General features: G+C 74.1%; 57 protein-coding genes, 1 tRNA gene and 1 pseudogene (1 of these 59 only partly in view). 28 read left to right on the forward strand and 31 right to left on the reverse strand.

Annotated features, from left to right (window positions below; genetic code table 11):
* On the reverse strand, positions 1–664 hold a 664-nt coding region (locus D476_RS0120925; protein WP_017625879.1), incomplete at its 3' end, for an aminotransferase class III-fold pyridoxal phosphate-dependent enzyme.
* A 174-nt stretch (positions 665–838) separates the two neighbouring features.
* Between D476_RS0120925 and D476_RS0120930 the strand changes: the two genes are divergently transcribed.
* Positions 839–2,317, forward strand: coding sequence for an NAD-dependent succinate-semialdehyde dehydrogenase (locus tag D476_RS0120930; protein WP_017625880.1), 1,479 nt, complete (start codon positions 839–841; stop codon positions 2,315–2,317).
* Between the two features lie 172 nt (positions 2,318–2,489).
* Here D476_RS0120930 and D476_RS0120935 read toward each other — a convergent pair whose 3' ends face one another.
* From D476_RS0120935 to D476_RS0120945, 3 genes are all read right to left on the reverse strand, one after another.
* Positions 2,490–3,089: a hypothetical protein gene (locus tag D476_RS0120935; RefSeq protein WP_017625881.1), complete on the reverse strand. Its 600-nt coding sequence runs from the start codon at positions 3,087–3,089 to the stop codon at positions 2,490–2,492.
* Between the two features lie 1,085 nt (positions 3,090–4,174).
* Entirely contained in the window at positions 4,175–4,876 is a 702-nt protein-coding gene (locus D476_RS0120940) for a hypothetical protein (RefSeq protein ID WP_017625882.1), read from the reverse strand.
* Positions 4,873–5,562 carry a hypothetical protein gene (locus tag D476_RS0120945; RefSeq protein WP_026123708.1) on the reverse strand — a complete coding sequence of 230 codons (690 nt, stop codon included), beginning with the start codon at positions 5,560–5,562 and terminating at the stop codon, positions 4,873–4,875. Before D476_RS0120945 ends, D476_RS0120940 begins: the two co-directional genes overlap by 4 nt.
* A gap of 406 nt (positions 5,563–5,968) precedes the next feature.
* Between D476_RS0120945 and D476_RS0120950 the strand changes: the two genes are divergently transcribed.
* From D476_RS0120950 to D476_RS34045, 3 genes are all read left to right on the forward strand, one after another.
* Positions 5,969–6,187, forward strand: coding sequence for a hypothetical protein (locus D476_RS0120950; RefSeq protein WP_239648779.1), 219 nt, complete (start codon positions 5,969–5,971; stop codon positions 6,185–6,187).
* 56 nt (positions 6,188–6,243) lie between these two features.
* On the forward strand, positions 6,244–6,429 hold the full coding sequence (locus tag D476_RS0120955; protein ID WP_017625885.1) for a hypothetical protein: 186 nt from the start codon (positions 6,244–6,246) through the stop codon (positions 6,427–6,429).
* 393 nt (positions 6,430–6,822) lie between these two features.
* Positions 6,823–9,690, forward strand: a complete 2,868-nt coding sequence (locus D476_RS34045; RefSeq protein WP_017625886.1) for an ATP-binding protein — start codon at positions 6,823–6,825, stop codon at positions 9,688–9,690.
* Here the strand turns inward: D476_RS34045 and D476_RS0120965 are convergent.
* The 6 genes from D476_RS0120965 to D476_RS39255 form a co-directional block, all read right to left on the reverse strand.
* Entirely contained in the window at positions 9,684–11,372 is a 1,689-nt protein-coding gene (locus D476_RS0120965) for a polyamine aminopropyltransferase (RefSeq protein ID WP_017625887.1), read from the reverse strand. The two genes, D476_RS34045 and D476_RS0120965, sit on opposite strands and share 7 nt — an antisense overlap.
* On the reverse strand, positions 11,372–11,794 hold the full coding sequence (locus tag D476_RS0120970) for a DUF350 domain-containing protein (RefSeq protein ID WP_017625888.1): 423 nt from the start codon (positions 11,792–11,794) through the stop codon (positions 11,372–11,374). Before D476_RS0120970 ends, D476_RS0120965 begins: the two co-directional genes overlap by 1 nt.
* A gap of 153 nt (positions 11,795–11,947) precedes the next feature.
* Positions 11,948–12,286, reverse strand: a complete 339-nt coding sequence (locus D476_RS0120975) for a hypothetical protein (protein ID WP_017625889.1) — start codon at positions 12,284–12,286, stop codon at positions 11,948–11,950.
* On the reverse strand, positions 12,283–12,972 hold the full coding sequence (locus tag D476_RS34050) for a DUF2617 family protein (protein ID WP_017625890.1): 690 nt from the start codon (positions 12,970–12,972) through the stop codon (positions 12,283–12,285). Before D476_RS34050 ends, D476_RS0120975 begins: the two co-directional genes overlap by 4 nt.
* 1 nt (position 12,973) lies before the next feature.
* A complete protein-coding gene (locus D476_RS0120985; RefSeq protein ID WP_017625891.1) occupies positions 12,974–13,621 on the reverse strand; it encodes a DUF4178 domain-containing protein in 648 nt (215 codons plus the stop codon).
* Between the two features lie 218 nt (positions 13,622–13,839).
* Complete coding sequence (locus D476_RS39255; protein WP_017625892.1) at positions 13,840–14,229, reverse strand: hypothetical protein; 390 nt, start codon at positions 14,227–14,229, stop codon at positions 13,840–13,842.
* A gap of 290 nt (positions 14,230–14,519) precedes the next feature.
* On the opposite strand from D476_RS39255, the gene D476_RS0120995 reads away from it, so the two are divergent.
* Positions 14,520–14,593: transfer RNA gene (locus D476_RS0120995), tRNA-Pro, on the forward strand.
* Between the two features lie 353 nt (positions 14,594–14,946).
* A complete protein-coding gene (locus D476_RS0121000; RefSeq protein ID WP_017625893.1) occupies positions 14,947–15,183 on the forward strand; it encodes a hypothetical protein in 237 nt (78 codons plus the stop codon).
* A gap of 31 nt (positions 15,184–15,214) precedes the next feature.
* Here the strand turns inward: D476_RS0121000 and D476_RS0121005 are convergent, their stop codons facing one another.
* Positions 15,215–16,351 carry a M48 family metallopeptidase gene (locus tag D476_RS0121005; protein ID WP_152529404.1) on the reverse strand — a complete coding sequence of 379 codons (1,137 nt, stop codon included), beginning with the start codon at positions 16,349–16,351 and terminating at the stop codon, positions 15,215–15,217.
* A gap of 121 nt (positions 16,352–16,472) precedes the next feature.
* A complete protein-coding gene (locus D476_RS0121010) occupies positions 16,473–17,018 on the reverse strand; it encodes a GNAT family N-acetyltransferase (protein WP_017625895.1) in 546 nt (181 codons plus the stop codon).
* Positions 17,019–17,580: 562 nt separating this feature from the next.
* Here D476_RS0121010 and D476_RS0121020 point away from each other — a divergent pair.
* Positions 17,581–18,303 carry a peptidoglycan recognition protein family protein gene (locus D476_RS0121020; RefSeq protein ID WP_017625897.1) on the forward strand — a complete coding sequence of 241 codons (723 nt, stop codon included), beginning with the start codon at positions 17,581–17,583 and terminating at the stop codon, positions 18,301–18,303.
* A gap of 106 nt (positions 18,304–18,409) precedes the next feature.
* Here the strand turns inward: D476_RS0121020 and D476_RS0121025 are convergent, their stop codons facing one another.
* Positions 18,410–19,153 carry a GAF and ANTAR domain-containing protein gene (locus D476_RS0121025; RefSeq protein WP_017625898.1) on the reverse strand — a complete coding sequence of 248 codons (744 nt, stop codon included), beginning with the start codon at positions 19,151–19,153 and terminating at the stop codon, positions 18,410–18,412.
* Positions 19,154–19,194: 41 nt separating this feature from the next.
* The gene (locus tag D476_RS0121030; RefSeq protein WP_338036251.1) at positions 19,195–19,896 is read right to left on the reverse strand and encodes a GAF and ANTAR domain-containing protein; all 702 of its coding nucleotides are present in this window, start codon (positions 19,894–19,896) and stop codon (positions 19,195–19,197) included.
* Between the two features lie 236 nt (positions 19,897–20,132).
* Here D476_RS0121030 and D476_RS0121035 point away from each other — a divergent pair, with 236 nt between their 5' ends.
* On the forward strand, positions 20,133–20,459 hold the full coding sequence (locus D476_RS0121035; protein ID WP_239648780.1) for an STAS domain-containing protein: 327 nt from the start codon (positions 20,133–20,135) through the stop codon (positions 20,457–20,459).
* A 76-nt stretch (positions 20,460–20,535) separates the two neighbouring features.
* Positions 20,536–21,249: a Crp/Fnr family transcriptional regulator gene (locus D476_RS0121040; protein ID WP_026123711.1), complete on the forward strand. Its 714-nt coding sequence runs from the start codon at positions 20,536–20,538 to the stop codon at positions 21,247–21,249.
* 367 nt (positions 21,250–21,616) lie between these two features.
* Here the strand turns inward: D476_RS0121040 and D476_RS0121045 are convergent, their stop codons facing one another.
* The 3 genes from D476_RS0121045 to D476_RS0121055 all read right to left on the reverse strand — a co-directional run bounded on the left by D476_RS0121045 (position 21,617) and on the right by D476_RS0121055 (position 24,391).
* Positions 21,617–22,234, reverse strand: coding sequence for an FMN reductase (locus D476_RS0121045; RefSeq protein ID WP_017625902.1), 618 nt, complete (start codon positions 22,232–22,234; stop codon positions 21,617–21,619).
* Complete coding sequence (locus tag D476_RS0121050) at positions 22,231–23,355, reverse strand: LLM class flavin-dependent oxidoreductase (RefSeq protein ID WP_017625903.1); 1,125 nt, start codon at positions 23,353–23,355, stop codon at positions 22,231–22,233. The genes D476_RS0121045 and D476_RS0121050 overlap by 4 nt, the downstream gene beginning before the upstream one ends.
* 115 nt (positions 23,356–23,470) lie before the next feature.
* Positions 23,471–24,391 (reverse strand): metallophosphoesterase, encoded by a 921-nt coding sequence (locus D476_RS0121055; protein ID WP_017625904.1) that lies wholly within the window; start codon positions 24,389–24,391, stop codon positions 23,471–23,473.
* 105 nt (positions 24,392–24,496) lie between these two features.
* Between D476_RS0121055 and D476_RS0121060 the strand changes: the two genes are divergently transcribed.
* On the forward strand, positions 24,497–24,952 hold the full coding sequence (locus D476_RS0121060; RefSeq protein ID WP_017625905.1) for a GatB/YqeY domain-containing protein: 456 nt from the start codon (positions 24,497–24,499) through the stop codon (positions 24,950–24,952).
* A 125-nt stretch (positions 24,953–25,077) separates the two neighbouring features.
* Here the strand turns inward: D476_RS0121060 and D476_RS0121065 are convergent, their stop codons facing one another.
* The 3 genes from D476_RS0121065 to D476_RS0121075 all read right to left on the reverse strand — a co-directional run bounded on the left by D476_RS0121065 (position 25,078) and on the right by D476_RS0121075 (position 29,852).
* Entirely contained in the window at positions 25,078–27,522 is a 2,445-nt protein-coding gene (locus D476_RS0121065; protein WP_026123712.1) for a penicillin-binding protein, read from the reverse strand.
* A 147-nt stretch (positions 27,523–27,669) separates the two neighbouring features.
* Positions 27,670–28,788, reverse strand: coding sequence for an ArsA family ATPase (locus D476_RS0121070; protein ID WP_026123713.1), 1,119 nt, complete (start codon positions 28,786–28,788; stop codon positions 27,670–27,672).
* 89 nt (positions 28,789–28,877) lie between these two features.
* On the reverse strand, positions 28,878–29,852 hold the full coding sequence (locus D476_RS0121075) for an ArsA-related P-loop ATPase (protein ID WP_017625907.1): 975 nt from the start codon (positions 29,850–29,852) through the stop codon (positions 28,878–28,880).
* A gap of 112 nt (positions 29,853–29,964) precedes the next feature.
* On the opposite strand from D476_RS0121075, the gene D476_RS36545 reads away from it, so the two are divergent.
* From D476_RS36545 to D476_RS0121095, 4 genes are all read left to right on the forward strand, one after another.
* Positions 29,965–30,138: a DUF4177 domain-containing protein gene (locus tag D476_RS36545; protein ID WP_017625908.1), complete on the forward strand. Its 174-nt coding sequence runs from the start codon at positions 29,965–29,967 to the stop codon at positions 30,136–30,138.
* Positions 30,139–30,140: 2 nt separating this feature from the next.
* Complete coding sequence (locus tag D476_RS0121085) at positions 30,141–30,602, forward strand: RidA family protein (RefSeq protein ID WP_017625909.1); 462 nt, start codon at positions 30,141–30,143, stop codon at positions 30,600–30,602.
* Between the two features lie 114 nt (positions 30,603–30,716).
* The gene (locus D476_RS0121090) at positions 30,717–31,505 is read left to right on the forward strand and encodes an NUDIX hydrolase (RefSeq protein WP_017625910.1); all 789 of its coding nucleotides are present in this window, start codon (positions 30,717–30,719) and stop codon (positions 31,503–31,505) included.
* Positions 31,502–32,314, forward strand: a complete 813-nt coding sequence (locus tag D476_RS0121095; RefSeq protein WP_017625911.1) for an MBL fold metallo-hydrolase — start codon at positions 31,502–31,504, stop codon at positions 32,312–32,314. Before D476_RS0121090 ends, D476_RS0121095 begins: the two co-directional genes overlap by 4 nt.
* 362 nt (positions 32,315–32,676) lie before the next feature.
* On the opposite strand, the gene D476_RS0121100 is transcribed toward D476_RS0121095, so the two are convergent.
* Positions 32,677–33,360 carry a Crp/Fnr family transcriptional regulator gene (locus D476_RS0121100; protein WP_017625912.1) on the reverse strand — a complete coding sequence of 228 codons (684 nt, stop codon included), beginning with the start codon at positions 33,358–33,360 and terminating at the stop codon, positions 32,677–32,679.
* A 387-nt stretch (positions 33,361–33,747) separates the two neighbouring features.
* On the opposite strand from D476_RS0121100, the pseudogene nth reads away from it, so the two are divergent.
* From nth to D476_RS0121115, 3 genes and pseudogenes are all read left to right on the forward strand, one after another.
* Positions 33,748–34,418, forward strand: a pseudogene (gene nth, locus D476_RS34060) (endonuclease III).
* Complete coding sequence (locus D476_RS0121110) at positions 34,415–35,089, forward strand: NUDIX hydrolase (RefSeq protein ID WP_017625915.1); 675 nt, start codon at positions 34,415–34,417, stop codon at positions 35,087–35,089. The pseudogene nth and the gene D476_RS0121110 overlap by 4 nt, the downstream one beginning before the upstream one ends.
* A 16-nt stretch (positions 35,090–35,105) precedes the next feature.
* Positions 35,106–36,284 (forward strand): MarP family serine protease, encoded by a 1,179-nt coding sequence (locus tag D476_RS0121115; protein ID WP_026123714.1) that lies wholly within the window; start codon positions 35,106–35,108, stop codon positions 36,282–36,284.
* A 10-nt stretch (positions 36,285–36,294) separates the two neighbouring features.
* Here D476_RS0121115 and D476_RS0121120 read toward each other — a convergent pair whose 3' ends face one another.
* The gene (locus D476_RS0121120; RefSeq protein WP_017625917.1) at positions 36,295–36,621 is read right to left on the reverse strand and encodes a type II toxin-antitoxin system PemK/MazF family toxin; all 327 of its coding nucleotides are present in this window, start codon (positions 36,619–36,621) and stop codon (positions 36,295–36,297) included.
* Positions 36,618–36,818, reverse strand: a complete 201-nt coding sequence (locus tag D476_RS0121125; RefSeq protein ID WP_017625918.1) for a hypothetical protein — start codon at positions 36,816–36,818, stop codon at positions 36,618–36,620. Before D476_RS0121125 ends, D476_RS0121120 begins: the two co-directional genes overlap by 4 nt.
* 96 nt (positions 36,819–36,914) lie before the next feature.
* Here D476_RS0121125 and D476_RS0121130 point away from each other — a divergent pair, with 96 nt between their 5' ends.
* The gene (locus tag D476_RS0121130; protein ID WP_017625919.1) at positions 36,915–37,682 is read left to right on the forward strand and encodes an MBL fold metallo-hydrolase; all 768 of its coding nucleotides are present in this window, start codon (positions 36,915–36,917) and stop codon (positions 37,680–37,682) included.
* An 82-nt stretch (positions 37,683–37,764) separates the two neighbouring features.
* Here the strand turns inward: D476_RS0121130 and D476_RS0121135 are convergent, their stop codons facing one another.
* Genes D476_RS0121135 through D476_RS0121145 form a run of 3 tightly spaced genes read right to left on the reverse strand, consistent with a single transcriptional unit; the run spans position 37,765 to position 39,278 of the window.
* Positions 37,765–38,370, reverse strand: a complete 606-nt coding sequence (locus D476_RS0121135) for a peptidylprolyl isomerase (protein WP_017625920.1) — start codon at positions 38,368–38,370, stop codon at positions 37,765–37,767.
* Entirely contained in the window at positions 38,367–38,906 is a 540-nt protein-coding gene (locus tag D476_RS0121140) for an ATP-binding protein (RefSeq protein ID WP_017625921.1), read from the reverse strand. Before D476_RS0121140 ends, D476_RS0121135 begins: the two co-directional genes overlap by 4 nt.
* 24 nt (positions 38,907–38,930) lie before the next feature.
* On the reverse strand, positions 38,931–39,278 hold the full coding sequence (locus D476_RS0121145) for an STAS domain-containing protein (protein ID WP_020380481.1): 348 nt from the start codon (positions 39,276–39,278) through the stop codon (positions 38,931–38,933).
* Positions 39,279–39,549: 271 nt separating this feature from the next.
* On the opposite strand from D476_RS0121145, the gene D476_RS0121150 reads away from it, so the two are divergent.
* The 5 genes from D476_RS0121150 to D476_RS0121170 all read left to right on the forward strand — a co-directional run bounded on the left by D476_RS0121150 (position 39,550) and on the right by D476_RS0121170 (position 44,203).
* A complete protein-coding gene (locus D476_RS0121150; protein ID WP_083939594.1) occupies positions 39,550–41,829 on the forward strand; it encodes a DEAD/DEAH box helicase in 2,280 nt (759 codons plus the stop codon).
* Between the two features lie 370 nt (positions 41,830–42,199).
* Positions 42,200–42,337, forward strand: coding sequence for a DUF4244 domain-containing protein (locus D476_RS36550; protein WP_017625924.1), 138 nt, complete (start codon positions 42,200–42,202; stop codon positions 42,335–42,337).
* Positions 42,315–42,743: a TadE family type IV pilus minor pilin gene (locus D476_RS0121160; RefSeq protein WP_017625925.1), complete on the forward strand. Its 429-nt coding sequence runs from the start codon at positions 42,315–42,317 to the stop codon at positions 42,741–42,743. Before D476_RS36550 ends, D476_RS0121160 begins: the two co-directional genes overlap by 23 nt.
* On the forward strand, positions 42,740–43,141 hold the full coding sequence (locus D476_RS0121165; protein ID WP_017625926.1) for an Rv3654c family TadE-like protein: 402 nt from the start codon (positions 42,740–42,742) through the stop codon (positions 43,139–43,141). The genes D476_RS0121160 and D476_RS0121165 overlap by 4 nt, the downstream gene beginning before the upstream one ends.
* Positions 43,142–43,954: 813 nt before the next feature.
* Positions 43,955–44,203: a hypothetical protein gene (locus D476_RS0121170; RefSeq protein WP_152529405.1), complete on the forward strand. Its 249-nt coding sequence runs from the start codon at positions 43,955–43,957 to the stop codon at positions 44,201–44,203.
* Here D476_RS0121170 and D476_RS0121175 read toward each other — a convergent pair.
* The 5 genes from D476_RS0121175 to D476_RS0121200 form a co-directional block, all read right to left on the reverse strand.
* A complete protein-coding gene (locus D476_RS0121175) occupies positions 44,190–44,939 on the reverse strand; it encodes a type II secretion system F family protein (protein ID WP_017625928.1) in 750 nt (249 codons plus the stop codon). The two genes, D476_RS0121170 and D476_RS0121175, sit on opposite strands and share 14 nt — an antisense overlap.
* Positions 44,936–45,706, reverse strand: a complete 771-nt coding sequence (locus tag D476_RS0121180; protein ID WP_239648781.1) for a type II secretion system F family protein — start codon at positions 45,704–45,706, stop codon at positions 44,936–44,938. The genes D476_RS0121175 and D476_RS0121180 overlap by 4 nt, the downstream gene beginning before the upstream one ends.
* A 446-nt stretch (positions 45,707–46,152) precedes the next feature.
* The gene (locus D476_RS0121185; protein WP_017625929.1) at positions 46,153–47,325 is read right to left on the reverse strand and encodes a TadA family conjugal transfer-associated ATPase; all 1,173 of its coding nucleotides are present in this window, start codon (positions 47,323–47,325) and stop codon (positions 46,153–46,155) included.
* Positions 47,322–48,407 (reverse strand): septum site-determining protein Ssd, encoded by a 1,086-nt coding sequence (ssd, locus tag D476_RS0121190; RefSeq protein ID WP_017625930.1) that lies wholly within the window; start codon positions 48,405–48,407, stop codon positions 47,322–47,324. The genes D476_RS0121185 and ssd overlap by 4 nt, the downstream gene beginning before the upstream one ends.
* A 744-nt stretch (positions 48,408–49,151) precedes the next feature.
* On the reverse strand, positions 49,152–49,970 hold the full coding sequence (locus tag D476_RS0121200) for a Fic family protein (RefSeq protein ID WP_017625932.1): 819 nt from the start codon (positions 49,968–49,970) through the stop codon (positions 49,152–49,154).
* A gap of 175 nt (positions 49,971–50,145) precedes the next feature.
* Between D476_RS0121200 and acs the strand changes: the two genes are divergently transcribed.
* The 5 genes from acs to D476_RS0121225 form a co-directional block, all read left to right on the forward strand.
* The gene (gene acs / locus D476_RS0121205) at positions 50,146–52,119 is read left to right on the forward strand and encodes an acetate--CoA ligase (RefSeq protein WP_017625933.1); all 1,974 of its coding nucleotides are present in this window, start codon (positions 50,146–50,148) and stop codon (positions 52,117–52,119) included.
* A 144-nt stretch (positions 52,120–52,263) separates the two neighbouring features.
* Entirely contained in the window at positions 52,264–52,701 is a 438-nt protein-coding gene (locus D476_RS0121210) for a phage holin family protein (RefSeq protein ID WP_017625934.1), read from the forward strand.
* Positions 52,702–52,728: 27 nt separating this feature from the next.
* A complete protein-coding gene (locus D476_RS0121215; protein ID WP_017625935.1) occupies positions 52,729–53,664 on the forward strand; it encodes an alpha/beta fold hydrolase in 936 nt (311 codons plus the stop codon).
* 89 nt (positions 53,665–53,753) lie between these two features.
* Positions 53,754–54,263, forward strand: a complete 510-nt coding sequence (locus D476_RS0121220; RefSeq protein WP_017625936.1) for a DUF309 domain-containing protein — start codon at positions 53,754–53,756, stop codon at positions 54,261–54,263.
* Positions 54,264–55,007: 744 nt separating this feature from the next.
* A protein-coding gene (locus D476_RS0121225) for a sodium-translocating pyrophosphatase (protein WP_026123717.1) crosses the window boundary here: on the forward strand, positions 55,008–55,272 show its 5' portion. It continues 2,186 nt past the right edge of the window; 265 of the gene's 2,451 nt are visible here — the first part of the coding sequence; its start codon is at positions 55,008–55,010; the stop codon falls past the right edge of the window.

The raw sequence follows: 55,272 nt of genomic DNA on the forward strand, positions 1-55,272 counted from the left end.
GCCCCTCCAGGAAGGCCGGGGGCACCGGCACGTACCCGCCCTCGCCCAGCACCGGCTCGATGAAGAACGCGGCGGTGTCCTTGGGCGAGGTGACCGTCGCGAACAGGTAGTCCAGCTCGGCCAGGGCGTACTCGACCGCCTGGTCCTCGCTCATTCCCAGCCGGTAGGCGTAGGGGAAGGGCGCGACCGCGACCCCCGGCATGAGCGGCCCGATCCCCGCGCGGATCTTGGTGCCGGAGGTGGTGAGCGACGCGGCGCCCATCGTGCGCCCGTGGAAGGACCCCTCGAACACGACCGCGTTCTGCCGCCCCGTCGCCTGGCGGGCCAGCCGCAGCGCCGCCTCGACCGCCTCGCTCCCGGAGTTGACGTAGAAGAGGCGGTCCAGGCCCTCCGGCAGGACCGTGCCCAGCTCCTCGGTGAGGCGCAGCAGCGGCCGGTGCATGACCGTGGTGTACTGCCCGTGGATGAGGGTGCCGACCTGCTTCTGCGCGGCCTCCACCACCTTGGGGTGGCAGTGGCCCGTGCTCGTGACCCCGATACCGGCGGTGAAGTCCAGGTAGCGGCGGCCGTCCTCGTCGTAGATGTGCACGCCCTCGCCGCGGGCGGCGAGGACGGGTGTGGCCTGCTTCAGGACCGGGGACAGCCGGGCCGACTGCTCGACCATGCGCGCGAACCTCATTCCGTAGGATTGTTGACAATCGACGGCGCTATGGAATCATCCGCCTGGGGCGGTGTCCAGACCGCACTCTCCCGGGTCCCCCTACCCGCGGCCCCGTTAGCGAACCCGGAGCGCTGGGAAGGGGGCGGGCAGCGACGAGGAAGAGGGAGCGGCAGACCGATGGCGCAGCGCAGCGACGAAGTGAAGGTCGTCGAGCAGGTGGACAAGCGGCTCATGGTCGGCGGCCGGTGGCGCGACGCCTCCGGGGGAGCGACGTTCGCCGTGGAGGACCCCTCGACCGGCGAGGCCCTGTGCGAGGTCGCCGACGCCTCGCGCGAGGACGCGTTCGCCGCCCTCGACGCCGCCGCCGGGGCCCAGGCCTCCTGGGCCGCCCGCGCTCCGCGCGAGCGCGGCGAGATCCTGCGGCGCGCGTTCGAGATCCTGATGGGGCGCCAGGACGAGCTCGCACTCCTGATGACCTTGGAGATGGGCAAGCCGCTGGCCGAGGCGCGCGGCGAGATCGCCTACGCCGCCGAGTTCCTGCGCTGGTTCTCCGAGGAGGCGGTGCGCGTCTCCGGCGGATACGCCACCTCGCCCGACGGGAAGTCGCGCTTCCTGATCATGAAGCGCCCGGTGGGACCGTCCATGCTGATCACGCCCTGGAACTTCCCCATGGCGATGGGAACCCGCAAGATCGGCCCGGCGGTGGCGGCCGGGTGCACCATGGTCCTCAAGCCCGCCCAGCAGACCCCGCTGTGCGCGCTGGCCCTGGCCGGGATCCTGGAGGAGGCCGGGCTGCCCGAGGGCGTGCTGAGCGTGCTGCCCACCACCGACCCGGGCGGCGTGACCGAGCCCCTGCTGCGCGACGGCCGCATCCGCAAGGTGTCGTTCACCGGCTCCACCGGGGTGGGGCGCACGCTGCTGGAGCAGAGCGCCGAGCAGGTGCTGCGCACGTCCATGGAGCTCGGTGGGAACGCCCCCTTCCTGGTGTTCGGCGACGCCGACCTGGACGCGGCGGTCGAGGGCGCCATGCAGGCCAAGATGCGCAACATCGGCGAGGCGTGCACCGCCGCCAACCGGTTCTACGTGCACGAGTCGGCGGCCGCCGAGTTCTCCCGCCGCCTGGGTGAGCGCATGGGCGCCCTGTCGGTCGGACGCGGCACCGAGGACGGGGTCCAGGTGGGCCCACTGATCGACTCGCGTGCGCGGGAGAAGGTGCAGCGCCTGGTGGACGACGCGGTGGGCCGCGGCGCGCGCGTGGTCGTCGGCGGCGAGGCGGCCGAGGGGCCCGGGTACTTCTACCGGCCGACCGTCCTGGAGAACGTGTCGCAGGACAGCGAGATGTACGGGACGGAGATCTTCGGCCCCGTGGCGCCGGTGAGCGTGTTCAGCACCGACGACGAGGCCCTGAGCGCGGCGAACGACACCGAGTACGGGCTGGTCAGCTACGTCTACACGAGCGACGTGACGCGCGCGCTGCGCGTCAGCGAGGCGCTGGAGACGGGGATGGTCGGCCTGAACCAGGGCATCGTGTCCAATCCGGCGGCGCCGTTCGGCGGGGTGAAGCACTCGGGCCTGGGCCGCGAGGGCGGGACCGTCGGCATCGAGGAGTTCCTCGACGTCAAGTACGTCGGCATCGGCGGACTCGGGGCGCTGTAGGGCTCCCAGGAGGCTGAGCCGCTCCGAGACGGAGGAGCGGTGGGTCCGCCGGGCGAGCGCGCGCAGAGAGCCGTCCGGCGGCCCGGCCCCGGCCGTTCGGTGCGCGGGCGGCCGGAAGGCCGGACATCGGGGGCGGTGGAGGCATCTCCGCCGACCGGTCGCCCGGCGGCCCTCAGTTCTCCTCGTCCGGGGTGTCGAACACCGCGGCCTCGGGGGCCGGGGGGTCGCTCTCGTCCTCCCCCAGCCCGGTGTCGACGTCCACCCGGAATCGCAGCGAGTCCACCGCGTCCTCGGGGACCAGGAAGCTCGCCACGAAGTTCCCGGTGTCGCCGGGCTTCAAGAGCTCGCCTTCGGGGTCGGTGCACCCGAGGAACCCGGGGAAGACGAAGCCCTCGTCCTCCAGCGCGGACCGGGTGGCGTACTCGCTGCTCGTCTCCCAGATCCGGCCGTCGTCGCCGACGGCCTGGAAACTGCACGTCTTCAGCAGCTCGGCCGATCGCTCGTCCGACGGCGACGCCTTGAACACCGCGTCGACCAGGGTGATGCCCGGCGGGGGCGGCTCGGTGTCGAAGTACTCGTCGACGACGACCGCCCCCAGCCCCCATTCGCTCCCCGAGACGGAGGCGGTGCCGCCCTCGGCGGGGACGGGGTCGGGCGGGATCGCGCCGGTCTCCTTCCACTCCTGGTTCTCCAGAACCCACGGGCCGCCGAGCGAGACGGGCAGCAGCACGACGATGCCCGCGATCCACGGCAGGTGGAGCCGCTTCCACAACGGAGGGCGGGCCGCCGTGGCCGCCGCACCCGTTCCGGCCGCGGCGGCGGCCCCCCCCCCCCCCCCCCNCCGCCCCCCTGCGCCTGTCGGCCGACGGCGGGCGGCTCGGCGAGGTGCGCCCCGCCGTGCCGGGCGTCGGACGGGGCGGGGCCGTCCTCCGGGCGCGCGAAGGTGGGGCGCGGCGCTCGGTCGGCAGGCTCCGTCCCCGGGGAGCCGACGGCGGGCGGCGCCTGCTGCGGGTCGCCGGTCCGGGGGCCGCCGGGCCGTCCGTGGTGCGGTGGCCCCTTCGGTTCGACCAGCGGGGACGGCTGCTGCGGCCCCGTGCCCCACCCCGGGAACGGCGCGCCCTGCGGAGGGCCGCCCTGTGCCGGGCCCTGGGCCGAGTGCTTGGGTTCCACGAAGGGCGGCCCTTGCTGCGGCCCCTGTCGAGGGCCGGTGTGCCGTCCCGAGGACGGCACACCCTGACTCGGCCCCCCGCCCTGTGACGCCCATGCGCCCGAGGACTGCTCGCCCCCGGGCGCGGTCTCCCACGGCTGCCCCTGCTGCTGCGGTCGTGGCCGGGGGTGCTGCGGACCGGTGGGCGTGCCCTGCGGGGGGTCCGACGGCGCGGGGCCCTGCCGATGCCACCCGTCAGGCGTGGCCTGCTGCTGTCCCGGGGGCTGCGCAGGCTGCTGGTACTGGAAAGGCCCTTGTGGCGCCGAGGGCCGCTGTTGCGGCCACTGCGGCTGCGCAGGCTCGGGCGCACTCGGGTGTCCGGGCGGGGGGCCGGGAGGGGGTGCGGGCCGCTGCGCATGCGGAGGGACGGCGCCCGGCCGCATGCCGGTGGGCGGCGTCCCCTGGCCGTGCCCGGGCGGCCCGCTCTGCGGCCCGTGCCGTCCTGTCGGCGGACCGTGCTGCTCGCCCGGCTGCGGCACGGGCGGCGGGGCCTCCTGCCCGCCGGGGGCGTCCGCGGGGCGCTGCGGTCCGTGCGCCCACGGGTCGTGATCGGGGCGGGCGTACTCCGGTGACGCAGGGTCCGGCGACGCGGGGTCCAGCGGATCCCGGTCGTCAGGGTAATGGGGGTCGTGACGGGCGGGCACGGGGCGTCACACCTTCTGCATCCGGGGCGCGGGCACGTCCAGGGTCTCCTCGGCGCCGTCGATCGCCTTCTTCAGCTCGTCCCCGGAGAGCCCGAGCTTCACGTGGGCCTCCCCCGAGAGACGCTGGTCGATACCGGTGGAGACGGTGACCCGCACCACCGGGTCCTTGAGGGCCTTCTCCGGAACCTCGAACGCCGTGGCCCCCTGGACCGGGATGCCCGGCGGGAAGCCGTCGCCGATGGAGCCGAAGGTGTTGTGCAGCCACGACGTGGACGCGTAGACGTTCTTGTCACCGCTGTCGAGTTCGGCCTCCAGCCGGGTGAGCTGCCGCTCCGTGGAGGTCACCTCCAGGAAGACCACGACCCACACCCCCTTGGCCTCGATGTACTCCGGCTCCGGTGCGAAGTCGGACAGCCCGGAATCGTCGGCGCCGTCGCCGACGGCCCTGGCGAAGCGCACCTCCTCCACCTTGACGGTGAAGGACCGCGCGTCCACGGCGGCGGAGGCGTCACCGGAGGCGACCATCGGCTCGGTGACCGCGACATCGGAGGAGAAGCGGAACGACTGCGCGTACATGAGCAGTGCCAGCAGCACCAGCGAGGTGACCACGGTCGGCCAGCGCCGCTCGCGCGCGGGCCGGGGCGCGGCGGCGTGCCCCGCGGGCGGCTGCGGGGACTGCGGGGGCGGGGGAGCGCTGACGGTGATCACTCCTCGATGGGCAGGTAGACGATGCCGCGCGTGTTCGTGTCGTGCCACCAGCGCTTGGTCTGGTCGGTGAAACCGGCCTCGTAGACGGCCCCGGTGACCGTCACCTTGACCCGGTCGACCTGGGCGACCTGCTCGGAGACGTCGGCCGGTTCGAGGAAGTTCTCGTCGTCGAAGATCTCTTCGGCCGACTTGGGCTCGGCGTCCGGGTCGTCGTCCGTGAGCCGCCAGGTCAGGACGGCCTCCTCCTGGACCTCCGGCTGCAGGTCGAAGACGGTCCGGTCCGGTTGGCGGGTGAGGGCCACGCTCAGGCCGGCGGCGGAGAGGTCCTTGCGGCCGAACCGGGGGTCGATCATGCCGGTGAGGTTGGCCACCGGGACCGGCTCGTTGAAGCGCGTCTTGATGTCCGCGCGGATCTGGAGGGTGTGCGCCCCGGTGTCCGGGTCCCGGGTGAACGCCGCCTCGTGCAGCTTCAGCTCCAGCAGCGAGTTGCGGACCGGCTCGCCGGGTGCGACGTCCCGGAAGTCGGTGGACTTCGAGGCCTCCAGGCCGCCGGCCGCCCAGAGGCCGGTCATGGCCAGTGCGACCGCGAGGACACTCACCGTGGCCGCGAGCAGGGTCGCTCGGGACCTCCGGGGCAGTCGGGCCAGCGGAGTCTGTTCTCCCGGGTCGGGCGCATGGTGTGCCACGAGAAGGCAGTTTAGAGCGCAACGGTGACAGACGGGGGAGCAGAGGCCGAAAGAGGACAGGTGACGGGTGTGTGAACGCGGTCCTGCCGGGAAGGACGGATGTCTTCCCGACTGGAGCCCCTGCGTGCGCCGGTCGGTCGGCGGGGCGGCCGGCGAGGCCGCGACGGCGCCCCGGTGGCCGGGTGGCCCCGACGGCGCGCGACCGCAGGCGGGCCGGGTTCCGGAGGGCTGGAACCGGTGCTGAAAGCGGGCTGAAAGCACCGCAGAAGACGGCGTCTCTAGCGTGGGACCCGTTCGGCCAGACCGGGATCCGCGGGAGGACGGCCTGCGGGCTCCGGTCCGGCACGCCCACGGTGCTCGGTGCGGTGGTTCGGCCGCATCCGGGGGGTGCCCGTTCACGGATGAGATGGGATGGGATTCGATGCTGCTGACCGAGCCGACCCGGGTCGACGAGGAGTTCTCCCGGATCGTCGAAGGCCTCGACGCTCCTTTCACCGTCGTCGCGCCGCCGGCCGCCAAGCTGCGGCCCGCGAGCGATGACGACGGCGGCGACTCCCGCCAGGAGGAGATGGAGCCCTGGGAGGACGAGGACGACCTGGTCGGAGTCGACATCGAGCTGCCGTAGGCGCACCTCCAGGAGCGGGGCGCGCGCCTGCGGCCTCGCGGAAAGGGAAGTGTGACATGACGGGGTGCACGACGCTGCAGGAGGAGTTCGACGCCATCACGGCCGGGCTCGGGGGCGTGATCGGGAAGATCAAACCCTACGAGGAGCCCGTGCCGGGCGGCGGACAGGAGAGGGAGCGCGAAGCCGACGGGGGCGACGCTCCGGAGGACGCGGAGGAGCCGCCGGCGAAGTCGGACGGCTGACCCCCCTCTCAGCAGCACAACCGGAGGACCGGCGGAAGGTTTCGGGTCGGTCCCGCAAATCCTCGCTCCGAGGAACGCGCCGGATCCGCAAATGGCCTTGGTACAGTGCCATTTGTGGATTTTGGCGTGCTCGGACCCATTTCGGCGTGGCGGGACGATGGTGAACCCGTGCCCGTCGGTGGGCCCAGGCAGCGGTGCGTACTCGGGGCGCTCCTGGTCGATGCCGGGAAAGAGGTGCCGATCGACCGGTTGATCGAGTATCTCTGGGACGACGATCCGCCCCGAACGGCACGCTCCGTGATCCAGGTACAGGTTTCCCACCTCCGGCGTGCCTTTCCCGGGTTGATCACGACTACTCCGGGTGGATATCTCGCCGATATCGATCAACGGAAAGTGGATCTCCACCGCTTCCGGGACCTCGCCGCGCGCGGCCACGCGGCGGGGAGCACCGAGGAGGCCGTTGCTCTGTGGGAGCGCGCCCTCGAATGCTGGAAGGGGCGCCCGTTCTCCGGTACCGGGAGCGACCGCCTCTGGTACGCGCTGGGCCAGCCCCTCGTCGAAGAGCAGTGGGCGACGGTGACCGCCTGGGCCGACGGGGCCTTCGCCCTCGGCCGCTACGACGACGTGGTCACCCGGCTGACCCCCCTGGTGCGCGAGGACCCGCTGCGCGAGCGCCTGCAGTACCTGCTCATCGCCGCACTCAACCGGAGCGGCCAGCGGGCCGCGGCACTCAGCGCCTACCAGGAGAACCGGCGCTACCTGGCCGAGGAGCTGGGCGTGGACCCCAGCCCGGAGCTGGTCGGCCTGCACGAGCGCATCCTCAACGACACCGAGGGGCGCGAGGCACCCGCCGCCGACGCGGCCCCCGAGCCCGCCGCCGCGGAGTCCCCGCAGGCCCCGTGGCCGACCGCGGTCACCCGCAACGACCTGCCGCGGGACCTGCCCGACTTCACGGGCCGCCAAGAGGACGTGCGCGAACTGCTGGAGGCGGCCGAGCGCGGTGAGGACGCCGCCCCGGTGTACGTGGTCACCGGCCCGGGCGGGGTCGGTAAGACCTCCCTCGTCGTGCACGCGGCACACCTGCTGGAGCACCGCTACCCGGACGGCGCCTTCTTCATCGACCTCAACGGTTTCAGCCCCGAGCAGGCGCCCGCCTCCCCGGAGGCGGCTCTGGGGACGCTGCTGCGCGCCGTGGGCGTGGCGCCCGAGGCCATTCCGGACACGCTCGAAGAGCGGTCCGCCATGTGGAGGGCCCGCCTGGCCGGGCGCCGGGTCCTGGTCGTCCTCGACAACGCCGCCGGGTACGCCCAGGTCCATCCGCTGCTTGCGGCCGCCGGGTCGTTCACCCTCATCACCTCGCGCCACGACCTCCCCGGGCTGAGCGGCGTGGGGCACCTGTCCCTCGACATGCTCGACAGCGACGACTCCCTGCGGCTGCTGGAAATGGTCCTGGGCAAGGACCGCGTCACCGCCGAGCCCGAGGACGCCGCGAAGGTCGTGCAGTTGTGCGGGGGGCTTCCCCTGGCCCTGCGCATCATCGCCGGGCGCATGCTGCACCGGAGGCGCTGGACGTTCGCGCACGTGCGCCAGCGGTTGGGGGAGGAGCGCCGACGCTTTCTCGAACTGCGCGTCGAGGGGCAGAGCGTCGAGGCGGTGTTCGAGCTGTCCTACCGGAGCCTCACCGATGAACAGCGGCGCATCTTCTGCCTGCTCGGAACCATGATCGGCGGCAGCATCGACCTGATGGGCGCCGCGGACCTGCTCGACGCGGACCCGCCCGACGCCGACGACCTCCTCCAAGAGCTGGTCAGCGTCTGCCTGCTGGACGAGCCGAGCGTGGACGTCTACCGCTTCCATGACCTCATCGGCGATTACGCGCGGCATAAGGCCTCCGCGGAGCTGGAGGGCAAGGAGGCCGACGACGCCCGGTGGCGGCTCGCCGAGCACTACCTGCAGCGGGCCAACGAGGCCGCCGGCTACCTGGGGCCCCGGGCCCACGAGTACGAGCTGGTGGTGACCCGGCGCTCCCGCTACGAGAGCAGGATCGGGAGCCGCGAGGAGGCTGTCATCTGGTTCGAGCGGCACCAGGACAACCTGGTGTCCGTGGTCGACTACTTCGCCGATCGGCAGGCGGGGGAGCACACCTGGCAGATCGCCGACGCGGTCTGGCGCTTCTACGCCGTGCACGGGCGCACCGAGCTGATGCTGTCCACCCAGGAGAAGGCGCTTGCGGCCAGCCGTGAACAGGGCAGCGAGCGGGGCAGCGCCGTGACCCTGATCGGGCTCGGCGTCGCCCAGGGGCTGGCGGGGCGCTACGCGCTGGCGCTCGACCTGCTCCAAGAGGCCAAGGAGCTGCTCACCAAGCTGGGGGACGACTTCGGGCTGATGCGGGCCGAGGCCAACCTCGGCCTGGTCTATGAGCGGCTCGGCCGGTTCCGGGAGGCCGCGGCCGCCCTGACCTACGTGCTCAACCACGCCCGCAGGACGGGCGACCGCGCACTCGAACTGCTGCAGACCCTCAACGTCGGCGTCATGAAGCAGATGATCGGTGAGCACGAGGAGGCGATCATCGCGGGCAGGGCCGTGCTCGACGGCCCCGCCGACCTCGTCCCCCCGGATACGCGTGCCGCGGCGTTCCGGGTGATCGGTGACTCCTACACCGGTCTCGGGGACTACGACCAGGCCGTGCGCCACCTAGAGCAGGGGGTCACCGCTGCGCAGGAGTGCGGTGACCATTCCGCCGAGGTCTTCGCCCTGAACGGCATGGCCGTCGCGCTCAGTGCGCAAGGGCACTTCGGCCGGGCGGAAGAGGCCCACTTCCAGGCCTTGGAAGTGAGCAAGAAGACGTCATTGGGAAGCGCCGACTCCGAGATCCTCAATGGCCTCGGCCTGACCTATGCCCGCGCGGGCTGGGTCGGCGAGGCGTCGGAGGCCTACGAGAAGGCCCTGCGCATCGCCCGTGAGCGCAAGGAGCGCTTCGCGGAGGGCAAGGCGCTGCTCGGTCTCGGAACGCTGCGGCAGCCGAAGGACTCCCGGGAGGCCGAGACCGCGCGCGATCGGCTCTCCGCCGCCACGGCGATCTTCACGGAGATGGGCGTTCCCGAGGCCGAAGAGGCGCGCGTCGCCCTGAAGCGCCTGGGAGGGCGTGTGCCCGCGCCGCGGACGGAGAGCGCCCCGGAGGACGGCACCGGCATCGGGGCCGAGGAGGGCGTCGATCAGGCGGAGGAGCCGCCGAACCCCCGCGACCACCGGGATCAGTAGCCCTCCCAGGCCTCCTTCTCCTGCTGGTAGCCGATGACGGCCGGATCGAGGAGCGTCGAGGCCCGAACGTCGCCTCCGCCCCCGGAACCTCCCTCGCCGTCCTCCCCGCTCCCCCCGCTCCCGGCCGCCCCTCGGGCGCGGTCCTTGGGGAACACCTTCGCGGCCTCAAGGATGCGCTCATCGAGGAAGCGCAGCTCAGGCGCGTTCTCCGGCACCGTCAACTCCGGTGCCCCGCCGCCCTCGGGGGCGGCCAGGTAGAACCCCCAGTTGCCGAAGCTCGGCACGTCCACGTTGTACGGGACGGTGCTCCACCCCGCCTCCTTCAGAGACTCGCCCACGCTCCAGTACGCGTCGTTGGCGAAGTAGGGCGACCCCGCCTGCACCGTCATCAGCCCGCCCTCGCGCATCCGCTTCTCCACCAGCGCGTAGAACTCCACCGAGTACAGCTTCGCGGTCCCCACGTCGTCCGCGTCGGGCATGTCCACGATCACGGCGTCGAACCGCCGCTCGTCCCCGCGCAGCCACTTGAACGCGTCGGCGTTGACGACCTCCGCCCGCGGGTCGTCCAGGGCGTCCTCGTTCAGCTCCGACACCACCGGGTCCGTCCGCGCCAGCCGTGTGACGGCCGGGTCCAGGTCGACCAGGGTCAGGTGCTCCACGTCCGGGTAGCGCAGCACCTCCCGCGCCGCCAGCCCGTCGCCGCCGCCGAGCACCAGCACGTCCCCGCGCGGCCCCGACAGCGCCGGGTGCACCAGCGCCTCGTGGTACCGGTACTCGTCCAGGGAGCTGAACTGCAGGTCCCCGTTGAGGTAGAGCCGGGTGTCGTCCCCGTCCCGGGTGACCACGATCTCCTGGTACTCGGAGCGCTCGGCGTGCACGATCGGGTCCCGGTAGAGGGCCTGCCGGGCGGTCACCTCGAACCGGTCGGACTGCAGGTAGGCGGTGGCGAGCACCGCCACCACGACCACCATCCCGACGGCCGCCCCGGCCCGGGCGCGCGGGGCCAGCTCGGACCGGAAGATCCACAGCACCACCCACATCCCGACCAGGGCGTTGAGCGTCCCCACCGCCAGCGTGCCCTCGACCAGCCCCAGCACCGGCAGCAGCAGGAACGGGAAGGCGAGCCCGCCGACGAGCCCGCCCACGTAGTCCGCGGCGAACAGGTCGGCGACCGCGTCGGCGGCGTCCTGCCGCCGGATCCGCTGGATGAGCTTCATCAGTAGCGGGATCTCGGCGCCGATGAGCGCCCCCACCGCGAACGCGCACACCACCAGTGCGGGCTGGTACAGCGACAGGTAGGCGTAGGCGGCGTACAGGGCCAGCACCGACAGCCCGCCGACCAGCGACAGGGCGCCTTCGATCACCACGAACCAGAACGCGGGGCGGCCGGTGAGCCCCTTCGACGCCAGCGAGCCCGCCCCCATGGCGAACACCATGACGCTGAGCACGATCGAGGCCTGGGTGACGGTGTCGCCGAGCAGGTAGCTGCCCAGCGCCACCAGCGCCAGCTCGTACACCAGGCCGCAGGCGGCGCAGACGAAGACGCCGAGCAGCACCAGGAACCGGGCGGCGCGGGGGCCGACGGGAAGGCGGGCGGGGGAGGCGCCCGCGCCGGGCGCCTCCCCCGCCTCAGCGGTCCCGTCGGACCGCTCCGTACCGACGGCCTCGACGGATTCGGCCATCAGGAGATCGCCGCCGCCACGACCAGGGCGACGGACACGTGGGCGGTGGCGTTGACCCAGGCGGCGGGCACCAGCTCGGCGTGGTTGACGGCGTCGCCGAGGCGGCCGGGGGTGAGCAGGTCGATCGCGGCGAACGACACGGCCATCAGCACCAGGCCGATGACGCCGTACACGGCGGTGAGCAGCAGGCCCTCGGCGATGCCGTCACTGTCGGAGGCGTAGATGGCCATGGCCACGACCATGGCGACGCCGAGGGTGTTGGCGGCCAGGACGAGGGTGGCGTTGGGGTTGCGGTCCTGCCAGATGAGGACGTGCAGCTTGCCGGGGGTGAGCAGGTCGACGATGAGGTAGCCGGCCAGCATCAGGACGAGGCCGAGGGCCCCGTAGGCGAATACGGCCAGGGCTTCGTAGAGGATGAACATGGCGTCTCGGGGGTTCCTTGTCTGTCGCGTTCCGTCATGGGCGCCACCGGTGCCGCGTACCGCCGCACCGGGGCAGGGGGCGGGGACGGTACGGGGCAGGCGGTCCGGTCGCGGGCTCGGCGCCCGGTCGCGGGGCCGGTGCCGCTTCCGGCGTCACTTGCCCCAGCCGGGGCCGCCGCCCCGGAACCCGGAGCCGTCGCGGGAGTTGCCGCCCCAGGAGGAGAAGAAGCCGCCCCCGCTCGAACCGCTGTTGTTGTTGTGGCTGCTGGACCCGCGCGAGCCGGAGGAGCACCCGACGTAGATGTACTCGCCGTTCTCCTTCTCGTAGTCGCCGCGGTCGTCCCGGTACACGTACTCGCCGTTGACCAGGTCGTAGTCGCCGCATTCGGGGCGGCTCGACGCGTTGCCCAGGGAGGCGAAGGCCACGACGAGGATGACGCCCACAAGGCCGATGAGCAGCAGGATCTTGCCCGTGGTCCCTTCTATGTTCACGGGGCGGGGCTCCTTTCCTCGGAGGGATGGGCGGTGCGCTTGGCGGGGGCGGTGCGGGTCCGCGTGCGGGTGCGGACCAGCTCGCCCGTCTGCGGGTAGGCGTGCCAGGTGCGCCACTCCAGGCATCCGGGGGCGGGGGACGCGGCGGCGAGGGCGGTCACCGCGGACGGCGACCCGGGGAAGGCGGCGGCGACCGCGGCGGGGTCGCCGTCGAGCCGGTCGACCAGGGCGCGGACGCGCCGGTCCAGCTCGGGGCCGGAGAGCCGCTCGACCGTGCTGGTGAAGGAGTACGAGGCCAGCCCGGGGACGCCGGGGGCGGCCGAACCGGGCAGGTTCCCGTCGGCGCCCGGCAGGCAGGCGACGGTCTCCACGGCCCGGGCGTGGGCCTGGGGGCCGCCCGCCAGCACGACCTGGTGCGAGGCCCCGAGGACACGCAGCTCGACCCGGACCCCGCCCAGCACCGCGGTGCGCGTGGCGAGGGCGGGCAGCGGCGGGTGCTCCAGCGTCCAGACCAGGTCGCGGGCGCGGGTGTCGGCGAAGGGCACGGAGACCGGGACGGCGGTGCCGCGGCCGTCGGCTCCGGCCGCGGGTCTCGGGGGGCCGTCGGCGTCGCCGTCGGAACCGGCGTCGGGACCGGCGCCGGATCCGGGACCGGCGTGGGCCCCGGGAGCGGATGCGGTGCGCATGTCAGGCGCCCGGCCCTTCGGCGCCGGAGTGGTAGACGGTCAGGGCGCCGCGCTGCACGGGCGTGCCGGTCGCCGCCTCCCAGCTCCCGTGGTCGAAGCGCTCGAAGGAGAGCAGCGATCCGTCGTCGGCCTCGTAGTCGGCGTAGTCCATGCCGCCGGAGGCGCGCAGGCCGGTGGTGCCCTCCGAGCGGTAGGAGGCGCTGCCGCGCTCGGAGAGCCGGTAGCGCACCCCGTCCAGCTCCAGGGAGGGCGGGCCGGGGACCAGCTCCAGCTCGGGGCGGGCGGTCCACAGGGCCAGCTGCAGGTCGGGGTCCTCCTCGACGGACAGCCAGCGGCGGGCGGCCTGCCCGCCCCCGGTGTCGGTGCCCTGCGCGTCGACGAAGTGCTCGGCCCACTGCGCGCCGCCCTCGGAGAGCCGCAGGGTGCCGCGCACCCAGGAGCGCTCGGCCCCGAACTCGACCATGTCCCCGGCGCGAAGGGCGCGCGGGTCGCCGTTGATGTCGCCGACGTCGGCGAACGGGTCGCGCGGGGCGGCGGGAGCGGAGGGGGCGGGACGGTCGCGGCGGCGGAGCTGGACGATCAGGATCGCCGCTCCGAGGACGACCAGTGCGCCCAGCAGGATCAGGACCACGGTCGTGGGGGTGTCCAAGGCGCTCCTCCGGAGCTCGGGTGCGAAGTCCGGCCCATTGGGACGCGTGGGCCGGACCCAGGGTTCCACCTGCGCGGTCACGACACCGTCACGGTTTCGGTGCAGGTCCGGCGGAATTCGCGTGAACCCCCGCCGAACCCGCCTCGTCCCCGGGGGACGCGCCTACGGGCACGGTCGCGGGGCCGCCCCTCCCAAGGCCGCCGCGGACGCCCCGTGTCTCACCCCTGCGGGCCCGGTGCCCTCTTCGTGCGGGACGAAGAGACCGCCGGGGAGGCGGCCGGCACGTTCCAGCGGCCGCCCGACGAACGGGCGAAGGCGGCGCGCAGCAGTGCGGCGTCCCCGTGGGCGCGGCACAGGTCGCCGTGGACGTCGCCCCCTTCGCGCGGGTCGGGGCATCCCTCCACGGCGCAGCGCCGGTCGCCGAGGCGGGAGCGGAGGGAGTGGACGGCGTCGGTGTGCGCCGCGCAGTACGGCGCGTCGGGATCGGTCATCCCGATGCAGCCGGGCACGGCGCACACCCGCTCCCCGTTGAGTCGGCGGGACAGGCGGACCCACCAGGGGAAGGGCCGCGCATCATCGGGGTCGGGGATGGTGGTCGCGGCACCCATGCCCCGAAGGTGCGACGGGGGAGGGGACCCGGCAAGGGATCGGGCCGCCCCCGGCCGTTCTTCTCTAGAGAGGTTTGGTCCGCGGCTCTGCGGAAACAGTCCCCCAATGCGCGAGGACCGGGGAGGCCGCGCCCACGGGCGCGGCCTCCCCGCATTGCGTCCGGCAGCGAACCCCCTTTCCAGGACGGCCCGGAAGGCTCCTGCCTCCGGGTTCACGTCCGCCCCCGGGTCATCTCCCTTCCGCGTGTGCGAGCACCCCTGTGCGTCCGCTAGACTGATCAGCGTTGCCACGGGGTGTAGCGCAGCTTGGCAGCGCGCTTCGTTCGGGACGAAGAGGTCGTGGGTTCAAATCCCGCCACCCCGACAGAGGAACGGGTGTCCACGCAGGTGGGCACCCGTTCTTTGTGTCTCATCCCCTCGCCGCTCCGGGGTCCGTTGCACATTCAGTGCACATGCCCAGCGTGCGCGGCCCCGTCCATCAAGCGGCGATCACCTGCAACCGGGCGGCGTCCATGGCTTCGGCGACCTCGTCCAGGGTGTCGAGGTCACGGCACGAGACTCGGGTGTCGTGGAGCTTGTGTACGGCGTTGAACAGCAGGTGTTCGCCGTCGCGCGCTCCAGGTCACCGGCTACTCGGACCCCGACTGCACGGACTTCGAGGACCCCTGCGCGAACTGGGGCGACGACGTCACCTGTGAGGACAAGGGGATCGGCGTCGTGCGCGACACGGACTCCGGCCCCGAACTGATCACCGAACACCAGGGCGTCCCCGTCACCATCGGCGCGCCGACCTGGGAGCCGGAGGCACGCGCCTCCGAGCTGCTGGGCGCCGCGGAGCACCTGCGCCTGACCTCCGGGGACGAGCGGGAGGCGGTGCGAGATGCGAGTGTGCGCGAGCGCGTCTTCAACGACATCCCCGGCGGCCCGCGCCCGCCGCACACGAGCGAAGGGTGACTGGGGAGGACGCGGCGCGCGTCCGAAGCGCCTACCTGTCTCCGGATCCGGTCATACGGGCCGACTGCCTCTCCAGGCGCTTGATGCGGGCCTCCACCGAAGGGTGAGTGGAGCGCAGGGAGTCCCACAGCCGGTCCATCGCCTTGCCGATCGCGTCGTCCGGGTGCCGGTCCTTGCGCTTTCCCGGGCGGGACGTGGGCAGGAACGCCTGCGACGACGCGCTCCCGAGCTTGCGCAGGTCCCCCGAGAGGGGAATGGACCGGGTCAGACGGGCCAGTGTCGCCGCCAGGACCGACGGCGCCCCTGTCAGCTCGGCCGCCGCCCGGTCGGCGGCCATCTCGCGCCGCCGGGTCAGGACGAGGACCGCCAGGCGGCCGGGCACCAGCGCCGCCCCGTACGCCAGGACGCCCGCGATGAGCAGAGGGAACAGCAGGGCCAGGAAGAGGATGAAGGAGGCCGCGCGCGCGAGTCCGGCGAGCGCGATGACCACTCGGGCGACGGGCGGTGAGAACGCCTTCCCGTCTTCCTCCGCCTCCTGCTCCGGCTGCTGGGCCCGGCGCGCCATGGGCGACCCTCCGAACGCGGGCCGCCAGTTCCGGCCGCACCTGCGGGCGAGGCGGCACACCTGTGCCTCGGCGGCCGCAACCAGCATCACCGACATCGCCGGAAGCGTCAGCGCCCACTCCATCGTCCCCATGACGGTGGCGAACGACAGCACGCGCTGGTCCCTGTGCGCCAGGTGCGCCAGCTCATGGGCGAGGACGGCCTCCAGCTCCCGGTTGTCCAACCGGTCGACCAGGCCCATGCTCAGGTAGACGGTGCCGGGCTCGAAGGAGAGGGCGTTGGGCGCGCCGTCGCCGTACAGCCGCACCTCCGGCTTGTCCTGTCGGGTGAGCGCGCACAGCCGGTCGAGGACGGTGTGGATCCGCGCGTCGTCCTCGGGGTGGAGGACCACGTCGTCCGCCGGGGGCTCAGCACCGTTCACCGTGATCAGCATGCTCATCTGGGCGCCGACCACGGCCACGGCCACCGGAAGCAGCCCCCACCACCACGCCAGGCCGACCGCCCAGACGGCGGCGCAGCACGCCGCGGCGTAGAGCGCCGAGACCGCGGCCACGAGCAGCCAGGCGCCCACCATCGGCCAAGCGGCCCCCGCGGTTCTGGACATGCGCGGGAGATTAACAGGGGCTCGACGTCCGGAACAGGGGCACAGCGGGCGAAGAGCGGGCGAAACGGGCCGGGCGGCGGCCACGGGAGCGCCCCTGCCGCCGCCCGCCGTCCCGCACCGCTCAGATGCCGAACGGTTCCGCGTAGCGGATCGTCCCCGGGGGCACCTGGTCCCCGGGTCGCAGCGCCATCACCATCAGCGCCTCGTCGGGGACCTCGACCGTCAGGCGGACCCCGTGCCCAGAGGCGCGGCCGAATCCGAACCTCGGGTAGTACTCGGGGTGCCCCAGCACGGTCACGTACCGCTCGCCCATGGCCGCCGCCGCGTCGAGTGCCGCCCGGACGGCCGCCGAACCGGCGCCCGTCCTCTGGTAGTCGGGCAGCACCGCGCACGGAGCCAGGCACAGCGCCGGAACGGTGCCGATGTGGCACCGGGTCAGCAGCGCGTGCCCGACCGGCCGCCCACCGCGGTCGGCCGCGACGACGGACAGCCCGTCGATCCACGCCGGGTCGTCGCGCAGCGCATCGACCAGGTCGGCCTCGTCGGGCCGGCCGAAGGCGGCGCGCACGATCCGCCGGACCTCGGGCACGTCGGAGGGCGTCTCGGCCCGCACCGCCCAATCGGCGGACACAGGATGCGCAGGGGAGACCGAGGAGTCGTCGTTCATCGGTGAATGGATCCGTTCTCTCGGGCCAATGGATCTCGGCCCGCCGCCTCACGCTCTCGGCGGGCGGAACGGATGACAGGCGATCAGACCGCGCACCGGTGCGTGAGGCAGGTCCGGTCGTGCTGCGCGGTGGTCGCCGCCGTCGCGGTCATCGACCCCACCTCCTTGAACTCGTGGTCGTCGTCCGCCCGACAGGACGGACCCGGCCAGTATAGGTACACCGACCGAACGCCCCTGAGGGATTCCGGACACTTCGCCACCGCGAACGAGCGCCGAGGGGGTCGTGGGGTGCGCGGGGAGAACGGGGTGCGCCCACGGGGGCCTTTATGGGGTTCCGGCACGGGCGTCCGCCTCTTGACGTGCCCTCCCATCGCAGCGCACCGGATGTGGGTTCTCCGGATTCCACCCTAGTGACAGCGTGCGATCCCTACGATGCGAAATGTGAGATGCGCGATGGGGTCGAGGACCGGTCACCGCGCCGCCCCGTGTCCCGCCGCCGCTCACCGTTCCCCACAGGCCCCGGTCCGTGCTCCGGGGCCGCTCGCGTTTCCAGGAGGCACGCATGGTCTCGATCGTCCCGCGCTCCGGATGGGGCGCGCGGGCGCCCCGCTCCCGGTCGACCACCTCGTGGTCGCAGCGGCGCGGGGTCACCGTCCACTACTCGGCAGGGCCGCCGGGCCAGTCGGTCCGCTCCATCCAGGACTTCCACATGGACGGCAACGGGTGGGCCGACATCGGCTACAACTTCCTGGTCGACACCTCCGGCACCGCCTATGAGGGCCGTGGCTGGCTGACCGTCGGCGCGCACGCGGCGCCGTACAACACCTCGCACATCGGCATCTGCTTCATCGGCCAGGACGGCGACGCCACCGGCGCCGCCAAGGCCGCCATCCGCGCCCTGTACGACGAGGCCAACCGCCGCGCCGGGCGCACCCTTTCCAAGACCGGGCACCGGGACCTGAACCAGACCTCGTGCCCCGGCGACGACCTGGCCGCCTGGGTGCGCGCCGGGATGCCCGCCGACGCCGGACAGATCGGAGACGATGACATGGTCGGACTGAGCAAGGGCGACATCGGAGAGCGCGTCAAGTACCTGCAGGTCATTCTCATGAAGGCCGGGTTCGACCTGCCCGAGTTCGGCGCCGACGGCCACTACGGCGCCGAGACCGAGAAGGCGGTGCTGGCCGCCCGCAAGTCCCAGGGGTCCGATCAGGACTTCGGCGACCGCATCACCGGCTGGGCCGCCGCCCAGATCATGGCGGCCTTCACCAAGAACCAGATCTGAGCCCCTACCGGTCCCGGAGTCCTCCGTCCCCCGCCCGCTCCGGGGGACTCAGGGCTCCGCCGGGCACCGGCCCGTGTCGCGGATCCGGCCCCGGCCGCCGGCCCGGTCAGCGCAGCGCGTGGCCGCGGGGCGGGATGAGCTCGCCCGTCGTCGTCTCCCGGCGTACCACGTCCCTGGCCACCTTCGACAGGCGGAGGTTGTTGTCGCGGGAGAACCGGCGCAGCATCTCGAACGCCTGCGCCATGTCCACCCCGTGGTACTCCGCGAGCATCCCCTTGGCCTGCTCGATGGAGATGCGGCTGTTGAGTGCCGCCTGGAGCTGTTCGGCGAGGCGCTCCTGCTCCCCCAGCGCGCGTGAGTTGACGATGCCGATCGTCGCCACGTCGGCGAGCCCTTGGGCGATCGCCGTGTCGGTCTCGTCCAACTCCCCCGGGGCGGTGCGGAACAGGTTCATCGCGCCCAGGGTGCGGCCGCGCAGGCGGAGCGGAAGTGCCTGTACAGAGGCGAAACCGGCCTCCCGCGCCGCCCGGTGGAAGGCGGGCCAGCGGTCGGCGTTCGCGTCCAGCTCGGGGACGGTGATACAGGCGCCGGTGCGGTACGCCTCCAGGGCGGGGCCCTCCTCGTTCTGCAGCTGCAGCAGTTCGAGCATGCGGGCCTGCTCGGTGGAGGCGGCGATGAAGCGCAGCCGCTCGTCCGTGGTGTCGCTCAGCAGCAGCCCGCTGGCCTCGGCGTCCACGAGGGACACCGAGCGCACCAGCAGATCGTGTAGGAAATCCGCGACGTCGAAGCCGGCGACGAGGGAGTCTGCCAGCCCGACGAAGGCGTCGACCAGCGCGAGCTCTCGCGGCACGCGGGGTTCCTCCTTCGGAAGATGGGACGGGCCGGGCATGGTCAGCCGGTCGTCGGATCGGGGGTGAACCTGAGCCGCCGGCGGACCACCTCCTGCGCCACGTCCGCGAGCGTCATGTCGTGCCGGAAGGCGTGGGCCCGGAGTCGTGAGTAGGCCTCGTCCACGGTCACGTCGAGTTGTAGGGACACCATTCCCGCCGCCTGGTGCACCTCCACTTGGTGCGATCCCATGTCGCCGCCGTTGGCCCAGGGCACGGTGGCGCCTCTGGGAGGGCCGTGCAGCATGAGGTCGAGCGCGACCTCGGCCGAGGCGAGCCCGCAGGCGAGTTCGTCCTCCTCCAGCGGGGAAGGGTCCGATCGGTGGACCGTCAGGGCGCCGAGCACCGCCGCCCCCGCGCCGACGGGGAAGGCGAAGACGCCCTTGAGCCCATCGGCCAGAGCCGATTCGGCGAAGACGGGCCAGAGCCGCCGGGCCGAGGCGCGGCTCAGGTCGGGGACCAGGACCGCCTCGCCCCGCGCGGCGGCGGAGATGCTGGGCCCTTGGCCGAGCGCGGTCTGCAGCTCGTCGGAGCGGCGGCTGAAGCGCGTGGTCGCGTAGTAGGAGCCGGTACTGGTCCCCTTGCCGGAAGCCATGATGACGCCGACCCCGCGGCAGGGAACCAGCTCGGCACAGACGTCGCAGACGTCGTTGACGCCCGCTGACGCCTCCCGCGCCCGGGCGCGGGAGGCGACCCTGGCACGGATCGTTCGGAGCGGACTCGGCAGGGTCTCCCCCCGTTCATTTCATTGTCGTTACCCCGCATCCTACGCCCGGGCACCGACGACGCGGGGGGACCTTGGCCGGTGATGCGTCTTGAGGGAAACCGGGGTACGGCGCCCCCCGTCGGCGTACCTTGGGCGGTTCGGGATGCAGATGCCCACTCCGGTTCCGGACCTTGATCGGGGAGGCGAAACGGCGCAGGAGTCGTGAGGGGGCTGTGGTGACCGATATCCGTATCGACGCGTGCCCGGACGGGGGTGCGGTGCGCTTGAGCTTCCAGGGCGACCTGGACCTCGCGGGCGCGGCGGAGGTCAGACGCGCGGCCTGGGAGGCCGAACGCCGGGCGGGGCCGTGGCTGACGGTCGACCTGACACGGCTGGACTTCATCGATTCCAGCGGGCTGGCGCTGCTGGTGGAGCTGGAACGGGAACGGCGCGCCCGGGGCGGCCGGATGGAGGTCCTGGCGGTCGCGTCCGGGAGGGTCGCCAAGGTGTTGGGCTGCTCCGGCCTGGACCAGGTGCTCGATGTCCGCGTCTCCGGTTCCTGAGCGGCCGGGGCCGGGCCTTCCCGTCCGGGTTCGGGCTCCGATAGGCAGGAGGGGTGGACGGAGAGGAGCGTCGGCGATGGCTCCAACGGGCGGTGAGGGTTGGCCGGAGGGCACGTTCATGGCCCGGATCGGGCCGGAGGGGCGGGAGGAGCTGCTGGCCCTGGCGGCGCCGCGGCGCGTCCCCGCCGGGAGGGTGCTGATGAGCCAGGGCGGGCCCGGCGACGGCGTGCTGCTGCTGCGCGCCCCCGGGCGGTCGGCCTCGGCCTGCGTGAAGGTCACCGCGGTGCTGCCGAACGGCACGGAGACGCTGCTGGGCGTGCGGGTCGACGGCGACCTGGTGGGGGAGATGGGCATCGTCCGGGACCGCCCGCGCACCGCCACCGTGGCCACCTGCACCCCGACCCTGGTGCACTCCTTCAGCGCCCGCACCTTCAAGGACTTCCTCGACCGCACCCCGGGGGCCTGGGAGGCGGTGGCGTCGGTACTGGGGGACCGGCTGGAGTGGTCGGACCGGCAGCGCAGCGAGTACACCGCCTACCGGGTCCCGGCGCGCCTGGCGCGGGCGCTGCTGCAGCTCGCCGCCCGGCACGGGGTGGCCAACGGCGACGGTGCGGTGGACATCGGGGTGCGGCTCTCCCAGGCCGAGCTGGGGATGCTCATCGGGGCGCGGGAGGACGCGGTCGGGGAGGCGCTGCGCCGAATGCGCGAGGCCGGCTGTGTCGAGGCCGGGTACCGCAAGGTCGCCGTCCTGGACGGCGAGGGGCTGCAGCGCTTCGCCGACGAGGACTGATCGCCGTCGTGGCCGTCCCCCCCGGGACCGGTGCGCCGGGGGGACGGGCGGGAGTACTGCTATGCGCAGTGTGAATACCCGGGTCGGGTTCCCCCCGGTCGCCACTAGCGTCGCCTCGTGTCGTCCGGTGGGGGCACGGAATGCCGATCAGTCCGGGATTCCGGCACGGCTTGGGCGCCAGACTGGGAAGGTGAACGGGGCGCGGTGCCCCTTCCCGGAGGAGCCGGAGGTCGACCGCCGCACCAGCGGCGGCGGNCGGACGGCGGCGGGGCGGCGCAAGGACGGGGCGACGCCCCGCTCACGGCCCGGAACCTCCGTGGGAGGGGCCGGGCCCGCCCGGACCGCCCTGCCCCCGCGGCCCGGGCCCTCACTCCCCGCGCAGCAGGCGCTCGAAGGGCACCGGCTCCTCGTACGGGTCGGGGCGGCGCCGCCGCGGGCGCCCGGCGACCAGGGCGGCCAGCTCCCCGCCCGCCCGCGTCACGCGTTCGGTGAGGGCCGCGTGGACGTCTCCTCCGCCGCCCCAGTCCTCCGAGGCGGCGTAGACCGCCGTGGGCGCCACCGCGGCGCGCAGGTAGGCGAACATCGGCCGCATCGCGTGCTCCAGCACCAGCGAATGGCGCGGCGAGCCGCCGGTGGCGCCGATCAGCACCGGAGTGCCCTCCAGGTCGTCGGCGTCCACCAGGTCGAAGAAGCTCTTGAACAGTCCGCTGTAGGAGGCGTTGAACACCGGCGTCACCGCGATCAGCGCGTCGGCTCCGGCGACCGCGTCCACGGCGCGCTTGAGCTCCCCGGAGGGGAATCCGGCCGCCATCGCCTCGCCCAGCGCGCGGGCGTGCTCGCGGAGTTCGACGGTCTCCACGGCCGCCGAGTCCCCCGCTTCGCGCAGGGCCGTGCCGACGGCCCCGGACAGCCGGTCGGCCAGCAGCCGCGTCGACGACGGGGTCCCGAGCCCCGCCGCTACGGCGACGATGCGCTGTTCGGTCACTTCACGCCCTCCTTGTCGGCGTCGTGCTCGTCGTGCGCGCCGTCCTGTGCGAGCGCGCGCTTGCGCTCGTCGTGGGTGGGCGGCCCGTCGGGCACGCCCGCCGGGCGCCGGGCGGCGAACTCGCGCCGCAGCACCGGAACGACCTCCTCGCCGAGCAGGTCGAGCTGCTCCAGCACGGTCTTGAGCGGCAGCCCGGCGTGGTCGACGAGGAACAGCTGGCGCTGGTAGTCGCCGAAGGACTCGCGGAACTCCAGGGTGCGCTCGATGACCTGTTCCGGGCTGCCCACGGTGAGCGGGGTCTCGCGGCTGAAGTCCTCCAGCGAGGGCCCGCCGCCGTACACGGGGGCGTTGTCGAAGTAGGGGCGGAACTCGCGCACCGCGTCCTGGGAGTTGCGGCGCATGAACACCTGCCCGCCCAGCCCGACGATGGCCTGGTCGGCGCGGCCGTGGCCGTAGTGCTCGTAGCGCCTGCGGTACAGGCCGATCAGCCGCTGGAAGTGCTCCTTGGGCCAGAAGATGTTGTTGGCGAAGAACCCGTCGCCGTAGTAGGCGGCCTGCTCGGCGATCTCGGGGCTGCGGATGGAGCCGTGCCAGACGAACGGCGGCACGCCGTCCAGCGGGCGCGGGGTGGAGGTGAAGCCCTGCAGCGGGGTGCGGAAGCGCCCCTCCCAGTCGACGACGTCCTCCCTCCACAGCCTGTGGAGGAGGGCGTAGTTCTCCACCGCCAGCGGGATGCCCTGCCGGATGTCCTGGCCGAACCACGGATAGACCGGGCCGGTGTTGCCGCGCCCGAGCATCAGGTCGGCGCGGCCGCCGGCCAGGTGCTGGAGCATGGCGAAGTCCTCGGCGATCTTCACCGGGTCGTTGGTGGTGATCAGCGTGGTGGCGGTGGACATGACCAGGCGCTCGGTGCGTCCGGCCAGGTAGCCGAGCATGGTGGTGGGCGAGGACGGCACGAACGGCGGGTTGTGGTGCTCGCCGGTGGCGAACACGTCCAGGCCGACCTCCTCGGCCTTCTCCGCGATGCGCATGACCGCCCGGATCCGCTCGCCCTCGGTGGGCGTGCGCCCGGTCGTCGGGTCGGGGGTGACGTCCCCGACCGAGAAGATCCCGAACTGCATGGCTCCTCCAGCCCCGGAAAAAATTTGTTCCGCTTTCAACTACTTCCCGGGAACACGATAAGGCGGCCGCGCATTCCCGCGGCCGCCGGCCGCCCCGCGCCGGGCGGGGCCCAGGTCAGGCGTCGGCCGGGACCAGCTCCAGCAGGGCCGCCTCCGGGCGGCAGCAGAAGCGCACCGGCGCGTAGGGGGAGGTGCCCAGCCCGCCCGACACGTGCAGGTGCGCGCGCCCGTAACGGCTCAGCCCCCAGGCCCGCCGCCGGTCGATGCCGCAGTTGGTGACCAGCGTCCCGTACAGCGGCAGGCACACCTGGCCCCCGTGGGTGTGCCCGGCCAGCAGCAGGTCGTACCCGTCGGCCTCGAAGCGGTCCAGGTTGGCGGGCTCGGGGGAGTGCAGCACCCCCAGTCGGAGCGCCGCCTCGGACGGCGCCGGACCGGCCACCGCGTCGTAGCGGTCCAGGCCGATGTGCGAGTCGTGCACCCCGGCGGCCGCCACCCGCCGCCCGCCCGCGCTCAGCGCGCCCGTGCGGTTGTTCAGGTCCAGCCACCCGGCCTTCTCCATCGCCGTGCCCAGCTCCCGCCAGGGCAGGTCCGGCTCACGCCGGTCCCGGTAGTCGGCGGAGCTGTTCCGCCACAGGTAGCGCGCCGGGTTCTTGAACCGCGGCGAGAACATGTCGTTGGAGCCGAACACGAACGCCCCCGGCCGGTCCAGCAGCGGCCCCAGCGCCTCGAGGAACGGCTCCACCGCGTCCGGGTGGGCCAGCGAGTCGCCGGTGTTGACCACCAGGTCCGGCTCGTACCGCTCCAGGCCGCGCACCCAGTCGATGAGCATGCGCCGACCGGGCGTCAGGTGCGCGTCGGACAGGTGCAGCACCCGCATCGGCGCCGCACCGGGGGAGAGGACGGGCAGCTCGTAGCGGCGCAGCCGGAACCAGTTGCGCTCCACCACCGAGGCGTAGGCGAAACCGGCCGCCCCTACCGCCGCGACGGCCGCCGCGGTCCGGCCGAGCCTGCGCAGTCCCGCTCGCTGTCCACTCACGTGTCGCACCTTTCGCCTGTCTCGCCTGTCCGAGCGCGCGCGTGCGCACGCACGCGGCGGAAAAACCCTGGGGAAGCCCTCCGGCACCAGCCTATGATCGTTGGCATGTCCGAACTCAAAGACCGCCTCAAGGCCGACCTCACCACCGCCATGAAGGCGCGCGACAACGTGCGCACCCGCACCCTGCGCATGGTCCTCACCGCCGTGTCCAAGGAGGAGGTGGCGGGCGGCGCTTCCCGCGAGCTCAGCGACGACGACCTGATCGCCCTGCTCACCCGGGAGGCCAAGAAGCGCCGCGAGGCGGCCGAGGCCTTCGAGTCGGGCGGCCGCGCGGACAAGGCCGCCGACGAGCGCGCCGAGGGCGAGGTCCTCGCCGACTACCTGCCCGCCCAGCTCACCGACGAGGAGCTGGGGGCACTGGTCGAGGCGGCGATCGCCGAGACCGGGGCGAGCGGCCCCAAGCAGATGGGCGCCGTCATGAAGATCGTGAACCCGAAGGTGGCCGGGCGGGCCGAGGGCTCCCGGGTGGCCGCCGAGGTCAAGCGCCGCCTCGCGGGCTGACCTCCGGCCGAACGCCCGCCGACCGGGCGCCGAATGCACCGCGGCCCGCACCCCTGCAGGGGTGCGGGCCCCGGTGCTTCTCCTGCCGTCCCCGGCCGCCCGGCGTCCCGGGACGGCGGGGCCGGTCACTCCTCGCGTCGGGGCACCTCGGAGGCGGGCACCACCCGGTGCGTCCCGGCGTCGTCGTCTGGGCCCCGGTCTCCGGACCCGCCCCGGTCTCCGCCGCCGCCGTCGCCGCCTTCGCCCGAGTCCGCGGAGGGGGAGGTCCGGCTCGACCCGGTGCTGAGGAACACGTTCACCGTCGCCCCCGCGGGCAGCACCGTGCCGGGGTCGGGGTTGACCGCGGCCACCGTGCCCTCGGCCTCGCCGGAGCGGACGCGGGTGCCCGAGACGCTGACCTCGTACCCGGCCTCCTCAAGGGCGGACACGGCCTGGCCCTCGCTCTGCCCGACCACGTCGGGCACCCCGCCCTCGACCGATGCGCCGCTGGCGGTCTGCTCGGCGTCGGGGCCGCCGGACCCGCCGCCCCTGTACTTGGACGGCGCCGACGGGAAGCCCTCCTCCGGCAGCTCCTCGGTGGCCCCGCGCATGGTCTCCTGCCAGATCGGCCCGGGGATCGTGGCCCCGTACACCGTCCCGTAGTAGCGGCCGCCGAGGGTGACGCCGCGCAGCGGGTGGTTGTTCGGGCCGCGCGGGTCGCCGACGAACACCGAGCCGGCCAGGTTCGGTGTGTACCCGGCGAACCAGGCGGCCGCCGAGCCGTCGGTGGTACCGGTCTTGGCCGCCGCCGGGCGGCCGATCCCCAGCCCGGTCGTGGTGCCGCCCTTGAAGGTCTGCTGCAGCAGGTAGCTCACCCCGGCGGCGACGTCCTCGCTGAGCCGTCGCTCGCACTCGGACTCGATCTCGATGGTCTTGCCGGCCTGCTTGTCCTCGATGGAGGTGATCGCCTGCGGCTCGCAGTAGGTGCCGCCGGAGGCGAAGGTGGCGTAGGCGTTGGCCATCCGCAGCGGGGAGACCTCCTCGCTGCCGAGCACGAAGGAGTTGTTGGCCTGGGTCTGCGGGTTGTCGAAGGACTGGCCGTCGGCGCGCTTGACGCCCAGGTTCTCGGCCATCTCGATGACGTTGCACAGCCCGACGTCGCGCTGCAGGTGCGCGAAGTAGGTGTTCACCGACCCCTTGGTCCCGGCGACCATGCTGCTGCCGCCGCCCTTGGTGTCGCCCGCGTTGCTCACCGTCCACGGCGCCAGGGTCCCGCCGTCGCAGTTCCGGTTCCCGGTGATGGTGGTGCTGCTGCCGTTGGCGCCCGAGTAGGAGGTGCCGAAGCCCTTGCCCTGCTCCAGCGCCGCCGCCAGGGCGAACGGCTTGAAGGTGGACCCGGCCTGGAAGCCGGTGCTGCCGCCGCGGTCGGAGTCGGTGGCGAAGTTGATCGAGGTCTCGCCCAGTTTGGACTCGTCGGGGCCGTAGTCCCGGCTCTGCGCCATGCCCCGGATCTCGCCGGTGCCCGGCTCGATCAGGATCTCCGCGGCCACCTTCTTCGACTCGTTCTTTCGGGGGACGTACTTGTCGACCGCGTCCTGGGCCGCCTCCTGCATGTCGGCGTCCAGGGTGGTGTGGATCTCCAGCCCGGCGGTGCGCAGCCAGCGGGCGCGCTCGGTCTCGTTCTCGCCGAACCGCTCGCTCTTCTCGATTTCCTGGACCACGTAGTCGCAGAAGAACGGCTGGTCGCTGGGGACGCACCCGTTGGAGGGGTTGGACACGTCCAGCTGGTCCTCCAGGTCGACCGCCTTGGCCTCGGCGGCCTCCTCCTCGGAGATCCTGTCGGTCTGGACCATCCGGTCGAGCACCACGTCCCGCCGCTCCTGGGCGTCCTCGGTGTTCAGCCGCATGTTGTACAGGTACGGGTAGCGCACCGCCCCGGCCAGGGTGGCCGCCTCGGACAGCTCCAGGTCCGCGGCCTTCTTGCCGAAGAAGTGCTGGGCGGCCGACTCCACGCCGTAGGCCCCGTCGCCGAAGTAGGCGATGTTCAGGTAGCCCTGCAGGATCTCGTCCTTGGTCATGCGCTTTTCCAGCGTCAGGGCGTACCGCAGCTCGCGCAGCTTGCGCGCGATGCTGGTCTCGGTGGCCTCCTCCTGCTCGTCCTGGTTGTCGGCGCTCTCCACCAGCACGTTCTTCACGTACTGCTGGGTGAGGGAGGAGCCGCCCTGGGTGCTTCCGGCCAGCGTGCGCAGCGCGGCCCGGAAGGTGCCGCCGATGTCGATGCCGCCGTGCTCGTAGAAGCCCGAGTCCTCGATGGAGATGATGGCGTCCTGCATCACCGGGGACATGTCGTCGAGGTCGACGAGTTCCCGGTTCTTGTCATAGATCTCCGCGATCACGCCGCCTTCGCGGTCGTAGATGGTCGACCGCTGAGGAGGGGGCGGCGTCTCCAGGTCGCTCGGCATGTTCATGAAGCCGGTGGCGACGTTGCGCGCGGTGATGCCGATGCCGCCGACGGCCGGCAGCGCCAGGGCCGCGACCAGGATTCCGGCGATGACACCGACACCGAAGAGCTGAGCGATTCTCTGAACCATTGTCCCCTGACCCACCCCAACAGAGTACGTGCGGACACCACCGGCCCGAGTGGCCGGTTGAGGCGGGGGATGACCGGTGCGGCCGGAGTGGCGGGCGAGATACGGACCGGCCGTAATCGGCGTACCAGATGTCCGCCCGCCATCCTGTCACACGGCCGGAGGACCCCCGCCCAGGGCCTCCCCCACCTCCCGCAGCGCCGCGAGATCGTGCACGTCCCGTGTCCGGGCCGGGACCTCGGCCACGGGCACGTCCGGGTGCGCGGCCGCCAGCCGCCCCCGCAGCCCGGCCTCCCGATCGCGCAGGTCCGCGGCGCGCGCGTGCAGCCGCAGCGCCGCGGCGGCCAGGGGGTGGCCGCCCTGGCGCTCCAGTTCGGCGCAGGCGGCCATGCTCTCCTCGGCGGACAGGTCCCCGGCCTCGGTGCCGTGTGTGCGGTTCATCACCAGGCCCGCCAAGGGCATCCGGTCGGCGGCCAGGCGCTCCACGAAGTAGGCGGCCTCGCGGACCGCGTCGCTCTCGGGCACCGCCACCACCAGGAAGGCCGTGCCCGGGTCCTGCAGCCGCCGGTAGGTGCGCTCGGCCCGCTCCTGGAACCCGCCGAAGACGGCGTCGAAGGAGGACACGAACGACTGCACGTCCGCGAGCACCTGCGCGCCCACGATCTTCGACAGCACCGCGGTGAGCATCCCGACCCCGGCCCCCAGCAGCCGGAAGGCGCCGGTGCGCGCGGGGGCGGCCAGCACCCGGATGAGTTTGCCGTCCAGGAACCGGCCCAGGCGCTCGGGGGCGTCCAGGAAGTCCAGCGCCGACCGGCTGGGAGGGGTGTCCACGATGATCAGGTCCCAGTCGCCGTCCTCGCGGAGCTGGCCCAGCTTCTCCATGGCCATGTACTCCTGTGTGCCGGTGAAGCTGGCCGAGAGCGACTGGTAGAAGGGGTTGGCCAGGATCTGCCGCGCCCGCTCGGGGTCGGCGTGCGCCTCGACGATCTCGTCGAAGGTGCGCTTCATGTCGAGCATCATCGCGTGCAGCGACCCGCCCGGGGCGGTGAAGGACACGGGCAGCTCCACCGGGCGCGGGGTGTTGTCGAGCTCGGACAGGCCCATCGACTGGGCGAGGCGGCGCGCGGGGTCCACCGTGATCACCACCGCCCGGCGCCCCAAGGCGGCGGCCCTCAGGCCCAGCGCGGCGGCGGTGGTCGTCTTGCCGACACCTCCGGAACCGCAGCACACCACCGTGCGCACGGCCGTGTCGGACAGCAGGGCGTCCACGTCGAGGCGCGGGGCCCCCGGCCCGTCGGGCCCGCCGGGTGGGCCCGGTTCGTCGTGCGCGTCGCCGTGCGCGCTCGTCGGGTCTGCGCTCACCGTGCCACCCCCTGGGCCGTCAACCGGTCGGCGAGGCGGAAGAGCGCGCCGGTGTCGATCCCCCCGCCGAGAAAGGGCAGCTCCAGCAGCGGTTGCCCCAGCGCGCGCAGCCGCTGCCGCACCGCCGACTCGCCACCCACACGCTGCGCGTGCGCGGTGACCTCCCGGGCCAGTGCCGACGCCCTGTCCCTCGGGGCGTCGAGCCGCGCGGCCTTGAGGCCCTGCGCCAGCGCGTCGGTGTCCACCTCGCCGCGCTCGGCCGCCTCCAGCACGTCCGGCGGCAGCAGCGGCTCGTGCACCATGTTGAGCAGGACGAAGCCCGGGTTCAGCCCGGCCTCGCGCACCTCGGCCAGCCCGTCGGCCGCCTCCTGGGCGGGCATGTCCTCCGGCAGCGCGACGAAGTGCACCGCCGTGGCCGACGAGCGGATCGTCGCCATCGCCTTGTCCGCGTGGTTGCGGATCGGGCCCATCCGCGCCAGCCCGGCCACCTCGGCGTTGACGCACAGGAACTGGGTGATGCGCCCGGTCGGCGGGGCGTCCAGCACCACCGCGTCGTAGGCGTACGGACCCTCCTCGCGGCGGGACCGGCGGCCGCCTTCGCGGCGCCGCACCGCCTCGGTGGCCTTCCCGGTCAGCAGAACGTCGCGCACCCCGGGGGCGATGGTGGTGGCGAAGTCCACGGCGCCGAAGCGGGTGAGGGCCTGCCCGGCGCGGCGGATCCCGTAGAACATCTCCAGGTACTCCATCAGCGCCGCCTCGGCGTCCACCGCCAGCGCGGCGACCTCCCCGCCGCCGCGGGCCTCGGCGACCTTGCGCTCCTCGTAGGGGAGCGGGTCCCGGCCGAACAGCTCGGCCAGCCCCTGGCGGCCCTCCACCTCGACCAGCAGCACCCGGCGCCCGTCCGCGGCCAGGGACAGCGCGAGCGCGGCGGCCGCGGTCGTCTTTCCGGTGCCCCCTTTGCCGGAGACCACGTGCAGTCGGACCCCGGTGGAGCCCTGATCAGGTGCGCTCACCCCTCGGAGTCTATGTCCGTGCGCCCGGCCGGGCCGGATCGGGCCCGCGCGGGCGGTTAGGGTTGCGCCCATGACGAAGTGGGAATACGCGACGGTGCCGCTGCTGTCGCACGCGACCAAGCAGATTCTGGACAACTGGGGCGAGGACGGCTGGGAGCTGGTCTCGGTCATCCCCGGCCCCTCCGTGGACGGTGACCCGCGCAACCAGCAGCTGGTCGCCTACATGAAGCGGGAGAAGCAGTAGGCATGGGCGCCCCCGAGGAGAGGCTCGAAGAGCTGGGGCTGTCCCTGCCCGAGGTGGTCGCCCCGCTGGCGTCCTACGTCCCCGCGGTCCGCACCGGCGACCACGTCTACATCTCCGGCCAGGTGCCGATGGTCGACGGGGCGCCCGCCGGGACCGGCAAGGTCGGGGCCGAGGTCACCCAGGAGCGGGCGGCGGAGCTGGCGCGCATCTGCGCGCTCAACGCCATCGCGGCGCTCAAGTCCGAGGTGGGCGAGCTGTCGTCGGTCCGGCGGATCGTCAAGATCACCGGGTTCGTCGCCAGCGACCCGTCGTTCACCGCCCAGCCGAAGGTGGTCAACGGCGCGAGCGACCTGATCGGCGAGGTCTTCGGCGAGGCGGGCGTGCACGCGCGCAGCGCCGTCGGCGTGGCCGCGCTGCCGTTGGACGTCCCGGTCGAGGTGGAGATGATCGCGGAGGTCGGCTAGCCGTCCCGGCGGGGGGGGGCCCNCCGGGCCGCTCCGCCCGGCGTCCGCACCCGGCCGCCCCGGTGGGGGCGGCCCGGGGCCGTGCGGGGTACCGTTCCGCCGAGGAGGACGAACATGACGACACGGCCGGTGCGTCCCCGCGACGCCGCCACGGTGATGCTGGTCCGCGACGCGCCCGGCGGCGTCGAGGTCTACATGCTGCGCCGGGCCCCCTCCATGCCGTTCGCCCCCGGCGCCTACGCCTTCCCCGGCGGCCGCGTCGACGAGCGCGACGCCGACCGGGACGTGCGCTGGGCCGGTCCGGCCCCGGGCGCGTGGGCGCGGACCCTGGGCACGGACGAGCGCAAGGCCCGCGCGCTGGTGTGCGCGGCGGTCCGGGAGACCTTCGAGGAGTCCGGGGTGCTGCTGGCGGGGCCCTCCGAGGACGCGGTGGTGGACGACACCCGCGGCGAGGACTGGGAGGCCGACCGCGCCGCCCTGGTCGACCGCACCCTGTCCTTCGCCGGGATGCTCGGCCGGCGCGGGCTGGTGCTCCGCACGGACCTGCTCAACGCCTGGTCGCAGTGGATCACCCCGGCGCCCGAGCCGCGCCGGTTCGACACCCGGTTCTTCGCCGCGGAGCTGCCTGCCGGGCAGCAGGCCCGCGACGTCGGCGGGGAGGCCGACCGGAGGGCGTGGATGCCGCCCGGCGAGGCGGTGCGGCTGTGGCGGCGCGGCGCGATCGCGATGCTGCCGCCCACCGTGTCCACCTGCATGGACCTGGAGGCGGCGGGCTCGGTGGCGGCGGCCATGGCGGCCGAGCGCGAGATCGCGCCGATCGAACCGGTGCTGGAGGAGGTCGGCGGCCGGACGCGCATTGTCGTCCCCGAGGGCGTCGTCTACCCGCGAGGCGAGGTGCGATGAGGATCGACGGTTCCGGAACCCTGCGTGCGGGCTGCGTGCTGTGCCCCAACCCGGGTCCGATGACGCTGGACGGCACCAACACCTGGATGCTGCGCGAGCCGGGCTCGCGCGACGTCGTCGTGGTCGACCCCGGGCCGCACGACGAGCGCCACCTGGAGCGGGTGGCGCGCACCGTCCAGGAGCAGGGGGCGCGGGTGGTGTGCGCGGTGGTCACCCACCACCACGACGACCACACGGGCGGGGCGCGCTACTTCGCCGAGCTGACCGGGGCGCCGGTGCACGCGGTCACCCCCGGATTCCGGGTCGGCGGGCACGGGCTGGACGACGGCGCCGTGATCGAGGCCGGAGGGCTGGAGGTGCGGGTCGTGGCGGCCCCGGGGCACACCGCCGACTCGGTGTGCCTGTACCTGCCCGCCGACGGGGTGCTGCTGACCGGCGACACGGTGCTGGGCCGCGGCACCCCGGTGATCATCGACGGCGACGGCGGGCTCTCGGCGTACATGGACACCCTGTACCGCCTGCGCGCCCTGGTCGAGCGGGAGGGAGTGCGGACCCTGCTGCCGGGGCACGGGCCGATCCTGACCGACGCGGGTGCGGCGGTGGCCGAGTACATCGCCCACCGGGAGCAGCGGATGGAACAGGTCACCGAGGCGGTACGCAAGGGCGACCGCACACCGGACGAGATCGTGGACCGCGTCTACGCCGACACCGACCCATCGGTCCGCGACGCGGCCCTGTCGTCGGTCCGGTCCCAGCTCCGCTACCTGGCCGAACGCGGCGACATCCCCGCGGACCTCGGCGAGGTCTGAGCCGGACCCGCCGCCCCGGCCCCTTCCCACCCGCCCGGTCGCGCTCGATCGGCCCTACCCGCGGTCCCCGGCCGGGCAAAGGGCCGCCGGGGTGTGGGGTGGGAGCAGGGCACCTGCTGTGCCGCTCTTCCTCCCGGACCGCGAGAGATCCGCCCGGCGGGCTGGGCCGGGGACCGCCCCGCTCACCCCGTCGCCGCCCGTCCTTCGGGGCGGCCCGAAGCCATGGGTGAGCCCTGACCTGGGGTGGACCGTCCGAGGGCGGCGTGGCCCCGGGGGGCGACATGAAGAAGGGCCCGGCGTCTGCCGGGCCCGTCCTCGGTTTGGCGTGCGCGCCGGGTGTTCCGTCCGGCCCCTTCGGCCGGTCAGCGTGCGCGGCGGCGCATCCGCTCGACGTCGAGGAGCACGACGGCCTTGGCCTCGATCCGCAGCCAGCCGCGGAGCGCGAACTCGGCCAGCGCCTTGTTCACGGTCTCGCGCGAGGCGCCGACCAGCTGGGCCAGCTCCTCCTGGGTGAGGTCGTGGTGCACGTGGAGCCCGTCCTCGCCCTCCTTGCCGAACTTGTCGGCCAGCTCCAGGAGCTGCTTGGCGACCCGGCCCGGCACGTCGGTGAAGACCAGGTCGCTCATCACGTCGTTGGTCCGGCGCAGCCGCGCGGCCAGCGCCTTGAGGAGCTGGAGCGACACGTGCGGCTGGCTCACGATGAAGGGGCGGAGGTCGTCGTGGCCCAGCCCGGCCAGCACGGTGTCGGTCACCGCCACCGCGCTCGCGGTGCGCGGCCGCGGGTCGAACAGCGACAGCTCGCCGAACATCTCCCCCGGGCCGAGGACCGCCAGCAGGTTCTCCCGGCCGTCGACCGCCGAGCGGGTCAGCTTCACCTTGCCGCTCAGCACGACGTACAGCCGGTCGCCCTCGTCGCCCTCGGAGAAGAGGGTCTGGCCCCGGCCGAGGCGCACCTCGCTCACCGAGGCACGCAGTGCGGCGGCGCCCTCCTCGTCGAGTGCCTCGAAAAGAGGCGCCTTGCGCAGCACCTCGTTGGTCTCGTCCACCACTTCCTCCTTGCAACCTGACCGTCAACAGTGTGACGTATATCGCACCCGTGTGTGAAACCAGGTCGTTATCTCGGCTTGTCGTCCGGGTGATGCGACCAGCCCGTCACAGCCGACGTCAGCCCTCCCCGATCTTAGTCGCCGCGACCGCCCGGATCGTGCCGACACCGCCGTTCCCGTCGCATTGCGGACATAATCTGCGCCACCATGACGTGGGCGAACGGGTCCGGTCGGCCCCGGACCCCGGCGGAGCGCGGCCCGGGTACGTACCCTTTGGGTGTGCCAGGTGATGCTTCCACGACCGCCCAGCCCGGGGCGTCGGCGCCCCCCGGGGCCCCGACGCCCACCGGGGAGACGCGCCTCGCCCTGGTCCGCCGGGCCCGCCGGATGTACCGCGAACTCGTCCGCCTCTACCCCGACGCCCACTGCGAGCTGGACTTCCAGAACCCCTTGCAGCTGCTGGTCGCCACCGTGCTCTCCGCGCAGACCACGGACAAGCGGGTGAACGCGGTCACGCCGGGCCTGTTCGCGCGCTACCCCACCGCCGCCGACCTCGCCGGTGCCGACTGCGCGGAGGTGGAGGGCATCCTGCGCCCCACCGGCTTCTACCGCGCCAAGGCCGACAACGTGATCCGCCTCGCCCAGGCGCTGTGCGAGCGGCACGGCGGCGAGGTCCCCGGGGACCAGGACGACCTGGTGAAGCTGCCCGGCGTCGGCCGCAAGACCGCGAACGTGGTGCTCGGCAACGCCTTCGGGGTGCCCGGGATCACCGTCGACACCCACTTCGGACGGCTCGCCCGCCGCTTCGGCTGGACCCCCCAGAGGGACCCGGNCAGAGGGACCCGGTCCGCGCCGAGCGCGAGGTGGGGTCGCTGTTCGAGCCCAAGGACTGGACCATGCTCTCGCACCGCGTCATCTGGCACGGGCGCCGGGTGTGCCACGCCCGCAAGCCCGCCTGCGGGGCGTGCGGGCTGGCCCGGATGTGCCCCTCCTTCGGAGAGGGCCCCACCGACCCGGACGCGGCCCGGTCCCTGCTGCGGGACGGACCGCGCGCATGACCGACGTCAGGACCGAGCAGGTCGGAGCCCCGGCCCCCGACTGGCTCACCGCACTGGCCGAGGCCGGTGCCCGGATGCCGGTCCCGCCGCTGCTGCGCCCGCCCGCCTCGGGCGGCCGCCGCGCCGCCGTGCTCATCCTCTTCGGCGCCGGGGCCGCCGGGCCCGAGGTGCTGCTCATCCAGCGCAACGACGGGCTGCGCCGCCACTCCGGCCAGCCCGCCTTCCCCGGCGGCTCCTTCGAGGACGGCGACCGCACCCCCGAGGAGTGCGCCGTGCGCGAGGCCGTGGAGGAGACCGGGGTCGATCCCGCCGGGATCGACCCGGTGGGGCGCCTGCCCGAGCTGTACATCCGGCACAGCGGCTTCCGGGTGGCCCCGGTGCTGGCCTGGTGGCGCTCCCCGTCGCCGGTGCGCGCCGCCGACGCCGGGGAGGTGGCCTCGGCCGCCGCGGTTCCGGTGGCCGAGCTGGCCGACCCGGCCAACCGGGTGCGGGTGGAGGTGGCCGGGCGCGGCGCGGCCGGTCCGGGCTTCCGCGCCGGGGGGATGCTGGTGTGGGGGTTCACCGCCGGGGTGGTGGACGGGCTGCTGCGGCTCGGCGGCTGGGAACGGCCCTGGCGGAGCGCGGCCACCGAGGTGGTCACGATCGTGCCGCCGGGTTCGGCGATACCGTAACGGGATGGAAGGCATCGTGCTGGACGCGCTCCTGGTCGTCCTGGTGCTGCTCTTCGCGGGGTCCGGATACCGGCAGGGGTTCATCGTCGGAGTGATGAGCTTCGCCGGGTTCATCGGCGGCGGGGTGCTGGCGGCGCTGGGCGCGCCGCCGCTGATCCAGTCGATGGTCTCCGACCCCGGGCGGCAGGCGCTGCTGGCGATCGCGGTGGTGTTCCTGTCCGCGGCGATGGGCCAGTTCGTCGCCTCCTACCTCGGGGCGCTGGTGCGCAACCGGGTCACCTGGGACTCGGCGCGGGTGCTGGACGCCATGGGCGGGGCGGTGGTCAGCGGCGCCGCGGTGCTGCTGGTGGCCTGGCTGGTGGGCAGCGCGGTCGCCAACTCCTCGCTGCCGGTGGTCACCGGGCAGGTGCAGAACTCGCGGGTGCTGCACCAGGTCGACCGGGTGATGCCGCCGGCCGCCGACACCTGGTTCTCCACCTTCCGCAAGATCGTCGACCAGAGCGCGTTCCCGCAGGTGTTCAGCGGGCTGGGCACCGGCGAGCCCGCCGAGGTGGAGCCGCCCGACCCGGCGGTGCTCACCACCGAGGAGCTGCGCGAGTCCAGCCAGAGCATCGTGAAGGTGCTCGGCACCGCGCCCTCGTGCCGCCGCCGGGTGGAGGGCACCGGGTTCGCCTACTCGGGCGACCGCATCATGACCAACGCGCACGTGGTCGCCGGGGTCACCGAGGACCTGCGGGTGGTCACCCGCAACGGCCGCCAGCTCCCGGCGACCGTGGTGCTGTACGACCCGCAGCAGGACATCGCGGTGCTCGACGTGCCCGGCCTGGACCTGGAGCCGCTGGACTTCGAGCACGAGGCCGCCAAGGGCGACGACGCGGTGGTGGCGGGCTTCCCCAAGAACAACGGGTTCACTGCGGTCCCGGCCCGGATCCGCGCCGAGCAGACCGCCCAGGGGCCCGACTTCTACCACTCCACGCAGGTGAGCCGGGAGATCTACCAGGTGCGGGCGCTGGTGCGGCCGGGCAACTCCGGCGGCCCGCTGCTGTCGGCGGACGGGACCGTGTACGGCGTCGTGTTCGCGGCCGCGACCAACGACGACGAGACGGGGTACGTGCTCACCGCCGACGAGGTCGCCGAGAACGCGCAGGCGGGGCTGGACGCGGACGAGCCGGTGTCCACCCAGCACTGCGACTGAAGCGCGGAGGTCATAGTTCGAGGTAGTGCGCGACGGCCCGCTCTACTTCGGCGAGCTCGTCGTGGCCGAGGACGTCGACGGGGTCCCCGAGGATGGAGGCGGTGTCGATGCTCCTGATCTGGTCCGCCAAGAAGCGGGTCGTCCGACCGGCCACTTCGAGTTCCGGCCGGAACTTCGCGGGCTGAGCGCTCGTGGAGGTCGGGACGACTGGCACGACGGTCGCCATGGTCCGGTTCATCCTGCTCGGGCTGAGGACCACTCCGTACCGTCGCCCGCGCTGTTCGTGCCCGCGCTTGGTATCGCCGAGGTCGATCGTGTAGACGGCTCCGCGGATCACCAGGCGTCCTCTTCGTCGGAGAGGTCCTCGTCCCTGAGGCGCTCGGCGTCCGCGCGCGCCTGAGCAAGCCAATCCTCTCGTTCGAGCACACGAAGTGTCCGCCGGATGGCGTCGCTCGTACACTCACCCTCGCGCATGACTTCTCGGATGATCTTCCGGTCTTCTTCTGTGGGGCGGAAGCCGATGGTCTCTGCCATGCCTCAAGCCTGGGAGCGGGGGCACGTCCTGTCCGTCAAAAGTGCGATCAGGGCTGCCTGCAGGGCCGGGACCGGACACGAAAGGCGGGAACAGCGATGGAGCTGACGGTTCTGGGGAGCGCATCCCCCTATGCACGGCCCGGCAACCCGTGCTCGGGGTACCTCGTGCGGCACGGCGGGACGGCCCTGTGGATGGACGCCGGGCCGGGCACCCTCGCCGAGCTTCAGCGCCATGTGCGGCCCGACCGGCTCGACGGGATCTGGATCTCCCACCTGCACGCCGACCACGTGTCGGACCTGCTCACCGCCTACTACGCGCTGCTCTACGCCGACCTGGAGCCGTCCGGGCCGATTCCGCTGTACGGCCCGCCGGGCACGGCGGACCGGTTGCGGCACTTCCTCTCCAACCAGGGCCCCAGCCCCGTGGAGGACGCCTTCGACATGCGGGAGCTGTACGACGGGCGCACCGACCGTGTCGGGGAGCTCACCGTGGAGTCACGGGCCGTCGAGCACGGGTTCCCGGCGTTCGGCGCCCGCATCGGCACAGGGGGCCGGGCGGAGGCGGGACCCGGGGTCCTGGCCTACTCCGGCGACACAGGCCCCTGCCCGGCCCTGGAAGAGCTTGCCGAGGGGGCGTCGCTGCTGCTGTGCGAGGCCGACCTGGATGCCCCCGCCGACGGCGAAGCGGTGCACCTGACGCCGGAGCAGGCGGGCGAGAGCGCCAGGAAGGCGGGCGTCGGCAGGCTGGTCCTGACCCACGTGGGCCCCTCTCTGCGGCCTGAGGACGCGGTCGTGAGGGCCCAGGCGGCCTTCGGTGGGCCCACGTCCTACGCGGCGCCGGGAGAGGCGTTCAGCGCCTCCTGAGGCGCTTGGGGAGCTTCGAGTCGGAGTGGCGGGGAGGTCGGGCCGGCGGATGCCGGGGACCGTGCGGCGTCAGCCGTCCGTGTCAGCCGTCCGCGCGGTGGATCTCCACCGACTCCAGCACCACGTCCTCCACCGGATTGTCGGCGGCGTCGGTCTCCGCCTGGGAGATGGCCTCGACCACCTCCTGCCCCTCGGTCACCTCGCCGAAGACGGTGTGCAGGCCGTTGAGGTGCTCGGCCGGGGCCGTGGTGATGAAGAACTGGGAGCCGTTGGTGTCCGGCCCCGAGTTGGCCATGGCGAGCAGCCCCGGCCGGTCGAACTCCAGGCCGGGGTCGATCTCGTCATCGAAGGAGTACCCGGGGCCGCCGCCGCCGGTGCCCGTCGGGTCGCCCCCTTGGACCATGAACCCGGGGATCACCCGGTGGAACACCGTGCCGTCGTAGAACGCGCGCTCACCCGTCTCCGGGTTCTCCGCGATCTCCCCCTCGGCGAGCCCGGCGAAGTTGAGCACCGTCTCCGGGGCGCTCTCGGGGAAGAACGCGACCTGGACGACCCCTTCGGAGGTGTGCAGGGTCGCGCCCTCGACGTCCTCGGCGCCGTCGGCGGAGGAGGCCCCGGCGGAGCAGCCCGCGGCGGTGAGCACGGCGGCCGCGGCCGACACGGCCCGGGCCGCGGCGCGGTGCCTCACGCCGCGGCCTCCAGGGGCCAGCTCATCCGGACGGCGGTCCCCTCGTCGCCGGGCTCGATGCGGACCTCGTCGGCCAGGCCGACGATGACCGCGAGCCCCACGTCGGGGGACAGGCCCGACACCCCGCCCGGCGGGGTCGTCTCCCCCGGGTACAGGCCGGTGCCGGTGAACTCGTGGTCGGTGCCGGCCGCGTCCGGCTCCTTGGCCGGGGCGCGGTCGGTGACGACCACCTCGAAGCGGCGGGCGGCGCCGGCGTGCCCGTTGGACGGGGCGGCGGTGTCGGCGGCCCGCTGGGCGGGGGCGCCGCCTGCGGCGCCGTCGGCGGTGCCGTCGATGAGCTCGACGGTGATCGGTCGCCCGGGGCAGTGCGCGCGGTGCGCCTCGACGGCGCGGGAGCACGCCTCCCCGACGGCGAGCCTGATCTCGTCGAGGGCGGATTCGGCGATGCCCGCCCGGCGCGCGACGGCCGTGGCCATCAGGCGGGCCGTGCGCACATGGGCGGGCAGCGCGCTGATCGTGAGCTGGACGAGAGCCATCTTCTCGCTCGTTTACGCAGCCGGTTACTTGGAGGCGCGTTTGTCGATGGCCTCCTGCACCGACTCATAGATGCCGAAGACCTTGGTCAGACCCGTGATGCGGAAGATCTTGAGGATCCGCTCCTGGGTGCAGACCAGGTCGAGGGTGCCGTCGTGCGCCCGGACGCGCTTGAGGCCGCCCACGAGCACCCCGAGACCCGTCGAGTCGAGGAACTCCACCTTCTCCATGTTCACCACGAGGTGGAAGTTGCCCTTGTTGACCAGGTCGATCAGGAGCTCACGCAGCCGAGGCGCGGTATAGACGTCGATCTCACCTTCGACGACGACGATCTCCGTGTCGTCCTGGGTGTGGTGATCCAGCTTCAAGTCCACTAGTCCTCCAGCGCCGAACCGCGAAACCGCGAGTGATCTGTGCCGGGCGTTACCCCGCAGGGCGGCATTCAACCACGCTTTTCCCCCGGGCCTTCCGGCTTCCGCCCGGAAAACTCGGACACCGCGCGTCTGTTCCCCCGGATGCCACACTGAAACCGGCGGCCGACGGCCGCCCACGTGGTGCGAGGGCCGCCGAGGGAGGGTGTCGGGCGTGGGACCGTGGGAAGCGACACTCCGGCGATCGTGGCGTGACCATACCCGGAACCCGCAGGTGACACATGTGGAGCGGCTGGCACGTGGCGACGGGGTAAGTGAAGACTGGCCGACATGGACACCGCCCTCCGTTCGGCGCGGGCTCGCCGAGTCGGGGATCACGGCGCCGTGGTCGCACCAGGTCGACGCCGCGGGCCGGGCGCGCTCCGGTAGCAACGTGATCATAGCGACCGGTACGGCGTCGGGGAAGTCGCTGGCGTTCCTGCTGCCGGCCGCCGAGGCGGTGGCCGGGGGCGGCTCCGTGCTCTATATCGCCCCCACCAAGGCGCTCGCCGCCGACCAGCTCCGCGGTGTGCGCGAGGTCGCCCCGGACGTGCGCGCGGCCGTCTACGACGGCGACACCCCGGGCCAGGAACGGGCCTGGATCCGCGCACACGCCGACTACGTGCTCACCAACCCGGACATGCTGCACCACGCGGTGCTGCCCCGGCACGCGTCCTGGACCTCGTTCCTGCGCCGCCTGCGCTACGTCGTCGTGGACGAGGCCCACCACTACCGGGGCGTGTTCGGCTCGCACGTGGCACAGATCATCCGCAGGCTGCGGCGGGTGTGCGCGCGTTACAAGGCCGAGCCCGTGTTCATTCTCGCGTCGGCCACCACCGGCACCCCCGCCGAGAGCGCCTCCCGGCTGGTGGGGCTGGACGTCGAGGCGGTGGTGCGGGACGGCTCCCCGCGACCGGCCGTCGACTTCGCCCTGGTCGAGCCCGAACTGACCGAGCTGCGCGGCGAGCGCGGCGCCCCGGTGCGGCGCACCGCCACCGCCGAGGCCGCCGACACCCTGGCCGCGCTGGCCGCCCAGGGTGTGCGCACGCTCGCCTTCGTGCGGTCCCGGCAGGGGGCGGAGGCGGTGGCGCTGGCCGCCCAGCGCACGCTGCGCGACGCGGGCCGCCCCGACCTCGCCGAGCGGATCGCCGCCTACCGCGCCGGGTACCTGGCCACCGACCGCCGCTCGCTGGAGGAGCGGCTGCGCACCGGGGAGCTGCTGGGGCTGGCCACCACCAACGCGCTGGAGCTGGGGGTGGACATCACCGGGGTGGACGCGGTGCTGGTGGCGGGGTGGCCGGGCACCCGGGCCTCGCTGTGGCAGCAGGCGGGGCGGGCCGGGCGGCGCGGCGCCGACGCGCTCGCGGTGTTCATCGCGCGCGACGACCCGCTCGACACCTACCTGGTGCACCACCCGGCGTCGATCTTCGGGGCGTCGGTGGAGGCGACCGTCATCGACCCGGACAACCCGTACGTGCTGGGGCCGCACCTGTGCGCGGCCGCCGCCGAGGTGCCGCTCACCCGCGCGGACCTGGAGGTGTTCGGGCCGCGGGCCGCAGAGGCGGTGGAGGACCTGGTGCGCCGGGGGCTGCTCCGCGCGCGCCCGCGCGGGTGGTTCTGGACGCGGCGCGAGCGCGCGAGCGACCTGGCCGACATCCGCGGGTCGGGCGGGCCGCCGGTGCAGATCGTCGACTCGGGCAGCGGGCAGCTGCTGGGGACCATCGACGAGGGGGCGGCGCTGAACACCGTGCACGAGGGCGCCGTCTACCTCCACCAGGGGCGCAGCCACCTGGTGGAGGAGCTGGACCTGGACGGCGGGGTGGCGCTCGTGCACGAGGAGGACCCCGGCTACTCCACCTGGTCGCGGGAGGTCACCGAGATCGAGGTGCGGAGCACCCTGCGCAGCGCCGACTGGGGGCCGCACACGGTGGACTTCGGCGACGTGCGGGTGGGGCGGCAGGTCGTCGGCTACCTCAAGCGCGATGTGCGCACGGGGACGGTGCTGGGGGAGCAGGCCCTGGACCTGCCGGAGCGGCCGCTGGACTCGCGGGCGGTGTGGTGGACCCTCGCGCCGGAGGCGGCCGAGCGGCTGCGCAAGGAGGACGTGGAGCTGCGCGGGGCGGCGCACGCGGCCGAGCACGCCGCGATCGGGCTGCTGCCGCTGTTCGCCACCTGCGACCGGTGGGACATCGGCGGGGTGTCCACGGCCGAGCACGCCGACACCGGGCGGCTGACGGTGTTCGTGTACGACGGGCACGAGGGCGGCGCGGGGTTCGCCGAGCGCGGCTTCGCGGCGGCGCGGGAGTGGCTGGCGGCGACGCGGGCGGCGATCGCGGACTGCGAGTGCGCGCAGGGGTGCCCGTCGTGCATCCAGTCACCCAAGTGCGGGAACGGCAACGAGCCGTTGAGCAAGCCGGGGGCGCTGCGGCTGCTGGACGAACTGCTCGCCTCCTCTCCACAGGGCGGTGCGCCGAGGCCGGAAGAGGCGGGGGAGACGGCCGAGATCGGTCCGTGATGGGGAGCGGTGAAACCCGTGGGCACACGCCTGCGGGGGCGGCTCCGGGGGAGTTTTCCACACCGTAATTCACAGCCTGTGGGTAATTCGTGGTGGTTATCCACAGGCGGGGGATTTCCCATTCCGTGGCGGGGCGCGGGCGCCCACGATGGCCTCCACAGGCGCGGTCCCGGCAGGTGGCCGCGCGACGCCCGCGCATTGGAGGTCCACCGTGACCGCAATCCGCGGCGGCCCCGCCGGGGCCGCCTTCCGGTGTTCGCCCCCCGTTCCCCCGCCGTCCCTCCCGCGTGGGGCGCGCCTTCTTCCCATGGGGAGGACGGGGCGCCGCGGCGGCCCCGCGGCGGCCCCGGGTATCCGCGGCGACGGGGGAATGTCCACGGCCGAGTACGCGATCGGAACCGTTTCGGCCATCGCGTTCGCCGCCGTTCTCTACGCAATTCTGACCAGTTCCGAAGTCCGCGAGACCCTGACCCGGATCGTCGTCGATGCGCTGCAGTCCGTGGGATGAGGCCCGCCGGAACCCCCGCCCGGAGCGGGCTCCGGGCGGGGGCGCGCGCTCCGTCCGCGCCGCCGAGCGCGGCATCGCCACCGCCGAGACCGCCGTCGCCCTGCCCGCACTCGCCCTGGTCCTGGCGGTGTCCATCGCCGCGGTGAACGCGGTGGCCACCCACCTGGCGTGCGTGGACGCGGCCCGGGCCGGGGCGCGGGCGCTGGCCCGCGGGGAGAGCGAGGCGGTGGTGCTCCAGGAGGCGTCCCGGGCGGCCCCGGAAGAGGCGCGGGTCCGGGCGAGCCGGACCGGAACCGAGGCGCGGGTGGAGGTTTCGGCCCCGGTCCGAATCATGCCCGGAATGCCCGCCCCCGCCCGGGCCGTGGCCACCGCGGCGACCGTCATGGAACCCGGGGCCGAGCGGTGAGCCGCCCGTCGCCCTCCGCGCGGCCCGCGCGCCGCCGCGCCGTGCCGGGGCCTGTGGACACCGGGTCGGGGACGGTCTGGGTGCTCGTCGTGTGCGCCCTGGTGTGGACGGTGGCGGCCGCGGCGGTGGTCGTCGGCGGCGCCCGCGTCGACCGGCACCACGCCGGGACGGCCGCCGACCTGGCGGCCCTGGCCGGTGCACGCCGGGCGGCGGAGGGCGGGGACCGGTCGTGCGCCGCCGCGTCCCGGACGGCCGCCGCGAACGGGGCGCGGGTGGAGGCGTGCACGGCGGAAGGGCTGGAGGTGGTGGTGGAGGTGTCCGTCCCCGTGCGGACCTGGCCGACCCGCGCCCACGCCGAGGCGAGAGCGGGCCCGGTGGAGGCGGAGGCCTTCGGCTGAGGCCCCGCCCACGCCGGTCTCGGGGAGGTCGTCCGTATGAGGGCCCGATCGGGGCCGTCCTCCCCGGCCTCTCCGAGACCGGCGCCCGGGGAGCCCGCCTGCAGGGGCCCTGGCCGGTGCTCGGCGATCGTCCGTCCACAGGGCTTCGGCGTCCCTGTGGGCGGCGCCCCCGCCCGGGACCGGCGTCCGCCGTCCCGGCGACGGCCGATGCGCCGAACCGGCACGGCCGTGCGACCGAACGCCCTCGCAGCATCGCTGCGCCGAAGGGCGTCGCCCAAGCGCCGCGTGCCGTCCGGGGGGGCGTCCCCCGGGCCTTCAACGACCCGTTCCTCTCATCGATCACGAAGGATCGCCATGGGTGCCCACTCCCGACCCCCGGAACGCCGCCCCGCTTCTTCCCCGTCCCGCCGGGTCCGGCGGGTCGCCCTCCTGTCGGCCGGTGTCCTCCTCTTCGGCGGAGGGGCTTCCGCGGCCGAGGCGCCGCCCAGTCCGGCTCCCCCGTCGAGCTCCTCGCCCGACGAGGTCACGGAGACGAGGGCCCCGGGAATCCTCCCCTCCGGCCCGCCGCCCGACGGGACGCCCGTCCCGCTCCCGGGGACCGGCCCCGTGCCGCCGGGCCTCCCAGTGCCCCCGCCGCCGCCCATGAGGCCGGACCCGCCGGACGGTCCCGCGCCTCCTGAGGCCCCGGAGACCGACTCGGCGGGCGACGCCGAGGAGCCGACCGCGCCTCCCCGGCCGCGCCCCTCCGCGGCCCGGTCGCCGTCCCCGGCGCCCACCCCTTCCGCGTCCCCGAGCCCGTCCCCCGCACCGTCGGTGAGCGCGGACCCGACGGCCCCCGATCCCGGACCGCCCGATCCGGTGTCCGAGCCCGAGGTCGCCTTCGGGTACGCCCTTCCCGAACCCGCCTCCGACGCGCGCCCGCTGAGCACGGCCGCGGCCTGGCTGCTGCCGCTCTTGGCGGCGGCGGCCCTGGCGCTGCGCCTGAGCGTGGGCTGGCCCCGCTTCCCGCCCCGCTACCGGGGGCGGCGCCGGGTCGCCCGCGATGCCCCTACGGACCCGTGAGGTCGCCGACGAGGGCGGCCACCAGCGGCACCACCCCGATCAGCACGAACGCGGGGAGGAAGCACAGTCCCAGCGGCGCGACCACCAGCACCGCCGTGCGCTGGGTGCGGGCGAGCGCGCGCCCGTGGGCCGCGCGGCGCGCCTCGGCGGCGTGGTGGGCGACGAGGTCGCCGACGGGGGCGCCGGTCTCCGCCGCGCGGGTGAGCGTGCGCCCGAGCGCCGCCAGCTCGGGCGGGCCGCCGACCGCCCGCCACGCCCGGTCCGGGGCGGCGCCGAGGCGCTGCTGCTCGGCCACCTCGGCCAGGGCCTCGCCCAGCGGCCCGCCGATGGAGCGGGACAGGGCGGACAGGACATGGCCGGTCTCCCCTCCGGCACGGACCCCGGCGACCAGGAGATCGAGCGCGAGCGGGAGACCGGCGGCGATCCTGGCCTCCCGCTCCCGTTCCCGGGCCCCCGCGACCCGGCGCAGGCCCAGCCACAGGACGGCTCCCACCGGCGGGCCGAAGAGGAGGGCGGTCCCGGGACCGGCGACGAGGGCGAGCGCGAGCACCGGGGCGAGGACGACCCCGGCCGTGCCCAGGCGGCCGACGCCCCGCTCCGGGGCCCGGCCCGCCGGTCCGCGCGGGGGAAGGAGGGCCTCCAACCGCAGCCGCGCGACGGAGGGGCCGGGGAACAGCAGAAGACGGACGGCACAGGTCCCGAAGACGACGACGATCGCGCCGAGGACGGCGGTCATTCCCCCTCCAGGGCGGCGACGGCCTTGCGGACCATGCTGTTCGTCCACCACAGGCCCACGGCGTCCAGGAGCACCCCTCCGGCCAGGCACGCCAGCCCGACGGGTGTGGTGAACAGGAACGCGATCGGCCCGGCGCCCATCGCCTCGGACAGGCCGAGCCCGGCCGCGGGGAGGATGGCGAGCAGGACCGCGGTCGTGCGCGGGCCCGCCAAGTGGGCGGAGAGCTCGCGGCGCCGCTCCTCCTCCTGGGACAGGGAGGCGGCCAGCCGCTCGGACACCTCGGCCAGTCCGGCCCCGGAGCGGGAGGCCACCGTCCAGCAGGCGGCCAGGTGGGCCAGCCCGGCCATGCCGGGGGCGGCCCCGGCGTCGCGGAGGGCCTCGGCCGGGTCGGCCCCGCTCCGCGCGGCGGCGACGACGGGGGCCAGGGCGTCGGCGCCCGCCGCGACGGCTTCGGCGGCCGAGCGCTCCAGCGCGGCGGTCGGGGGCCGCCCGGCCTGGAGCTCGGAGGCGAACGCCCGGCAGAGGGCGGTGGCCGTCTCCCGCCCGTGGGCGCGAGTCCGCCCGAGGAGCCGGTCGGCGAGCGCCCGAAGAGGCCGGAGCGTCCTCTTCAATGCGGCGTTGTACGTACGCGAGGTATCCCCGGGCCGGTGGAGGGCCCACAGTAGGCGAACGTGCGCAGGCGAGGGCACCAGGGCGGCGGCCACTGCGCCGACACCCCCGAGGGCCATGAGCCCCACCCCGACGGGGAAGAGGGAAAGGCCGTCCATCGAGCCTCCTTCGAGCGTCCTTCACCGACCCCCCGGACCCGGGGCAAGAACCGAATCCGCGCACAGCGGGGCGGACGACGGCGCCGTGTCCACAGGTCCGCCTGAGGCGGCAGTGTGCCCACCGGAGCACGTCCGCGGAACCTCCGTCCGGCCGGATCGGCCCGTCGGCCACGGCTCCGGGGCAGCCGGGGGCCGCGCGTCGGAAGCGGTCGCAGTGGGCAGAAGCTCCTCCGCTCCAGCGGACGCCATCCCTGCCCGTGGCGGCCATGGCCGCCGAAGTCTCCCTGGACGCCATCGCCCACCGGGCCGTGTCCGCCCGGTGGAGGCTGGTGATCGGGGCCGAGCGTCGATCCGGGACCCCGTCGACGCCCGCCCGGACAGAGCGAACCGGCTTTCGGGGGCGCCACCCGAGTGCCGCCCGGCGCCCCTGCCCGCCGGAGCCCGGCTCACCCCTGGCTCCACTCGGTGCCGATGCGGTCGGCCAGGTCCGCGTGCGCCCCGCCCTCCTGCGGTGGGCCCTCCGGCGGGAACAGCACCGCGGGGAGGGCCCGTACCAGGCCGTCCCGGCTCCTGCTCAGTACGCACACCTGCGCGGGCCTGCGCACCCCGTCCTCCCCGCGCACCATGTGGACGGCCACCGCCCCGGTCGCCGCGAGCTGGCTGTGCGCCGCCTCCCTCGTCAGCCCCGCCGCGCAGGCCAAAGCCTCGATCCGGGCGGGCAGCTCCTCCGCCGCGTTGGCGTGCACCGTCCCCGAACCCCCGTCGTGGCCCGTGTTCAGCGCCGCCAGGAGGCCTACCACCTCGGCCCCGCGCACCTCGCCCACCACCAGGCGGTCCGGGCGCATCCGCAGCGCCTGGCGCACCAGCTGCGGCAGGTCCACCTCCCCGGTGCCCTCGATGTTCGGCGGCCGGGCCTGCAACCGCACCACGTGCGGGTGGCGCGGCCGCAGCTCCGCCGAGTCCTCCACCAGCACCAGCCGCTCGCCCGGCCCCGCCAGGGACAGCAGCGCCGACAGCAGCGTCGTCTTGCCCGTCCCGGTCCCGCCGGTCAGCAGCAGCGGCACCCGCGCCCGCACCAGCGCCTCCAGCAGCCGTACCGCCCGTGCCGACAGCGACCCCCGCCGCTCCAGCTCGGCCAGGTCCAGCCCGCCGCGCGGCGGCAGCCGCAGCGACAGGCACGCCCCCTCCGGCGCCACCGGCGGCAGCACCGCGTGCAGCCGCGCCCCCGACGGCAGCCGGGCGTCGCACCACGGCGCCGCAGCGTCCAGCCTGCGCCCCGCCTGGGCGGCCAGCCGCCGGGCCAGCGCCCGCACCTCCTCCTCGCCCGCGAACCGCACCCGGGAGGCCCGGCGCAGCCCCTCCGGCCCGTCCACCCACACCTCGTCGGGCCCGTTCACGAGGATGTCGGTCACGTCCGGATCGGCCATCAGCGGCTCCAGCGGCCCCGTCCCGGACAGTTCCGCGCTGAGCACCCGCACCACCGCCAGCAGCTCGGCGTCGCCCAGCACCGCCCCCTCGGCGCGCACCGCCGCCGCGACCCGGGAGGGGGTCGGCGCGTCCCCGTCCCGCACCAGGCGCGCCCGCACCGCCTCCAGCAGCGCGGTGCCGGGGCGGGTCACGACGGCTCCACGGCGGGTGCGGGCCCCGGGGTGCGCACGGACTCCAGAAGCCGGTCGGCGGCCCTGGCGAGAGGGGAGGCGCGGTCGGCGCCGGGCAGCTCGCCCCGGTCCAGCGCCCGCTTCAGGCGCGGGTCCTCGGGCACGTTCCCCGCCGACTCCAGGCCGAGGGTCGTCGCCACCGTCTCCCCGGAGAGGCCGGGGCCCGCGCCCCTGGTCACCAGGCGCAGCGCCGAGCTGTGCGCCCGCAGCCGGGGCACCAGCCGGTGGGCCGCCATCACCGAGCAGAAGTCGGCGGGCACCACCACCAGCACCGAGGTGCACCGGCGCAGCGCCTCCACCGCGCCCGGGCCGGGGGCGCGCGGGGCGTCGACCACCACCAGGTCGCCGCCGAGCGCCGCCGCGCCCAGGACCGCGCGCAGCGCCGGTGCGGGCACTTCCTCGGCCGGGCCGCTGTCCCAGGTCACCACCGGGCACCCGCGCACCCGCGGCAGCACCCCGCTCAGCGCGGGCCAGCTCATCCGCCCCTCGCGGGCGAGCAGGTCGCCCCACCGGGTGCCGCCCAGCCCGTCGGCGCCGCAGACCAGGTCCAGCCCGGGGCCGAGCGGATCGGCGTCGACGAGGGCGGTGCGCAGGCCCGCCCGCACCCCCGCCATGGCCAGCGCCGCCGCGAGCACACTGGCCCCGGCCCCGCCGCGGCCGCCGACCGCGGCCACCACCGGGCACGGGCCCGGCCGCTCCCGTCCGGCGTCGGCCAGCAGGTCGGTCAGCCGCGCCTCGTCGCCGGGCAGCCGCAGCAGCGCCCGGACCCCGGCGCGCAGCGCGTCCGGCTCGGGCGCGGGGCCGTCCGGGGCCGGGGGGCCCACGGCGGCCAGGGCGTGCGGGTGCGGCGGCGGCTCCAGCTCGGCGACGGCCGCGAGCAGGTCGCCGCCGACGACGACCAGCGGCGCCCGCGCCCAGTCGCGCAGCGCCGCACCGGCCGAGGCGGCGACGTCGACCTCGACGGACGCGGCGGCCGCCAGCCGCAGCAGGTCGTCCAGCAGCTCAGGGTCGTCGGTGGCCAGCAGGGGGCGGGGGCGTTCCATGCGGCCGAGGGTGGCCCGCCGGGGACCGCGGCGGTAGGGGGTTCGCCGTGCCTGTGGACGAAGGCCGGGACGCGTCCGCCGGAGCGGCGCGGACTCCCCTCCGGCCAGGGCGGCGCCGCAACGGGGCGCCCGGACGGAGGTCCCCCGGCCGCGGCGGACCCCACCGGTGCGGGGAGGGGTGCGGGAAAGGCGACGGCCCCCGCCGGGGGGATGGCGGGGGCCGTCTCTCGGTCCGGCTCCGGGGGGGTAGAGCCGGTTCCGTTCCTGGAGAGGTTCGCGAATACGTATGCCTCCGGCACCGTTCGGGTCCAGGGGGGCGAGTGGTACCGGACCGGCGAGCCCGAAGCGCCGCCGGACCGCGCGCGCCGGGACAGGGAGGGGAGGTCCGCGATCGCTGCGCGCGCGTCGAGGTAACAAATCTGATACGCAACGTTACCATGCACGCGCTGGGCGGAGCCGCCCGCACCCCTTTTCAAAACGCCTGATCAGGCGTACAACAGAAACAGGAGGTGGGCAGTGGCCCACAGGGTGCGGCGCCCGGGTACCCACGCGTCACCAAGCCGCGAGAGGCCCGTCCGTACCTGGATTCGTCCAGGTCGGAGCGTAAACAGCACGCTTGATAGCCCGGAGTGGCTCACCCGCGGCGGCGTCTCGGCCGCTCCTCCGCGGAGGAGGCCGGGGCGCCGTTCGCACGCGCGGGGGTTGTGACCGAACCGAGACGTCCGCGCCCGCGTCCGCCCCCCGTCAGCCCCGCTTCAGCGCCTCGCAGGTGGCCAGGGAGTCCCGTGCGCCGTCGGCCACCGCCGCGCAGCAGTGCAGCACCCACGTGCGCACCCCCTCCGGCGTCCCGGTGAGGTAGCCGCGCAGCCCCTCGGCGTAGCCCTCGCGCCGCTGCCCGTGCCCCAGCTCCGGCGCCGCCAGCGACTTGGGGTCCAGGCCGCGCTCGATCAGCACCAGCCGCTCGGCCGCGCGCGCCACCAGGCCGTCGCCCCAGCCGAAGGGCCGCAGCGCCATCAGCTCGCCGTGCACGACCGCCGCCACCACCAGCGCGGGCGCCGACGAGCGCCGCTCCAGCAGCGCGCCGAGCGCCTCCAGCCGCGCCTCGACCTCGATCGGCGAGGGCGGCGCGCCCAGTCCCAGCGGGTCCTGCGCCGTCTCGCCGCCCGCCCGCGGTCGGCCGAGCCGGTCGGCGCCGTCCCCCGTGAGGGCGTCGGCGGCGGCGAGCGTGTGCAGCCGTGCCAGCACCTGCCGGGGCGCCTTCGGCCACGTCTCCACGAGCCGGCCGAGCTCACCGGAGACCCGCAGCGCCCCCTTCACGCGCGCGTCGTCGGCCTCGCCCGCACGCACCTGTTCCAGGGACACGTCCGCCCCGTCGAGCACGGCCGAGGCGTGCGCCCCGCGCAGCGCCGACTCCAGGGACACGTCGGCGCTGCGCCGCCGCAGCACCCGGTGGCCCAGCAGCCGGTCCACCACGGTGCGCGCCTCGTCGACCGCCTCGCCGACGCCGCTGAGTTCCGCGATCCGCGCCAGCGGATCGGTCGTTGCCGCATTCACGCCGACCACACTACGCCGAACGCTACGCGCGGGTAATCGACCGTTCGCCGTTCCGCCGCGACCGCTCGCCGTTTTCGCACCTGCGCTCCCTTGTCGCGGCGGCACCCGCTTGATGGAGTGGTCCGCGCCACGTGATTCAGTACATAGGGCAAGCAGGCCTACGACACGCGAAGGAGCTGTAACGGTGGCTGAGACTCCCCAGGGGCAAGAGACCCTGTCCAACCTGCTTCACGAGTCACGTCGGTTCCCGCCGCCGGAGGACCTCGCCGCCGCGGCCAATGTGAAGGCCGACGCCTACGCCGAAGCGGACGCCGACCGCCCCGCGTTCTGGGCGAAGCAGGCCGAGCGCCTGAAGTGGGAGCAGCCCTGGGACCGCGTCCTGGAGTGGGACCCCCCGTTCGCCAAGTGGTTCACCGGCGGCACCATCAACGCCGCCGTGAACTGTCTCGACCGCCACGTCGACGCCGGCCGCGGGGACAAGGTCGCCTACCACTGGGAGGGCGAGCCCGGCGACACCCGCACCATCACCTACGCCGAGCTCAAGGACATGGTCTGCCAGGCCTCCAACGCCCTGCTCGAACTGGGGGTGGAGAAGGGCGACCGGGTGGCCGTGTACATGCCGATGATCCCCGAGACCGTGGTGGCGATGCTGGCCTGCGCCCGCATCGGCGCGGTGCACATGGTCGTCTTCGGCGGCTTCTCGGTGGACGCCCTGGGCACCCGCCTCGACGACAGCGCCGCCAAGGTCGTCGTCACCGCCGACGGCGGCTACCGCCGCGGCAAGCCCAGCTCGCTCAAGCCCGCGGTGGACGAGGCCGTCAAGGACCGCCCGGCGGTCCAGCACGTGCTGGTGGTGCGCCGCACCGGCCAGGACGTCGACTGGAACGACGGCCGCGACGTGTGGTGGCACGACATCGTGGACCGCCAGTCCACCGAGCACACCGCCGAGGGCCACGACGCCGAGCACCCGCTGTACATCATGTACACCAGCGGCACCACGGCCAAGCCCAAGGGCATCCTGCACACCACCGGCGGCTACCTGACCCAGGTCTCCTACACCCACTGGGCGGTGTTCGACCTCAAGCCCGAGACGGACGTGTTCTGGACCGCGGCCGACATCGGGTGGGTCACCGGCCACTCCTACATCGTCTACGGCCCGCTCTCCAACGGCGCCACCTCGGTGATGTACGAGGGCACCCCGGACACCCCGCACAAGGGCCGCTTCTGGGAGATCGTGGAGAAGTACGGGGTGACCATCGCCTACATGGCCCCCACCGCCATCCGCACCTTCATGAAGTGGGGCGAGGACATCCCGGCGGGCTTCGACCTGTCGAGCCTGCGCGTCCTGGGGTCGGTGGGCGAGCCCATCAACCCCGAGGCCTACACCTGGTACCGCAAGAACATCGGCGGCGACCGCACCCCGGTCGTCGACACCTGGTGGCAGACCGAGACCGGCGCGATCATGGTCAGCCCGCTGCCCGGCGTGCACTCGGGCAAGCCGGGCGCCGCCATGCGACCGCTGCCCGGCATCGCCGCCGACGTCGTCGACGAGAAGGGCGAGCCGGTGCCCCCGGGCGGCGGCGGGTTCATCGTGGTGCGCGAGCCCTGGCCGTCGATGCTCCGCGGGATCTGGGGCGACCCGGAGCGCTACAAGGACACCTACTGGTCCCGCTTCGACGGCCTGTACTTCCCGGGCGACGGCGCCAAGCGCGACGAGGACGGCGACATCTGGCTGCTGGGGCGCGTGGACGACGTCATGCTCGTCTCCGGCCACAACATCTCCACCACCGAGGTGGAGTCGGCCCTGGTGGCCCACCCCAAGGTCGCCGAGTCCGCGGTGACCGGCGCCACCGACCCCACCACCGGGCAGGCCATCGTCGCCTTCGTCATCCTGCGCGGCGAGGCCGGTGACGGCGGCGAGGACCTGGTCAAGGAGCTGCGCGAGCACGTGGCCGCCTCCCTGGGGCCGATCGCCAAGCCGCGCCAGATCATGGTCGTGCCCGAGCTGCCCAAGACCCGCTCCGGCAAGATCATGCGCCGCCTGCTGCGCGACGTGGCCGAGAACCGGGAACTGGGCGACGTGTCCACGCTCACCGACGCCGGCGCCATGGACAAGATCCGCACCGCGTTCGGGTCGGCCTCCGGCGACGACGACTAGCCGGCCGACCGGTCGGCCGACGCCCTCCGGCGCGCCCGCGGAACCCTCCGCGGGCGCGCCGAACCGCGCGCCGGGGCCGACGCCCCACGTGGCAAATGTGCAAGGATGCGGGGAGCGTTCGACGGAAGGAAGGGAGACACCGCGATGCCCGAGAACCCGTCGAGTGGCCAGGGGGCCGAGGAGTTCGACGCCGCCGACCGGTCGCTCGGGGAGCTCGTCTCCGAGGCCGGCGGGAACATCTCCAAGCTGGTCCGCCTCGAACTGGAGCTGGCCAAGCTCGAACTGGCGCGGGACGCCAAGCAGGTCGGCAAGGGCTCGGCGATGTTCGTCGCCGCCGCCGTGCTGCTGCACCTGTTCCTCATCCTGTTCTCGGTGACGGCGGGCCTGTTCCTGTACGACGTGGCGGGCCTGTCCGCCTGGATCTCCTTCCTGATCGTCACGCTGTTCTACCTGCTGGTCGCGGCGATCATGGTCGGCATCGGGGTGCTGCACCTGCGCAGGATCAAGGGCTTGGAGCGGTTCGGCACCACCATGGCCACCACCGTGTCGGTGCTCCGCGGCGAGCACACGGCCGAGCGCTGACCCGCGCCCGCGCGGACGCAGGCGCCCATGGCCCCCGACGCGCCCATCCCTGACGACAGCGCGGCCCTGGTCGAGGGGCCCTGGAAGCACCGGACGGTCAGCGCGGCGGGCACCCGGTTCCACGTCGCCGAGGCGGGCGACGGCCCGCTGGTGCTGCTGCTGCACGGCTTCCCCTGGTTCTGGTGGTCCTGGCACGCCCAGATCGGCGCCCTGGCCGAGGCCGGATACCGCGCCGTCGCCGTGGACCTGCGCGGCTTCGGCGCCAGCGACAAGCCCCCGCGCGGATACGACCTGGTGACCGCCGCCTCCGACGCGGCCGGTCTGGTTCGCGCCCTGGGCGAGCCGGACGCCGCGGTCGCAGGCCACGGCACCGGCGGCCTGGTCGCCTGGACGATGGCGGCCTACTACCCGTGGTCGGTGCGGCGCCTGGCGGCGGTCTCCGCCCCGCATCCCCTGATGCTCCGCAACGGGCTGCTGGGGCGGCCCGAGCAGACGTGGGCGGGGCGTCGGCTCTTCGGCAACCAGGTGCCCATGGTCCCCGAGCGCGCGCTGGTGGCCGACGGCGCCGCCCGCGTGGGGGAGATGCTGCGCGACTGGTCGGCCGCGCCCGGCTGGCCCGACCGGGAGACCGAGCGGCGGTGCCGGGAGGCCTTCCGCATCCCCGGGGTGGCGCACTGCTCGCTGGAGTACCAGCGCTGGCTGTTCCGCTCCCAGGTGCGCCCCGACGGCTACCGGTACCGGCGCAGGATGCGGCGCCCCGCCGGGGTGCCGACCCTCCAGCTGCACGGCGAACGCGACACCTTCCTCCTGCCCTCCACCGCGCGCGGCTCGGGCCGCTACGTCGACGCGCCGTACCGGTGGCGGCTGGTGGAGGGGACCGGGCACTTCCCGCACCAGGAGCGGCCGGAGGCGGTCAACCGCGCGTTCCTGGGGTGGCTTCGGGACACCGAGCCGGACGCCTGACGGAGGGCACGGCACAATCGGGGGAGACGGACGGGCGCGGGAGGCCGCACCGGACGGGCACCGCACGCGCAGGAGAGGGGCGAGGCCATATGGCGGGCAACGCCGGGAGCACGGACAACGGGCAGCGCACCGACCGGGACCGCAACCCCGAGGGGCGCGCCCAGAACCAGCGCCCCCGGGACCGGTACGGCCGGCCCCTGCCCTACGGGTCCCCGGGCGTCCCCCGAGTGCCCGACGACGCCGTCTTCGCGCCGGAGGAGGGGCTGGACGAGGCGCAGGCGCTGCTCGACGACGGGTACGCGTTCCACGCGCACGAGGTGCTGGAGGCGGTGTGGAAGGGCGTCGAGGGGCCGGAGCGCGAGCTGTGGCGGGGAATGGCGCAGATCGCGGTGGGCCTGACGCATGCGCAGCGGGGGAACCGGGTCGGAGCGGCCAGACTGCTCAGGCGCGGGGCGGACCGGGTGGAGGGGTTCGGCCCTGAGGCCCCGTCGGGCGTGGATGCGCTGGGGGCCGCGGCCTACGCGCGCTCAGTGGCGGACGCCGTAGAGGCGGGGGACGGCGGGGAGATCGACACGTCCCGCCTGCGGCTGCGCCGCTGATACGGATGAGGCCCCCGGCGACCACCGGGGGCCGGGTGTCCCGGCGCCGGACCCGGGTCCGCCCTATCGGACCCCACGGGGCGGCCTGAGGGGCGCCGAGGGGGGAGTTTTCACCACGCCGGATGCCCGAACGGCCGACCTCGTGCCGGTAGGCCTGGAATGTGCCCCTGGTGAGTGCCTCCCGGGGCCCGGGAGGCGCCCCGCTCTCGCCGTCGCTGCCGGGCGCACCGAGCCCGCACACGCCGCACGGCCGACAACGCCGCCGGGAGGACCTCCGCCCCCGTCGTCGGTGCCTCATCACCCGGCACCTGCCGGACGGCGGGGCCGTGAGCGGGGCACCGGCGCCTCCTCCGTCGCCCGCACGCACCCTGTGACGCGTGGGGCGCATGCCGCCTATCGGCCCGGCCGAGTATTTCCTCCATATTTCCGACGGCGAATCCGCTATTACCGATAATAGTGGGCAACGTCGACCAAAGAAGGAAATACTCAACCGTCGAGATCACCGCGCGATCACATATCCGGGCCCAATGCAACAAGGGCCGGTCCGGCCCTCACTTTTCGCCGTTGCGGTGCGTAGAATCCCCGAACATCGTGCCCGCTGGCACCAGCGGCACCGATGAACGATGACCGATAACCGAAGAATACGTGCAGTACGTGGTGGTGGCACCCACATGACCCTGCTCTGCGCGCCGTGTGTGCACGGCGCCTGCGGGGCCGGTACGTGCCCGTCTCTAGGAGGACGGATTGTCTGGGCTCAGCAGCCTCGCCGTGGACAGCGGCCCGGCGCTCGCCCTGGACGGCATGAATTTCACGCTCGTCGTCGTGGTCCTGGTGGTGGCGCTGCTCGCGCTCGCCGTCGCCGGGGCCCTGGTGCGTGAGGTTCTCAACGCCGAACAGGGAACCGAGCGGATGCAGAACATCGCGGTAGCGGTGCAAGAGGGTGCGGCGGCGTATCTCAAACGCCAGTTCCGCACCCTCGCCGTTTTCGTCGTCATCATTCCCTTGCTCC

It is taken from the genome of Nocardiopsis chromatogenes YIM 90109 (genome assembly GCF_000341185.1).
Lineage (GTDB): Bacteria > Actinomycetota > Actinomycetes > Streptosporangiales > Streptosporangiaceae > Nocardiopsis_A > Nocardiopsis_A chromatogenes.

Excerpts from the sequence above, each read along its gene's own strand:
- D476_RS0121065 (WP_026123712.1), bottom strand. The coding sequence starts at position 27,522 with ATGGTTCAGAGAATCGCTCAGCTCTTCGGTGTCGGTGTCATCGCCGGA.
- D476_RS39255 (WP_017625892.1), bottom strand. The coding sequence starts at position 14,229 with ATGGGTGCCGCGACCACCATCCCCGACCCCGATGATGCGCGGCCCTTC.
- D476_RS0120970 (WP_017625888.1), bottom strand. The coding sequence starts at position 11,794 with ATGTTCATCCTCTACGAAGCCCTGGCCGTATTCGCCTACGGGGCCCTC.
- D476_RS0121180 (WP_239648781.1), bottom strand. The coding sequence starts at position 45,706 with ATGGACGGCCTTTCCCTCTTCCCCGTCGGGGTGGGGCTCATGGCCCTC.
- D476_RS0121160 (WP_017625925.1), top strand. The coding sequence starts at position 42,315 with ATGCGCTGCAGTCCGTGGGATGAGGCCCGCCGGAACCCCCGCCCGGAG.
- D476_RS0121140 (WP_017625921.1), bottom strand. The coding sequence starts at position 38,906 with ATGGCTCTCGTCCAGCTCACGATCAGCGCGCTGCCCGCCCATGTGCGC.
- D476_RS34050 (WP_017625890.1), bottom strand. The coding sequence starts at position 12,972 with ATGCGCACCGCATCCGCTCCCGGGGCCCACGCCGGTCCCGGATCCGGC.
- D476_RS0121110 (WP_017625915.1), top strand. The coding sequence starts at position 34,415 with ATGACCGACGTCAGGACCGAGCAGGTCGGAGCCCCGGCCCCCGACTGG.
- D476_RS0121215 (WP_017625935.1), top strand. The coding sequence starts at position 52,729 with ATGGCCCCCGACGCGCCCATCCCTGACGACAGCGCGGCCCTGGTCGAG.
- D476_RS0121210 (WP_017625934.1), top strand. The coding sequence starts at position 52,264 with ATGCCCGAGAACCCGTCGAGTGGCCAGGGGGCCGAGGAGTTCGACGCC.
- D476_RS0121095 (WP_017625911.1), top strand. The coding sequence starts at position 31,502 with ATGAGGATCGACGGTTCCGGAACCCTGCGTGCGGGCTGCGTGCTGTGC.
- D476_RS0121010 (WP_017625895.1), bottom strand. The coding sequence starts at position 17,018 with ATGAACGACGACTCCTCGGTCTCCCCTGCGCATCCTGTGTCCGCCGAT.
- D476_RS0120955 (WP_017625885.1), top strand. The coding sequence starts at position 6,244 with ATGACGGGGTGCACGACGCTGCAGGAGGAGTTCGACGCCATCACGGCC.
- D476_RS0121220 (WP_017625936.1), top strand. The coding sequence starts at position 53,754 with ATGGCGGGCAACGCCGGGAGCACGGACAACGGGCAGCGCACCGACCGG.
- D476_RS0121060 (WP_017625905.1), top strand. The coding sequence starts at position 24,497 with ATGTCCGAACTCAAAGACCGCCTCAAGGCCGACCTCACCACCGCCATG.
- D476_RS0121175 (WP_017625928.1), bottom strand. The coding sequence starts at position 44,939 with ATGACCGCCGTCCTCGGCGCGATCGTCGTCGTCTTCGGGACCTGTGCC.
- D476_RS0121090 (WP_017625910.1), top strand. The coding sequence starts at position 30,717 with ATGACGACACGGCCGGTGCGTCCCCGCGACGCCGCCACGGTGATGCTG.
- D476_RS36550 (WP_017625924.1), top strand. The coding sequence starts at position 42,200 with ATGTCCACGGCCGAGTACGCGATCGGAACCGTTTCGGCCATCGCGTTC.
- D476_RS0120965 (WP_017625887.1), bottom strand. The coding sequence starts at position 11,372 with ATGGCCGAATCCGTCGAGGCCGTCGGTACGGAGCGGTCCGACGGGACC.
- D476_RS36545 (WP_017625908.1), top strand. The coding sequence starts at position 29,965 with ATGACGAAGTGGGAATACGCGACGGTGCCGCTGCTGTCGCACGCGACC.
- D476_RS0121085 (WP_017625909.1), top strand. The coding sequence starts at position 30,141 with ATGGGCGCCCCCGAGGAGAGGCTCGAAGAGCTGGGGCTGTCCCTGCCC.
- ssd (WP_017625930.1), bottom strand. The coding sequence starts at position 48,407 with ATGGAACGCCCCCGCCCCCTGCTGGCCACCGACGACCCTGAGCTGCTG.
- D476_RS0121005 (WP_152529404.1), bottom strand. The coding sequence starts at position 16,351 with ATGTCCAGAACCGCGGGGGCCGCTTGGCCGATGGTGGGCGCCTGGCTG.
- D476_RS0121050 (WP_017625903.1), bottom strand. The coding sequence starts at position 23,355 with ATGCAGTTCGGGATCTTCTCGGTCGGGGACGTCACCCCCGACCCGACG.
- D476_RS0121040 (WP_026123711.1), top strand. The coding sequence starts at position 20,536 with ATGGCTCCAACGGGCGGTGAGGGTTGGCCGGAGGGCACGTTCATGGCC.
- D476_RS0121020 (WP_017625897.1), top strand. The coding sequence starts at position 17,581 with ATGGTCTCGATCGTCCCGCGCTCCGGATGGGGCGCGCGGGCGCCCCGC.
- D476_RS0120950 (WP_239648779.1), top strand. The coding sequence starts at position 5,969 with ATGGGATGGGATTCGATGCTGCTGACCGAGCCGACCCGGGTCGACGAG.
- D476_RS0121130 (WP_017625919.1), top strand. The coding sequence starts at position 36,915 with ATGGAGCTGACGGTTCTGGGGAGCGCATCCCCCTATGCACGGCCCGGC.
- D476_RS0120930 (WP_017625880.1), top strand. The coding sequence starts at position 839 with ATGGCGCAGCGCAGCGACGAAGTGAAGGTCGTCGAGCAGGTGGACAAG.
- D476_RS0121125 (WP_017625918.1), bottom strand. The coding sequence starts at position 36,818 with ATGGCAGAGACCATCGGCTTCCGCCCCACAGAAGAAGACCGGAAGATC.